The 54,555-nt window shown below is 60.6% G+C and carries 60 protein-coding genes and 2 pseudogenes (2 of these 62 running past the window's edge); 44 read left to right on the top strand and 18 right to left on the bottom strand.

Annotated features, from left to right (window positions below):
• Positions 1–286, bottom strand: partial view of a glucoamylase family protein gene (locus tag HNQ95_RS16570; RefSeq protein ID WP_182574603.1) — the 5' end (the start) only. Its footprint begins 1,007 nt before the window's first position; 286 of the gene's 1,293 nt are visible here — the first part of the coding sequence; it begins with the start codon at positions 284–286; its stop codon lies off the left edge, out of view.
• A 703-nt stretch (positions 287–989) separates the two neighbouring features.
• Between HNQ95_RS16570 and HNQ95_RS34195 the strand changes: the two are divergent.
• The 14 genes and pseudogenes from HNQ95_RS34195 to HNQ95_RS16505 form a co-directional block, all read left to right on the top strand.
• A pseudogene (locus HNQ95_RS34195) lies at positions 990–1,144 on the top strand (IS481 family transposase); the annotation flags it as partial.
• 130 nt (positions 1,145–1,274) lie between these two features.
• The gene (locus HNQ95_RS16565) at positions 1,275–1,454 is read left to right on the top strand and encodes a hypothetical protein (protein WP_182574604.1); all 180 of its coding nucleotides are present in this window, start codon (positions 1,275–1,277) and stop codon (positions 1,452–1,454) included.
• A complete protein-coding gene (locus tag HNQ95_RS16560; RefSeq protein WP_182574605.1) occupies positions 1,451–1,657 on the top strand; it encodes a DUF680 domain-containing protein in 207 nt (68 codons plus the stop codon). The genes HNQ95_RS16565 and HNQ95_RS16560 overlap by 4 nt, the downstream gene beginning before the upstream one ends.
• Before the next feature lie 279 nt (positions 1,658–1,936).
• Complete coding sequence (locus tag HNQ95_RS16555) at positions 1,937–2,281, top strand: BufA1 family periplasmic bufferin-type metallophore (RefSeq protein WP_182574606.1); 345 nt, start codon at positions 1,937–1,939, stop codon at positions 2,279–2,281.
• A 63-nt stretch (positions 2,282–2,344) separates the two neighbouring features.
• Entirely contained in the window at positions 2,345–3,256 is a 912-nt protein-coding gene (bufB, locus tag HNQ95_RS16550) for an MNIO family bufferin maturase (RefSeq protein WP_246340793.1), read from the top strand.
• Positions 3,249–4,046 (top strand): HvfC/BufC N-terminal domain-containing protein, encoded by a 798-nt coding sequence (locus HNQ95_RS16545; RefSeq protein ID WP_312870938.1) that lies wholly within the window; start codon positions 3,249–3,251, stop codon positions 4,044–4,046. The genes bufB and HNQ95_RS16545 overlap by 8 nt, the downstream gene beginning before the upstream one ends.
• Positions 4,043–4,567 carry a DoxX family protein gene (locus HNQ95_RS16540; RefSeq protein ID WP_246340795.1) on the top strand — a complete coding sequence of 175 codons (525 nt, stop codon included), beginning with the start codon at positions 4,043–4,045 and terminating at the stop codon, positions 4,565–4,567. The genes HNQ95_RS16545 and HNQ95_RS16540 overlap by 4 nt, the downstream gene beginning before the upstream one ends.
• A gap of 70 nt (positions 4,568–4,637) precedes the next feature.
• The gene (locus HNQ95_RS16535; protein WP_182574608.1) at positions 4,638–5,300 is read left to right on the top strand and encodes an RNA polymerase sigma factor; all 663 of its coding nucleotides are present in this window, start codon (positions 4,638–4,640) and stop codon (positions 5,298–5,300) included.
• Positions 5,297–5,968, top strand: a complete 672-nt coding sequence (locus tag HNQ95_RS16530; protein WP_182574609.1) for an NrsF family protein — start codon at positions 5,297–5,299, stop codon at positions 5,966–5,968. The genes HNQ95_RS16535 and HNQ95_RS16530 overlap by 4 nt, the downstream gene beginning before the upstream one ends.
• A 128-nt stretch (positions 5,969–6,096) precedes the next feature.
• Positions 6,097–6,501: a thioredoxin family protein gene (locus HNQ95_RS16525; RefSeq protein ID WP_182574610.1), complete on the top strand. Its 405-nt coding sequence runs from the start codon at positions 6,097–6,099 to the stop codon at positions 6,499–6,501.
• A gap of 10 nt (positions 6,502–6,511) precedes the next feature.
• Positions 6,512–7,234, top strand: a complete 723-nt coding sequence (locus HNQ95_RS16520; protein WP_182574611.1) for a cytochrome c biogenesis CcdA family protein — start codon at positions 6,512–6,514, stop codon at positions 7,232–7,234.
• A 55-nt stretch (positions 7,235–7,289) separates the two neighbouring features.
• Positions 7,290–8,339, top strand: a complete 1,050-nt coding sequence (locus HNQ95_RS16515) for a sterol desaturase family protein (RefSeq protein WP_246340797.1) — start codon at positions 7,290–7,292, stop codon at positions 8,337–8,339.
• Complete coding sequence (locus HNQ95_RS16510) at positions 8,336–8,590, top strand: hypothetical protein (protein ID WP_182574612.1); 255 nt, start codon at positions 8,336–8,338, stop codon at positions 8,588–8,590. The genes HNQ95_RS16515 and HNQ95_RS16510 overlap by 4 nt, the downstream gene beginning before the upstream one ends.
• A 181-nt stretch (positions 8,591–8,771) precedes the next feature.
• Positions 8,772–9,425: a DUF3047 domain-containing protein gene (locus tag HNQ95_RS16505; RefSeq protein WP_182574613.1), complete on the top strand. Its 654-nt coding sequence runs from the start codon at positions 8,772–8,774 to the stop codon at positions 9,423–9,425.
• On the opposite strand, the gene HNQ95_RS16500 is transcribed toward HNQ95_RS16505, so the two are convergent.
• Positions 9,412–10,026, bottom strand: a complete 615-nt coding sequence (locus HNQ95_RS16500) for a TetR/AcrR family transcriptional regulator (RefSeq protein WP_210283795.1) — start codon at positions 10,024–10,026, stop codon at positions 9,412–9,414. The two genes, HNQ95_RS16505 and HNQ95_RS16500, sit on opposite strands and share 14 nt — an antisense overlap.
• Before the next feature lie 131 nt (positions 10,027–10,157).
• On the opposite strand from HNQ95_RS16500, the gene HNQ95_RS16495 reads away from it, so the two are divergent.
• The 6 genes from HNQ95_RS16495 (at position 10,158) to HNQ95_RS16470 (ending at position 17,212) form a co-directional block, all read left to right on the top strand.
• Complete coding sequence (locus HNQ95_RS16495; protein WP_182574615.1) at positions 10,158–10,730, top strand: peroxiredoxin-like family protein; 573 nt, start codon at positions 10,158–10,160, stop codon at positions 10,728–10,730.
• Positions 10,731–10,794: 64 nt separating this feature from the next.
• Positions 10,795–12,930 (top strand): dihydrolipoyl dehydrogenase family protein, encoded by a 2,136-nt coding sequence (locus HNQ95_RS16490; protein ID WP_182574616.1) that lies wholly within the window; start codon positions 10,795–10,797, stop codon positions 12,928–12,930.
• Positions 12,931–12,934: 4 nt separating this feature from the next.
• The gene (locus HNQ95_RS16485) at positions 12,935–13,630 is read left to right on the top strand and encodes a CDP-alcohol phosphatidyltransferase family protein (RefSeq protein WP_182574617.1); all 696 of its coding nucleotides are present in this window, start codon (positions 12,935–12,937) and stop codon (positions 13,628–13,630) included.
• Positions 13,627–14,844, top strand: a complete 1,218-nt coding sequence (locus HNQ95_RS16480) for an ABC transporter substrate-binding protein (protein ID WP_182574618.1) — start codon at positions 13,627–13,629, stop codon at positions 14,842–14,844. Before HNQ95_RS16485 ends, HNQ95_RS16480 begins: the two co-directional genes overlap by 4 nt.
• Complete coding sequence (locus tag HNQ95_RS16475; RefSeq protein WP_182574619.1) at positions 14,820–16,571, top strand: ABC transporter permease; 1,752 nt, start codon at positions 14,820–14,822, stop codon at positions 16,569–16,571. The genes HNQ95_RS16480 and HNQ95_RS16475 overlap by 25 nt, the downstream gene beginning before the upstream one ends.
• Complete coding sequence (locus HNQ95_RS16470) at positions 16,568–17,212, top strand: ABC transporter ATP-binding protein (RefSeq protein ID WP_182574620.1); 645 nt, start codon at positions 16,568–16,570, stop codon at positions 17,210–17,212. Before HNQ95_RS16475 ends, HNQ95_RS16470 begins: the two co-directional genes overlap by 4 nt.
• A 295-nt stretch (positions 17,213–17,507) precedes the next feature.
• On the opposite strand, the gene HNQ95_RS16465 is transcribed toward HNQ95_RS16470, so the two are convergent.
• Positions 17,508–18,110, bottom strand: a complete 603-nt coding sequence (locus HNQ95_RS16465; protein ID WP_182585810.1) for a Crp/Fnr family transcriptional regulator — start codon at positions 18,108–18,110, stop codon at positions 17,508–17,510.
• A 31-nt stretch (positions 18,111–18,141) separates the two neighbouring features.
• A complete protein-coding gene (locus tag HNQ95_RS16460; protein ID WP_182574622.1) occupies positions 18,142–19,023 on the bottom strand; it encodes a methylenetetrahydrofolate reductase in 882 nt (293 codons plus the stop codon).
• Positions 19,024–19,182: 159 nt separating this feature from the next.
• Here HNQ95_RS16460 and HNQ95_RS16455 point away from each other — a divergent pair, with 159 nt between their 5' ends.
• Together HNQ95_RS16455 and HNQ95_RS16450 are read left to right on the top strand one after the other, a co-directional pair.
• Positions 19,183–20,028 carry a 3-methyl-2-oxobutanoate hydroxymethyltransferase gene (locus HNQ95_RS16455; RefSeq protein WP_182574623.1) on the top strand — a complete coding sequence of 282 codons (846 nt, stop codon included), beginning with the start codon at positions 19,183–19,185 and terminating at the stop codon, positions 20,026–20,028.
• A 14-nt stretch (positions 20,029–20,042) separates the two neighbouring features.
• Entirely contained in the window at positions 20,043–20,717 is a 675-nt protein-coding gene (locus tag HNQ95_RS16450; protein WP_182574624.1) for a class I SAM-dependent methyltransferase, read from the top strand.
• A gap of 8 nt (positions 20,718–20,725) precedes the next feature.
• Here HNQ95_RS16450 and HNQ95_RS16445 read toward each other — a convergent pair whose 3' ends face one another.
• The 3 genes from HNQ95_RS16445 to HNQ95_RS34190 all read right to left on the bottom strand — a co-directional run bounded on the left by HNQ95_RS16445 (position 20,726) and on the right by HNQ95_RS34190 (position 22,052).
• The gene (locus tag HNQ95_RS16445; protein ID WP_182574625.1) at positions 20,726–21,193 is read right to left on the bottom strand and encodes a MerR family transcriptional regulator; all 468 of its coding nucleotides are present in this window, start codon (positions 21,191–21,193) and stop codon (positions 20,726–20,728) included.
• A 44-nt stretch (positions 21,194–21,237) separates the two neighbouring features.
• Positions 21,238–21,468 (bottom strand): nitrate/nitrite transporter NrtS, encoded by a 231-nt coding sequence (gene nrtS / locus HNQ95_RS16440; protein WP_182574626.1) that lies wholly within the window; start codon positions 21,466–21,468, stop codon positions 21,238–21,240.
• Between the two features lie 368 nt (positions 21,469–21,836).
• Positions 21,837–22,052, bottom strand: coding sequence for an NAD-binding protein (locus HNQ95_RS34190; protein WP_376769259.1), 216 nt, complete (start codon positions 22,050–22,052; stop codon positions 21,837–21,839).
• A 172-nt stretch (positions 22,053–22,224) separates the two neighbouring features.
• Here HNQ95_RS34190 and HNQ95_RS16430 point away from each other — a divergent pair.
• Positions 22,225–23,305, top strand: a pseudogene (locus HNQ95_RS16430) (IS630 family transposase).
• A gap of 44 nt (positions 23,306–23,349) precedes the next feature.
• Here the strand turns inward: HNQ95_RS16430 and HNQ95_RS16425 are convergent.
• Complete coding sequence (locus tag HNQ95_RS16425) at positions 23,350–24,294, bottom strand: helix-turn-helix transcriptional regulator (RefSeq protein ID WP_182574628.1); 945 nt, start codon at positions 24,292–24,294, stop codon at positions 23,350–23,352.
• Between the two features lie 45 nt (positions 24,295–24,339).
• On the opposite strand from HNQ95_RS16425, the gene HNQ95_RS16420 reads away from it, so the two are divergent.
• The 4 genes from HNQ95_RS16420 (at position 24,340) to HNQ95_RS16405 (ending at position 26,346) form a co-directional block, all read left to right on the top strand.
• Entirely contained in the window at positions 24,340–25,164 is an 825-nt protein-coding gene (locus HNQ95_RS16420; RefSeq protein WP_182574629.1) for a cysteine hydrolase family protein, read from the top strand.
• Positions 25,165–25,223: 59 nt separating this feature from the next.
• Entirely contained in the window at positions 25,224–25,424 is a 201-nt protein-coding gene (locus tag HNQ95_RS16415; RefSeq protein WP_182574630.1) for a carboxymuconolactone decarboxylase family protein, read from the top strand.
• A 12-nt stretch (positions 25,425–25,436) separates the two neighbouring features.
• Positions 25,437–25,667, top strand: coding sequence for a glutaredoxin domain-containing protein (locus HNQ95_RS16410; RefSeq protein WP_182574631.1), 231 nt, complete (start codon positions 25,437–25,439; stop codon positions 25,665–25,667).
• A 73-nt stretch (positions 25,668–25,740) separates the two neighbouring features.
• Entirely contained in the window at positions 25,741–26,346 is a 606-nt protein-coding gene (locus tag HNQ95_RS16405; protein ID WP_210283796.1) for a carboxymuconolactone decarboxylase family protein, read from the top strand.
• Between the two features lie 441 nt (positions 26,347–26,787).
• On the opposite strand, the gene HNQ95_RS16395 is transcribed toward HNQ95_RS16405, so the two are convergent.
• Genes HNQ95_RS16395 through HNQ95_RS16385 form a run of 3 tightly spaced genes read right to left on the bottom strand, consistent with a single transcriptional unit; the run spans position 26,788 to position 31,813 of the window.
• Positions 26,788–29,967, bottom strand: a complete 3,180-nt coding sequence (locus HNQ95_RS16395; protein WP_182574632.1) for an efflux RND transporter permease subunit — start codon at positions 29,965–29,967, stop codon at positions 26,788–26,790.
• Positions 29,964–31,409, bottom strand: a complete 1,446-nt coding sequence (locus HNQ95_RS16390) for an efflux RND transporter periplasmic adaptor subunit (RefSeq protein WP_182574633.1) — start codon at positions 31,407–31,409, stop codon at positions 29,964–29,966. The genes HNQ95_RS16395 and HNQ95_RS16390 overlap by 4 nt, the downstream gene beginning before the upstream one ends.
• Complete coding sequence (locus tag HNQ95_RS16385; RefSeq protein WP_182574634.1) at positions 31,406–31,813, bottom strand: FixH family protein; 408 nt, start codon at positions 31,811–31,813, stop codon at positions 31,406–31,408. The genes HNQ95_RS16390 and HNQ95_RS16385 overlap by 4 nt, the downstream gene beginning before the upstream one ends.
• Before the next feature lie 1,574 nt (positions 31,814–33,387).
• On the opposite strand from HNQ95_RS16385, the gene HNQ95_RS16380 reads away from it, so the two are divergent.
• Entirely contained in the window at positions 33,388–33,579 is a 192-nt protein-coding gene (locus tag HNQ95_RS16380) for a Y4oE-related protein (protein WP_182574671.1), read from the top strand.
• A gap of 9 nt (positions 33,580–33,588) precedes the next feature.
• Here the strand turns inward: HNQ95_RS16380 and HNQ95_RS16375 are convergent, their stop codons facing one another.
• Positions 33,589–33,873, bottom strand: a complete 285-nt coding sequence (locus HNQ95_RS16375) for a hypothetical protein (protein ID WP_182574635.1) — start codon at positions 33,871–33,873, stop codon at positions 33,589–33,591.
• 362 nt (positions 33,874–34,235) lie between these two features.
• Between HNQ95_RS16375 and HNQ95_RS16370 the strand changes: the two genes are divergently transcribed.
• The 12 genes from HNQ95_RS16370 to HNQ95_RS16315 all read left to right on the top strand — a co-directional run bounded on the left by HNQ95_RS16370 (position 34,236) and on the right by HNQ95_RS16315 (position 46,488).
• On the top strand, positions 34,236–36,170 hold the full coding sequence (locus HNQ95_RS16370; RefSeq protein ID WP_182574636.1) for a ParB/RepB/Spo0J family partition protein: 1,935 nt from the start codon (positions 34,236–34,238) through the stop codon (positions 36,168–36,170).
• An 11-nt stretch (positions 36,171–36,181) separates the two neighbouring features.
• Complete coding sequence (locus tag HNQ95_RS16365) at positions 36,182–36,388, top strand: hypothetical protein (RefSeq protein ID WP_182585808.1); 207 nt, start codon at positions 36,182–36,184, stop codon at positions 36,386–36,388.
• 502 nt (positions 36,389–36,890) lie between these two features.
• Positions 36,891–38,141, top strand: coding sequence for a plasmid replication protein RepC (repC, locus tag HNQ95_RS16360; protein WP_376769257.1), 1,251 nt, complete (start codon positions 36,891–36,893; stop codon positions 38,139–38,141).
• On the top strand, positions 38,141–38,656 hold the full coding sequence (locus HNQ95_RS16355; protein ID WP_182574672.1) for a thermonuclease family protein: 516 nt from the start codon (positions 38,141–38,143) through the stop codon (positions 38,654–38,656). The genes repC (HNQ95_RS16360) and HNQ95_RS16355 overlap by 1 nt, the downstream gene beginning before the upstream one ends.
• Before the next feature lie 396 nt (positions 38,657–39,052).
• Positions 39,053–39,385, top strand: a complete 333-nt coding sequence (locus HNQ95_RS16350) for a DUF736 family protein (protein WP_182574638.1) — start codon at positions 39,053–39,055, stop codon at positions 39,383–39,385.
• Positions 39,386–39,504: 119 nt separating this feature from the next.
• Entirely contained in the window at positions 39,505–39,711 is a 207-nt protein-coding gene (locus HNQ95_RS16345) for an antitoxin VbhA family protein (RefSeq protein WP_182574639.1), read from the top strand.
• A gap of 68 nt (positions 39,712–39,779) precedes the next feature.
• Positions 39,780–40,832 (top strand): Fic/DOC family protein, encoded by a 1,053-nt coding sequence (locus HNQ95_RS16340; RefSeq protein ID WP_182574640.1) that lies wholly within the window; start codon positions 39,780–39,782, stop codon positions 40,830–40,832.
• A 226-nt stretch (positions 40,833–41,058) separates the two neighbouring features.
• Positions 41,059–41,946 (top strand): ArdC family protein, encoded by an 888-nt coding sequence (locus HNQ95_RS16335; RefSeq protein WP_182574641.1) that lies wholly within the window; start codon positions 41,059–41,061, stop codon positions 41,944–41,946.
• Positions 41,947–42,225: 279 nt separating this feature from the next.
• Positions 42,226–43,419, top strand: coding sequence for a plasmid partitioning protein RepA (repA, locus tag HNQ95_RS16330; protein WP_182574642.1), 1,194 nt, complete (start codon positions 42,226–42,228; stop codon positions 43,417–43,419).
• On the top strand, positions 43,419–44,435 hold the full coding sequence (repB, locus tag HNQ95_RS16325) for a plasmid partitioning protein RepB (protein WP_182574643.1): 1,017 nt from the start codon (positions 43,419–43,421) through the stop codon (positions 44,433–44,435). Before repA ends, repB begins: the two co-directional genes overlap by 1 nt.
• A gap of 156 nt (positions 44,436–44,591) precedes the next feature.
• Positions 44,592–45,797, top strand: a complete 1,206-nt coding sequence (repC, locus tag HNQ95_RS16320; protein WP_182574644.1) for a plasmid replication protein RepC — start codon at positions 44,592–44,594, stop codon at positions 45,795–45,797.
• A 211-nt stretch (positions 45,798–46,008) separates the two neighbouring features.
• Entirely contained in the window at positions 46,009–46,488 is a 480-nt protein-coding gene (locus HNQ95_RS16315; protein ID WP_182574645.1) for a DUF488 domain-containing protein, read from the top strand.
• Here the strand turns inward: HNQ95_RS16315 and HNQ95_RS16310 are convergent.
• Positions 46,439–47,272 (bottom strand): DUF8758 domain-containing protein, encoded by an 834-nt coding sequence (locus HNQ95_RS16310; protein WP_182574646.1) that lies wholly within the window; start codon positions 47,270–47,272, stop codon positions 46,439–46,441. The genes HNQ95_RS16315 and HNQ95_RS16310 overlap by 50 nt on opposite strands.
• Positions 47,273–47,406: 134 nt before the next feature.
• Positions 47,407–48,582: a site-specific integrase gene (locus HNQ95_RS16305; protein ID WP_182574647.1), complete on the bottom strand. Its 1,176-nt coding sequence runs from the start codon at positions 48,580–48,582 to the stop codon at positions 47,407–47,409.
• 83 nt (positions 48,583–48,665) lie between these two features.
• Here HNQ95_RS16305 and HNQ95_RS16300 point away from each other — a divergent pair, with 83 nt between their 5' ends.
• Both HNQ95_RS16300 and HNQ95_RS16295 read left to right on the top strand, forming a co-directional pair.
• Entirely contained in the window at positions 48,666–48,974 is a 309-nt protein-coding gene (locus tag HNQ95_RS16300) for a type II toxin-antitoxin system Phd/YefM family antitoxin (RefSeq protein ID WP_182574648.1), read from the top strand.
• Entirely contained in the window at positions 48,961–49,392 is a 432-nt protein-coding gene (locus HNQ95_RS16295; RefSeq protein ID WP_182574649.1) for a plasmid maintenance toxin (PemK-like), read from the top strand. The genes HNQ95_RS16300 and HNQ95_RS16295 overlap by 14 nt, the downstream gene beginning before the upstream one ends.
• Before the next feature lie 421 nt (positions 49,393–49,813).
• Here HNQ95_RS16295 and HNQ95_RS16290 read toward each other — a convergent pair whose 3' ends face one another.
• Positions 49,814–50,923, bottom strand: coding sequence for a tyrosine-type recombinase/integrase (locus HNQ95_RS16290; RefSeq protein WP_182574650.1), 1,110 nt, complete (start codon positions 50,921–50,923; stop codon positions 49,814–49,816).
• Between the two features lie 127 nt (positions 50,924–51,050).
• Between HNQ95_RS16290 and HNQ95_RS16285 the strand changes: the two genes are divergently transcribed.
• Together HNQ95_RS16285 and scpB are read left to right on the top strand one after the other, a co-directional pair.
• Complete coding sequence (locus HNQ95_RS16285; RefSeq protein ID WP_182585807.1) at positions 51,051–52,004, top strand: DUF1403 family protein; 954 nt, start codon at positions 51,051–51,053, stop codon at positions 52,002–52,004.
• Positions 52,005–52,009: 5 nt separating this feature from the next.
• A complete protein-coding gene (gene scpB, locus HNQ95_RS16280; protein WP_182574521.1) occupies positions 52,010–52,687 on the top strand; it encodes an SMC-Scp complex subunit ScpB in 678 nt (225 codons plus the stop codon).
• A gap of 60 nt (positions 52,688–52,747) precedes the next feature.
• On the opposite strand, the gene HNQ95_RS16275 is transcribed toward scpB, so the two are convergent.
• From HNQ95_RS16275 to HNQ95_RS16265, 3 genes are all read right to left on the bottom strand, one after another.
• Positions 52,748–53,449 carry an adenylate/guanylate cyclase domain-containing protein gene (locus HNQ95_RS16275; RefSeq protein WP_182574522.1) on the bottom strand — a complete coding sequence of 234 codons (702 nt, stop codon included), beginning with the start codon at positions 53,447–53,449 and terminating at the stop codon, positions 52,748–52,750.
• Positions 53,450–53,455: 6 nt separating this feature from the next.
• Positions 53,456–54,370 carry a TIR domain-containing protein gene (locus HNQ95_RS16270; RefSeq protein WP_182574523.1) on the bottom strand — a complete coding sequence of 305 codons (915 nt, stop codon included), beginning with the start codon at positions 54,368–54,370 and terminating at the stop codon, positions 53,456–53,458.
• Between the two features lie 75 nt (positions 54,371–54,445).
• Positions 54,446–54,555 carry the end of a ThiF family adenylyltransferase gene (locus tag HNQ95_RS16265; protein WP_182574524.1) on the bottom strand. Its footprint extends 1,717 nt past the window's final position, so only the last 110 of its 1,827 coding nucleotides appear in the window; the start codon falls outside the window, past its right edge; the stop codon is at positions 54,446–54,448.

The following is a 54,555-nucleotide window of genomic DNA, read 5'->3' as shown; positions in this document are numbered from 1 at the left end:
AATAGAAGCCATTGTAACCGGTCGCATCCGCCTCTTCGCTCTGCTCACTGTCTCTAAAAAATCGAAGTGTCGTGAGTGTGCGCTCGATAGCTTCGGCGCGTGTGATAAAGCCGCGCTCGGCGCCGATCGTGTAGGCTGTTAGTGCAAACCCTATCGCGGCAATGCTCGCATGCGAGCCTCTGCGCGTGTTATCAGGGACCATCCCATTGGCGCGATTGCTCTCTTTCAGGAAATATTTGAACGTGTCCCGTTGGAGTTCGTCCAACGCTTCCTCACTCTGACTCATGCGCGAACACCTCCTTTTCGCCGTTCCGATGCGAATGCTAAGGATCAGCGATACTATTCACCCAAGTCACCCTGCGGCGACATCAGAATAACCACGATAGCGACACCAGGGAGCGAGACTGCGAACCAGTGCAGGACCTGCTTCCAAGGAGCCGGCAGACGGCGGATCGGGGAGCGTTGCGCGCAGTGTCCCCGCCGCGCTGTGCACGGCAACCTTGGGAGCGCCGAACCCATGCCGGCTGCGGGGGTTCCTTCAATGACATTTACGTAGCTTCAACGACTCTATTGGCCGCTGTTGCCGGTGAGTAAGACCGTCAATGGCCTGCCAGAATGCTTCGGGATCACGACGATGATCCATTGCTATATTCGCGCCGGGATTGGAAAAGGTTTCGGTCGCTTGCTCGAAAGCTAGGTCGTGTGCTCGTCTTGCGCCGCGCCGCGCTGCGTCGGTGATCCGGTTGCGCATGACGTTACCCCAAAATTTTATCCAATCCTGAAGCTTGCTCCGGCGATCAATGCTGCCCTGTCAGGTTTGAGCGACGGGCACAGGCGCGGAGCTGATCATGGTGCGTAGCGCCGTGTCCCGTCGCGGGGTGAAGGTGCGGGCGAATGCGAAGGCGGTCTGCTTTCCACGGGCATGGAACGAGGCTCTATAGGACAGGTCTACACGGCAGCGCCACACGACAGAGGCAGTCCGTCGAGTAATACAGAATAGGCAAGAGAGCCTGAGGATACTGGCCAAGCGGCTACGGGATCGATCAGAAGACCGTCGCCAAGAGGAAGCGGCCATCGTCGCCTTTCCTAAGCACACGCTGATGATTGTCTCCACGCACTTCAACCGCTGATCCCGCATCTAAGCTAACGCGCTCGTCAATACATCGCGGCCTTCCTGACCATGTGAATGCCGCGATCGAAGCCTCGCCTGCTAGACAAGAGGTGGCTCTGATCCTGCGCGGCCGGCAGGGTTTGAGGCGGATGAGGTCCGCGCGATGCTGGAGATCAGCGAAGGCAACATGCGGGTCGTGCTGCAAAAGTGCCCGCTTGCCTTTTGGCCGGCGCTGGACTGGCTTTTGGCACGAGACGCCGTTTTTTTGAATCGCGCTGTAACGCGGGCGCGTCTGCGAAGTCCTGTTTTCGTGAAGCAAACAAAACAGGAGTATTTAAAATGACCAAGATCGCTCTTACCGCCGCCGCAATCCTCGTTGCCACGGGCACGGCTTTCGCCGGCAGCGACTACTACGGCTCGAACAACGCCAACCAGCCGGCTACCATTGTCGACACCTCGTACACGGCTTCCATCCAGAAGTCGGATACGGCCGTCCAGAAGCCGGTCACGCAGGGCAGCGACCAAAACCTCTTCGGAAACCGGTGATCCGTTCGACTGGCTCTCCTTCCACAACCAACATTCAAAACAAATGCCTCCGATGAAACCGGAACAGTGCCGCGCCCCTGCGCTGAAGGGTCCCGTTTGGACGAAAACGGGACCCCTCACAAACAGGGTCCCTATTGCACGCAAAATCACAGCTATGGCCACTGATTCTTCTCCGCCACGTAACCTTTGGCCGTGAACAAGCGAAGTAACTAGAAGCGGGTCTTGGTGACTTGCTGCATGGCGGCCAACGAGGCCGCTTCCAACCGATCGGAGAAACAAATGTCCAACCGCATGTTGTCTGTCGTTGTCGCCACCGCCTTTGCCGCTGCCATCGGCTCACTCGCTGCTGCGCCCGCCGGTGCCGCCAGCAAGGCCGAGATGGAAAAGATGATGAAGGAGAACCAGGCAAAGACGATGAAGGCCATGAAGACCGGTAAATTCGAGCAGTGCTACGGCGTTGCCCTGAAGGGCCATAACGACTGCTTCGCCGGAGCTGGAACGACCTGTGCTGGAACCAGCACCGTCGACTATCAGGGAAACTCCTGGAAACTCGTGGCAAAGGGCTCCTGCGCTACCATGCAGACGCCGAACGGGCATGGCAGCCTGAAGCCGATAAAGGCCTGACGATACGCTCGACAAGCAGGGCGGGCAACGCGCCCGCCCTGGAATCCGTCCAAAAAGGCAGGAATGAGGAGCATCGCCATGGCGCCACAAAATGATGAGCAGAGCCCGCGCCGGATTGCAATCCCGCCTCGCGCCGGCGTGGGACTCAAGCCTGACCACTACCGAACGATCCTGGATTCAAACCCGGACATCGGCTTCTTCGAGGTGCATGCGGAGAACTATATGGGGGCGGGTGGACCGCCGCACCGCTACCTCAGCCGGATCCGCGACAAGTTTCCGTTGTCCCTGCACGGCGTTGGCCTCTCGATCGGCGCTGACCGGCCGCTCGACCGCGATCACCTGAAACGATTGAGCGAGCTCATCGAGCGTTATCAGCCAGGGCTGTTCTCGGAGCATCTTGCCTGGTCGACCCACGACACGGCGTATTTCGATGATCTGCTGCCGGTCCCATACACAGCTGAAACACTGTCGCGGGTCATCTCCCACATCGATGAAGTGCAGGAGACGCTCGGGCGGCAGATGCTTCTGGAGAACCCCTCGACCTATCTCGCCTTTACCGAGAGCATCTATTCCGAGATCGACTTCATTGCTGAAATCGTGCGGCGGACAGGCTGCGGTCTCCTCCTCGACGTCAACAATGTTCATGTCGCGGCTACCAATCAACAATGGGATCCGATCCGCTACATCGATGAGTACCCGCTCGCGCATGTCCAGGAGATCCATCTCGCCGGCTACACCCCTGAAGCGGACGAGAAAGGACGGCCGCTTCTGATCGACACCCATGACCGTCCGGTCGATAAGATCGTCTGGGGCCTCTTCGAGCACACGATCAGGCAAATCGGCCCCGTGCCGACCTTGATCGAGTGGGACGCCAACGTGCCGGCGTGGCCGGAACTCAAGGCCGAGGCGGAACGGGCCGAGGCGATCATGCTCACCGTCGAACGAGAGGAGCGCATCCTTGCAATGCTTGGCTGATAGGCTGCACGGGTTTGCCGCGGCGCTGCTCGATCCTACTCTCGCGGCGCCGTCGGGTCTCGTTGGACCCGACGGTGAGCCGAGCCCGAAAAGGTTTTCCGTCTACCGAAACAATGTCGTTGTCGGCCTGACGGAAGCGCTCAAAAGCAATTTTCCGGCGGTCACTCGGATCGTTGGAGAAGAATTCTTCGACGCGATGGCGCGTGTCTTTGTGGCTTCCGAGCCGCCAACCTCGCCGATCCTTCTCGACTACGGCGCGGGCTTCGCCAATTTCATCTCAGAATTCGAGCCAGCCGCCTCCTTGCCCTACCTTCCCGACGTTGCACGGCTCGAACGCGCCTGGCTGGAAGCCTATCACGCTGCTGAAGCAATTCCGCTGACGCCCGAAGCCCTAACCTTCATCCCCGGCGACCGGACGGCTGACCTCACATTCAGCGTCCACCCCTCGCTACGGTTGATCTGGTCGCGATTCCCGATCCTCACGATCTGGCAGATGAACGTCGGCGATGGCGTGCCGGGGCCGGTGGATTTCGCGGCAGGTGGTGAGGACGTGCTCTTGGTGCGGCCGGCAGCCGAGGTTGAAGTCCGCGCGATGCCGCCCGGCGGCTACGAATTCGTGGAAGCCCTGCGACTGGGCCAATCACTGACCGGAGCCATGAAGATAGCGCTCGGCGCCGACCCGCGTTTCGACCTATCGGGGAACATTCGCGACCTCATAGCCGCCGGCGTGTTCATCGACTGTCATCTCGGCAACGAACCAGGACTTCAGATGAAAGGGATGAGAGCATGACACAGACTCGTACCGGGCCAAATTGGATCGGCATGGCGAACGTACAACTAGGTGTTCGCCTCATTCTCGAATGGCTGGCGTGGGCAGCTTATGGCATCGCACCGCTTGCGCTGCGAATCGCTTTGGCCGTCCCGTTTTTTCGCTCAGGTCTGACCAAATGGGACGGGTTTCTGTCGCTGTCTCCAGCGGCGTCCTTTCTGTTCGAGGAACAGTTCAAGCTGCACATTTTCGGCAATGTCTACGACATTCCGGCGCCTGACACGCTGGCGCTTTTCGACGGTGCCGCCGAGATCGTCTTGCCGATCCTGTTGGTCATCGGCCTCGCGACCCGGTTCAGCGCTCTCGGCCTCCTCGCCATGACAGGCGTCATTCAACTCGTCGTGCCGGACGGATGGGCGAATTTCCATCTGCCCTGGGCCGCGATGGCGATTGCACTTATTGCGATCGGTCCAGGTCCGCTGTCGATCGATCATCTGATCGCCATGATCTTCCGGCCGCGAGCGCCGGGAGGATCTGCGTGATGTTCGCTCGCTCTGCCGTAAGACATGCAGATCTTTATCAAGCTCCCTTTCTCATCCGCGAGCATTTCTGATGACCCAGGAGCCGCATAGCCACGTGCCACCGCTGAGGCTCGTGGCGGGAACTCAGCACCGCGGACTAGCCCACCGTGATGATGGACAAAGTATTGGGCGCAAGGGACCGGCGATCTCGGACATCGATTGGACGATCCTCATGGCGCGCTCCCAGGACGGCGACTCGGCGGCTTATCTTCGGCTCTTGGAGGAAGTGACGCCGTATCTTCGTTCTCTTGCGTCGCGGCTGCTTCGGAACCGGCAGGATATGGAAGATGCTGTTCAAGACGCTCTGCTGACCCTGCATTCCATCCGCCACACCTATGATCCGACCCGGCCGTTTGGACCGTGGCTGGTCGCCATTGCGCATCGCCGCTTTGTCGATCGGCTGCGTCGCCAGGGCCGCGTCAGAGCTCGCGAGACCCCGCTCACGCCTGAGCACGAAACTTTTGCGGAACCTCAGTCGAATCTGGACGAGAGACCGGATCGGCATGGCCTGCACGGTGCGATCGACAATCTTCCTCCCTTGCAAAGGCAAGCCATCCGGATGCTAAAGCTCAACGAGATGTCGCTGAAGGAGGCTGCGGCGGTAAGCGGAAGCTCCGTCGCATCCCTAAAGACCGCAACCCACCGCGCCCTGCAAAACCTTCGGAAGATGCTGACCGATCGGAGCCAGAGTTGATCAAGACACCAGATCTCATCGCATCGCTTGCGTCAAACCTGACCCCGGTACGGCGCTTGCGGCCGCCCATGAGGCGCGCGACCTACTGGCTGCTGCTGGCTGCTGTCGTGCTGACGCTGCTTGCCATCAGCCAGGGGCTCCGACCGGACCTCGCGCAAAAGCTTCAGCAGCCCGCTTTCGCCGTCAGCATGGCGGCTTCGCTGCTGACCGGCATATTGGCGGCGATCGCGGCCTTTCTGGTCAGTCTGCCGGACCGGTCGCGCCTTTGGCTTCTTCTTCCTGTGCCCGCGCTAGGCATTTGGCTATCGAATATTGGCTATCAATGCCTTGTCCAATGGATCAGTGTGGGGCCCGAGGGCGTCAGCCTGGGAGAAGCAGCCCGCTGCTTCGCGACACTGGTGCTGACCAGTCTCCCATTATCGCTCTCGATGCTGGTGATGCTGCGCTATGCGGCGCCGCTCCGGCCAACGGCGGTGACCTTGATGGGCAGTCTGGCTGTGGCGGCGATCACCGCGACGGCGTTGTCGCTGTTCCACGCCATTGACGCCACAGTGATGATCCTGATGTGGAATGTCGGCACGGCGGTCTTGCTCGTCGGGCTGGGAGGACTGTTCGGTCGGAGGATGTTCCGGTGGGTCGCGCCGCGCACATTGTCCCCCCGAGATTGACGCCCGGGAGACGCCAGGAGCGCACCCTATCGACGAAAGCTTCCGGACGAGATCGCCCCTTCACCTCAGACGAGAGGCACTGCGTCGTCTGAGGCAACGCATCCCAAAACTCACTCTAGGAGATAACCATGCAAAGACGTCTGCTTCTCACTTTCGCGCTCGCTGCGTCATTGGCTTCGTGGCTGGCGATCCCTGTCGCGAGCGCGGCGGAACGAAAGACCTTCGACACGGCAAGCTTCGAGGAAGCGCAGCAGCGCGGCCAGCGCATCCTAGTCGATATTTCGGCGACGTGGTGCCCAACCTGCAAGGCCCAGAAGCCGATCATCGATTCGCTAGCCGAGCAGCCGGTGAACAAGGATCTGGTGATTTTCGCGGTCGATTTCGATAGTCAGAAATCTGTGGTGCGAGAATTCCGCGCCCAGAGCCAGAGCACCCTGATCGCGTTTCAGGGCAAGACGGAGACAGGTCGATCAGTCGGCGATACCGATCCAGACTCGATTGCGGCTCTGGTTCGCTCGACATCGATCAAGTGAGGGCGGCACCATGGCAACTGGCAGTGTCCTGTTTGCGCTCTTGGCTGGCATCCTCTCGACGCTGTCGCCTTGCGTTCTGCCGCTTTTGCCGCTCGTTCTTGGCGCCGCCGTCTCCGAGCACAAGGCGGGGCCGGCGGCGCTGGCTGTTGGCCTCGCCATTTCTTTCGTCGCCATCGGGCTGTTCGTTGCAACAATCGGATTCTCAATAGGGCTAGACGCCGGCGTCTTCCGTAGTGTCGCTGCGCTGCTGTTGGTCGCGGTCGGGCTGGTTCTCATGGTACCCAAGCTCCAGGCTCAACTGGCCGTTGCCGGGGGGCCTGTCAGCGGCTGGGCCGATCGCCGGTTTGGAGGTTTTGCAGCAACAGGTCTGAAAGGCCAATTCGCCCTTGGCCTTTTGCTAGGCGCCGTCTGGAGTCCCTGCGTTGGACCGACGCTTGGCGCCGCCTCGGTTCTCGCGGCGCAGGGAAAAGATCTTGGGCAGGTGGCTACGGTTATGACCGCCTTTGGCATAGGTGCAGCCCTGCCTTTGCTCCTTCTGGGCCTTGCGTCCAGGGAGACGATGTTGCGATGGCGGGACAGGCTCCTGCGAGCAGGTCAGGGTGGGAAGGCGATGCTGGGCGGACTGCTCATTGCTATCGGATTTCTGCTCCTAACCGGCCTCGACAAAAGACTGGAAACGTTCCTGGTCGATGTCTCTCCCGCGTGGCTCACACAGCTCACAACGCATTTTTGATCAACAGAAGTCGTGGTCTTGAGCTGTCGCGTTGTAAGGCCATTGGCCCGATCAGATGTACGACAGGACGAAGGTTTCACTCGTCCTGCGCTTCCCAGCAAGAGCATACCACCACATTTCCGCTATCGATCGAAATGATAATGAGGGTCGCGACAACCCCGTCTGCCTCACCCTTCTCGAAATCGCCCGCAGCTTGGGCCATGGCATTAGTTACAAGCGCAATGCAGACGGGCTTAACAAGGTTTCTGACACCCAAATGACCGACTCCTTGCTTGCGAACGAACCGCTGATCCGCATGGCCTTCTTCCTAGGCATCCTTCTGGCGATGGCGCTCTGGGAAGTGGCGGCACCGCGCCGGCGGCGGGAAATTCCGCGCATGATCCGCTGGAGCAACAACCTCGGCGTCGTCGTCATCGATACGCTCCTGGTGCGCCTCATGTTCCCCATTGTGGCCGTGGGGCTCGCCGTCATGGCGCAGGAACGAGGCTGGGGGCTGCTCAATGCATTTGAAACGCCCGCATGGGTCGCCTTCATCGGTTCGGTGCTGGCGCTCGATCTGGCCATCTACCTCCAGCACGTGATATTCCACGCGGTGCCGGCCCTCTGGCGGCTGCACCGCATGCATCACGCCGATCTGGAATTCGACGTGTCAACGGGACTGCGGTTTCACCCCATCGAAATCCTGCTGTCGATGGCAATCAAGCTTGTGGTGGTCGCAGCTCTTGGGCCGCCGGCGGTCGCCGTGCTCATCTTTGAGGTGGTTCTGAACGGCACCTCCATGTTCAACCACTCCAATATCCGTATCTCTCCCGGGATCGACCGCATCCTGCGACTCTTCGTTGTGACCCCGGACATGCACCGGGTTCATCATTCGATCCATCCAAGCGAAACGAATAGCAATTTCGGGTTCAATCTGCCCTGGTGGGACAGGCTGCTCGGCACCTACCTGCCGCAGCCGCGCGAAGGCCACGAGGCCATGATCATCGGCATCGAGCAATTTCGCACTCGCCGCGATCTCTGGCTCGACCGGATGCTGATCCAACCGCTACGCGGCCCGGCGAGCGGTTATCCGATCAACCGCCAAAAGGCGGAGAAGGAGCCGTGAGCACCCGACATATTCTCCCGCGCCTCCTGCTTCTCGCCGGTTTGGCGGCGGTCATCGTCTGGGCAGCGCTGAACCGCGGCCGGCTGGACCTGGCCGCGCTCGGATCGAACGCGGAAGTGATTAGTCCTCGAATATTTCGAGCGCGCCGTAACTTCTGCTTGCTCGGGAGCGAACTTTTCAACAGCTGGCTCAATCGCGTGCTATCGGGCGGCTATCACCGCAATTCCAATCCCTACGGGTTAGCGCCGTAGTGAGGAGCAAAGCCAAGCGATAAACATGGCGGCGATAAGATCCTCAGGATTCAAGCAGTGCCACGGCATCGCCCTGAAAAAGTCCCTTTGACTGCTTCGTCGAACTAGGAGCTGAGCCCACTGGATTGTGAATCCGTCGTTATTCAACCGATCGTCAAGAGGTGCATACGTGTTCCGAGCCATGGTTTTGAGCGTCCTCAGCGCTGCGTCGATTTTGCTGACAAATGTATGGGCCCAGCCAGCCGACGGCGACATTCTTGTTGGCTCTTTCTCGCAAAGTTCACTGTCAGGCTGGCGCAGCCGTTCGTTCAAGGGCGATACTAAATACGAATTGGTCAAGGATCCCGATACCGGTGCCCAGGTTCTGGCCGCCAGAGCTGCCGGGACGGCGTCAGGGCGTTACCGCGAGATAAAGATCGATCTCACCAAGACGCCTTATCTCAACTGGTCATGGAAAGTGGAAAACATCTTTCCCGGCATTGATGAGAACATGAAGTCCGGCGACGACTTTCCAGCGCGGATCTATGTGGTGGTCGAACGCGGCATGCTCGGCGCGAGGTCGCTCGCCCTAAACTATGTCTGGGCAAGTCAACACAGCCTGGGCAGCGAATGGCCAAGTCCCTACTCGGGTCAGGTGCACCTGGTGGCGACCGACAGCGGCCAACAGGGGCTAGGCGCCTGGGTCAATCACAAGCGCAATCTCCGGGACGATCTCAAAAGGTCCTTCGGTCAGGACATCACGGAAATCGATGCCGTTGCGATCATGACGGACGCCGACGATCACAAGGGACGCGCCACGGCATATTATGGCGACATCTGGTTCAGTCCGGAATGACTGTGTTCGAGCCAGCTCGGTGACCGTCTTCCGCCAAGGCGACCGCCGATCTTGCGATGCTGCAAAGCCTGTCCCTGTCTCCGCCAGCCCGCGCCAGAACGCGAAGGGAGATAACAGCTGACAATATCAGGCGAGCCGTGGTGCGAATATCTTGATACGGCTGCCGATTAGGTTCAGCGGGAAGACGTTCCAGCGCGCGATAGAAGCCGTCCTCGATCTCGCGCAGGCTCGCCTCGATCAACTCGGCAAATTCAGGATCCCATGGTGCGACCTCCATGGCCGAGTTGACGAGGAGGCATCCACGGCGGTCCTTCAGTGACGCTGCTACAAGATCGTCGAAAAAGTTTCGGATCCCGCTGATGGGATCCTCACTGGCGTCGAGTTCAGCGATTCTCCGCCGCGCATAGGTGTCGAGATAGGCGTCCAGACAATGCCTGAACAGGGAACGCTTGTCGCCGAAGGCATTGTAGAGGCTGGCGCCGGTCATCGACATCGCGCTCGCAAGATCGCGCACGGAGGTCGCCTCGTACCCGCGGCTCCAGAACTGATCCATTGCCGCGGCCACCACTGCTGGCTGCTCAAAACTTCGTGGTCGTCCCATTTGGATCCTCTCCTGAACCACTTCCACGTCGCGAGGGCCCTTGCAAGGCCGGTCAAGCTGTGTCAGTTTTATATCGATCGATCTAAAATAACAATCCCGCCCCAGGGGCATGGATCACAAGGAATGCGTGCATGACCGTATCTTTTCCTCACCTTCTTCCACGCCAGACCGTCCCCCAACTGAGGGTGCCGGTTGTCGGAGGAAACACCTATGACATCCGGAAGGAGACTCCGGCGACTTTCTCGCTGATCGTATTCTATCGCGGGCTGCACTGTCCGATTTGCAGGACGCAACTGAGAGATCTCGAGGCCAAGCTTGGTGAGTTCGAACGCCGCGGCGTCTCGGTCGTGGCGATTTCTTCAGACGACGAAGAGCGCGCACTCCAGACGAGCCTCGATTGGCAACTGCCGCAGCTCCGTATCGGATTTGGCTTGCCCCTGCCGGTCGCCCGCGCATGGGGACTTTATGTATCTCGTGGCCATGGGAAGACGTCCATCGGGATAGAGGAGCCTGATCTCTTTTCCGAGCCGGCGATCTATTTGGTGCGGCCCGACGGGACACTCTATTTCGGCAGTGTCCAGACAATGCCGTTCGCACGTCCCCATTTCGCGGACATTCTGGGGGCGATCGATTTCGTGGTGAAGAACAATTACCCGGCGCGAGGCGAGGTCGACGTAACTTTTGAGCCCGCTGAAGCGAAGTAAGGAGCAAGACCCTAATCGCTTCGGCGCCGAGCGTGGCCGCCGACCACCAGGAGCCCGCTCACGAATGGATCACGCCGAGACGTTTCGCCGCCCTATCAAGACTATCGGTGCAGCCCTCTTCTTCGCAGCGATCCTCGTTGTGGCGGTGCTCATCAGGGGCCATCTCGATCTTGTGGAGGTCATGGGCCGGCTTGTCGCCGCAAGGGACTGGATCAGATTGCATCCGGCCCCTGCGGCGCTTTTCTTCGCCATCATCTATGTCGCCGTGACCGGCTTGTCGCTGCCCGGTGCAACGATCCTTACCCTGATTGGCGGCAGCTTGTTCGGACTCTGGACAGGAACCCTGCTCGTCTCCTTCGCCAGTGTCATTGGTGCGACGGTCGCCATGGTCGTCGCACGTTATTTTCTCCGCGATTTCGTTGAGCGCCGCTTCCCTGCGGTCGTGGCGAAGGTCAATCACGGCGTTGCGTCAGATGGCGCCCGCTACCTGTTCGCCTTGCGCCTCATTCCGGTGATCCCCTTCTTCCTCGTCAATCTGGCGATGGGTCTGACGCGCATGCCTGTCCTCACCTTTGCCTGGGTGAGCCAACTCGGTATGTTCCCCGGGACCGTCGTCTACGTCAATGCGGGTCAACAGCTCTCCTCGATCGAAACCGCGGCCGACATATTAAGTCCTCGCATTATCCTTGCATTCGCCGCCCTGGCGGTATTGCCCTTCGCTGCCAAGGCGGGGAATGCATGGTGGAGCGGACGCAACGCCCTGCGGGGTTGGCGGCGACCCCGCCGGTTCGACTACAACCTCATTGTGATCGGCGCCGGCTCGGCCGGTCTCGTGACTGCCTATATCGCGGCAACGGCCCGCGCCCGGGTTGCACTGATCGAACAGGGCGAGATGGGCGGCGACTGCCTGAACACGGGGTGCGTTCCCTCGAAGGCGTTTATCCGGTCAGCCAAGCTCGCAAAGGAGGGCGCTTATCCAGAACGCCTGGGGCTCAAAGGGCGCCTGGAGCCCGATTTTCCGGCGATCATGCGCCGGATCGAGCGGGTGATCGCACGCGTGGCACCTCATGACTCGGCGGAGCGATATCGTGGACTCGGTGTCGATGTGATCAAGGGACGCGCAAGGGTCCTCGATCCCTGGACTGTCGAAGTCGACGGCCGCCGCATATCGGGGCGCCGGATCGTCCTGGCGACTGGCGCCGAGCCGGCCGTCCCGCCGATACCAGGCCTTGCTGACATGGAACCGCTGACTTCCGAGACACTTTGGGGCCTGACGGAACAGCCGAAGCGGATGCTCATTCTGGGCGGCGGCGCGATAGGCTGTGAACTTGCCCAAAGCTTCGCCCGGCTCGGATGCGAGACAACCCTCGTAGAAGCATTGCCCAGGTTGCTGGCGCGCGAGGACGAAGACGTCAGTGAAGCTATGCGTGCTCTCCTTGTAGCGGACGAAGTGACCGTCATCAGCGGGGCAGGCGCCAGCGCGTTCGAGCGGGACGGCGAAGCCCGATGTGCCCGTCTGACAAACGGCCGAAGCTTAGAGTTCGATCGCGTTGTCGTCGCCGTCGGCCGCCGTCCTCGCACACGAGGATTTGGGCTTGAGGAACTTGGCCTCCTGGAAGACGGCCGGCTGATCGTCGACGACCGTCTAAGGACACGTCTGCCGACGATATATGCCGCCGGAGACGTCATCGGGCAGATGCAGTTTACCCACGCAGCAGCCAACTATGCCTGGTTTGCAGCGATGAATGCCCTCTTCGGGGACTTCAGGACATGGAGGTCCCAGGCGAAGGCGTTCCCAATGGTCATTTACACCGATCCCGAGATCGCTCGCGTCGGCCTGAGCGAGGCGGAGGCACGCGAGAAAGGCCTTGCTTATGAAGTAACCCGGTATGACCTTGCCGAACTCGATCGGGCCATCACCGACGAGGCGAACCGGGGCTTCGTCAAGGTTCTCACCGTGCCCGGAAAGGATCGCATTCTGGGTGCGACGATCGTTGGTGCCCGCGCCGGCGACATGCTCGGCGAATTCACGCTGGCGATGCGGCACGGCCTCGGCCTCAATGCGATCCTGCGGACCATCCATCCGTACCCGGGCTGGACAGAGGCGGCAAAGGCCACGGCCGGCGAATGGCGCCGAGCTCATGCACCGGCCTGGGCACTGGCTTTGTCGGGTCGCGTCCTTCTCTGGCTTAGGGGGTGAGACGATGTTCGACCGTCATCTCCAGCCCTTGCAGATGCGCCTTTTGAACCCGCCCGCAGCCTGGCTCTGCCGACGTGGGATTTCAGCGGATACGGTGACGCTGTTCGGTTTTGCCATGGGCATATCCGCCGTTCCTTTGCTGGCCTCCGGGCACCCCACGGCCGCACTGCTGGTCATCCTGGTCAATCGTGCTCTCGACGGTCTCGACGGTGCCCTGGCGCGGCGGACAAAGCCGACCGATCGGGGTGCGTTCCTCGACATTGCACTCGACTTCGTCTTCTACGCCTTAGTGCCATTCGGGTTTGCCCTTGCAGATCCGGGCGCAAATGCCCTCGCCGCCGCGACACTTCTTCTCGCCTTCGTTGGTACGGGTAGCAGCTTTCTCGCCTTTGCCGCGATCGCCGGCCGGCAGGGATTGGTGTCAATGAATTACCCTGCCAAAGGCATCTACTATCTCGGCGGGCTCACCGAGGGGGCCGAGACGATTGCCGTGTTCGTGGCGATGTGCGCCTGGCCGTCCGCCTTCCCTGCCATCGCGTACGGCTATGCTGCGCTATGCGCCATGACAACGATCACGCGATGGTGGTGGGGGTGGCGAGCCTTTGCCCGTTCGGATCGTCCGGCAAGCATAAGGGCGCTGCCGAAAATAGCCGAAAGCCGGCGTCCGACAAGACAAACTCATGATGAGCTGACACGATGACCAAGACACAACGATTGACTGTTCTGAGCGTTCTCACGTCGGCTGTGATGGCGTTGATTTCCGGGTTTGGAACGGCCCATGCCGACACGTGGCAGGATATCGCCTCCAGGGCCCGCGGCAAGACTGTCTACTGGAACGCATGGGGCGGCGATGAACGAACCAATTCCTTCATCGATTGGGTTGGACAACAAGTGCAGGCCCAATATGGCATCACGGTCCGGCAGGTGAAGCTCTCCGATACCGCCGAGGCCGTCTCGCGCGTCGCCGCGGAAAAGACCGCCGGTCGCGACGAAGCCGGTTCCGTCGATCTCATCTGGATCAACGGCCCGAATTTTCTGTCGATGAAGGACATGCACCTCCTCTACGGGCCGTTCACACAGTTGTTGCCCAATTATCGCTATGTCGACACGATCGGTAAGCTCTCGAACGTCACGGACTTCACCATCCCCGTGGATGGGATGGAGTCGCCCTGGCGTCTGGCCCAGGTCGTGTTCAACTACGATTCAGCCCGACTGAAGGAGGCACCGCGCACCATCGAGGATTTCGTGCCATGGGCGAAGGCACATCCAGGCCGCTTTACGCATCCCGACGTGCGCGACTTCATGGGCGCTACCTTCCTGAAGCAGGCGCTCATCGAATTGGCGCCTGATAAGAAGCGGCTGCAACAACCTGCTACCGACGCGGATTTCGCCAAGGAAACAGCGCCACTCTGGACATGGTACGAGAAGTTGAAGCCGTTGCTTTGGCGGCGCGGAGAACAATTCCCCGCGGATGGACCCGCCGCCCGGCAGCTGCTCAGCGACGGGGAGATCGATCTGTCCATGTCGTTCGATCCTGCCGAGGCTGCGGCCGCAGTCGAGTCGGGCCTGCTGCCGGACACTATACGGACCTACACCCTGTCCGGCGGGTCCATCGGCAACACGAGCTTCGTCGCCATCCCCTATAATTCGCCGCACAAGGAAGCGGCCATGGTGGTGGCCGATTTCCTGCTCGATCCGGCTACACAGGCGCACGCCCAAGATATCCGCGTGCTCGGCAGCTTCACAGTGCTCGACCTCGACAAGCTCTCGACCCAGCAGCGCCAGCTTTTCGCCGATCTCCCGACGAGCCCGGCACTACCGACTAACGCGGACTTGGGATCGGTGCTTCTCGAACCACACCCGTCCTGGATGACGAGGATCACGGACGAATGGATGCGGCGATACGTCAGATAGGATTCCGCATACGCAGCCTGATCCCCTTTTTGCCGAAACCGAACCTGCGGCATGCGGTTGGATTAGTCCTTCTTTGCGTACTTGGCATTCCGATCGCAGCTGGGCTAATATTCACCCTTCTTCCGGCATTCGGCTACCTGCCGTCGATCGGAGGCCATACGCTGAGCTTGGAACCGTGGCGGGAACTGTTCAGCTATCCTGGCTTTGCGACGAGTCTTCGGATCACAGTGACGACGGGCCTTGCCGCTACCGTTTTAGCATTGATCCTATCGTTCAGCTTTTGTGCGGTCGTCCACGGTCGAATGCGCGATCGCGGTGCCGACGGCCTTCTGGCCCCGCTGCTTGCCGCACCCCATGCGGCGATGGCGATCGGGCTCGCCTTCCTGATGGCGCCGAGTGGCTGGCTGATCCGGCTCGTGAGCCCGTGGCTTACGGGCTACACGGTGCCGCCCGACATCGCCACCGTTCAGGATCCGTGGGGCGCAGCTCTCGTTACCGGCCTCCTCATCAAGGAGCTGCCGTTCCTGCTGATCGTCATCCTTGCGGCCCTGAACCAGATCCCCGTCGACCAGCAGATGCGGGCCGGCCGTGCCCTCGGCTATGGGCAAGGCATCGTCTGGATCAAGATCATCGCACCGCAGGTTTACGCGCAGATTCGCCTGCCCGTTTATGTCGTCCTGGCCTATTCCCTCTCTGTCGTCGACATGGCATTGATCCTGGCGCCCTCCAACCCTCCACCTCTATCCGTTGTGGCGTTCAAATGGTTCATGGCTCCCGACGTCACGCGAACCCTTCCGGCGGCGGCTGCGGCCACGCTTCAATTGTTCGTCGTCGCTGGGGCGATCGGTATTTGGCGTCTTGGTGAACGAGGCGTCGCCGGGCTCGGCCTGTGGTGGACGACGAGGGGCGGCCGTGGCGTGAGCGGCGAGCCAGGTCTGAAACTGGCTGCCGCTCTCGGGACGATCATTCTCTCGCTGGGGCTGGGTTCCCTCATCGCGCTCGCCGTCTGGTCCCTGGCATGGCGATGGCCGTTTCCCGATATCCTGCCATCGACCTGGAGCCTCGATATCTGGAGCCGCCAGGCCCATGCGCTCGTCTGGCCTTTGGGCAATACGGTGGTGCTTGCGGCCGTCACGACTGGTGTTGCGCTGCTCCTTGCGATTGCCTGGCTGGAGGCCGGGGATCGAACCGGAAGACGCGACCGCGCCATACCATGGCATCCAGTCTATATCCCGATCCTTCTTCCACAGATCGCGTTCCTGTTCGGAACCCAGGTGCTGACCCTCAAGCTTCAGCTCGACGGATCGTTCCTGGCCGTCGCTTGGGCCCATTTCCTATTCGTGTTTCCTTATGTTTTGCTGGCACTCGCCGACCCGTGGAAGGCACTTGACCCCCGATATGCCCGATCCGCCGCAGCACTGGGAGCCTCTCCAACCCGTACTCTGATCCGCATCAAGCTGCCGATCCTGCTTCAGCCGATCGCCATCGCCCTGGCAATCGGCTTTGCCGTCAGCGTCGCCCAATATCTGCCGACACTCTTTGCGGGCGGCGGGCGCGTGGCGACATTGACGACCGAGGCGGTCGCGATGGCAAGCGGTGGCGACCGCAGGGTCGTCGGTGTCTTTGCCTTCATGCAAACCCTTCTGCCGCTCGCCGTCTATCTGGCGGCGTTGGTCATTCCGCGAATTGTGTTCGCCAATCGCCAGGCTCTGGCGGGGCGCACATGAGCAATGCGTTGACCCTTCGCTCCGTGACGATCTCAATCGGTGACAGACGGCTCGTCTCGGACCTCGATCTCGTGGTCGAGCCGGGCACTGTGGCGACCATCATGGGGCCGAGTGGATCGGGCAAGTCCACACTGATCTCATTCATCGGCGGCCATCTGGAACCAAGATTTCATGCGACTGGGAAGATCCTGATCGGCAATGACGACGTCACGGAACTGCCTCCGGAGCGGCGAGGCATTGGTGTTCTCTTTCAAGACGATCTGCTTTTCCCCCATCTTTCGGTTGGGGCAAATCTCGCCTTCGGACTTGCCGGCTCTACTGCAGGACGCGAATCCAGGCGAGCACGTATTACAGAAGCCCTGGAGGAAGCCGACCTCAGCGGGTTTGCGGACCGAGACCCCGCAACATTGTCAGGCGGACAGCGAGCCCGTGTTGCTTTGATGAGGACACTACTGGCAGGGCCCAGAGCGCTGCTCCTCGATGAGCCCTTTTCCAAGCTCGATTCTGATCTGCGACGTGACTTCCGTAGATTTGTGTTCGGCCGCGCAATTGCCAAACGCCTTCCGATTCTACTCGCGACCCACGATTTCACCGATGCCAAGGCAGCACTTGGTCCAATCCTAAGACTGGCACCTCTTTGAGTAGACTGTGGAGTCGGGTGCTGTCGCCTGATCGCTGTTTTGGTGATGCCAGTTTGACCTAACCGGCCAGATGTTTCAGCCACATTCGCTTGCGAAGACACGGGACCGGGTGGCAAGTCGCATCTGGCAATCGCCCGAATCCGCAACGGCCATCGGAACGCCCAGATTTGTCACGATCTTCTGAATTGGCAGTTTGTTCGCGGCGCTATTTGTTTTTATCGGACTTCCTCGGCCATTCCTGTTCCTCCACCATCTTATGTTTTTCGTTTGCGGTCCAAAACTGACGCGGCAGCGGTTATTCCAAAAGTCTTCCGGGAGCGCGAAGTTGCACATGCCCCCGCCCCAACTCGGCAATTCCTTTTCTTTCCAAGCGTTTCAGAAGACGATTGACCCACTGGCGCGAAAGACCCGTTTCGCTGGCCAATTGAGACTGGGTCACACGCAGTTTTTGGTCTTTAGTGGCGCTTCTTTCGGCGCGCGCCAAAAGCGACGCGCCAAGCCTCCGGAGACCGTCACGATCCGTATCGTCAAGGAGCAGCATAACGGCGCTGTATTGCGCACGCAGTATGTCCACGAAATTGCAGGCAAAACGCGCTGAACATTCAAAGGCGGCCTCCAGATCGCCTTCGGTGTAGAAATAGACTGTGGACGCATCAACCAGCCAATGTCCAACCGCCACTTCATGACTTTCGGTCAGATCGACGATCGCGGGTGCATTGCGAGACAATATCTCCAGCCTGCTATCAAGGTCGTCTACGACCGGACGAAGGCCGATGCATCCGCTTGTCACGATCGCAATCAGTTCTCCAGCCGATGCATAGTTCTGAAGCCAGCACTGACCTTTGAGTTCGGCGCGCCTCGCGGAACGGACGACCAAGATCATTTCTTGCTCGGCCATGCCTTTGAAGAGGCGGGACTTTTGGCCCCTTTCAGGCATTTGGTGCTCCGATCCGCGTGCGGAACCACTCAATTGTTTTCGCCGCGCCGCCAAACGGGAAGAGATGCAGGTTCAACTGATCGTGATTGGCTATGTCCAGTTCGCGGTTCAGTTCCGCGATGAGGCCGCTTGGCTCATAGCCTTTCACCAATCCGGCAATTGCTCCGCTACGCTTCCTCAGTACTGAAAGTGAAGGGCCAATCCCGCACAATGCCGCATATTTGAGAAGCGAGGGGATGGACGTTACACCTGCAAGCCCCAATCGAATGGGGCAGCGGATGCCGTTTTGTCTTATCCGATGCAGCCAGATGCGATAGGCGCTCGAGGCAAACCCAAATTGAGTGACAATTGATACATTGACCCCTGAATCCTGCATGACCTCGATTTTCGAGCGCGTGGCCCGTTCGAGAGCATCATTGGAAATGCGTTGATGACCTTCCGGATAGCCGCTTATGAAAACGCGCTGAAACCCAAAATCCTTGATGGCGCCATGTGCCAGAATGTTAAGCGCGGAGGTGAATGGCCCGGCGGGGGCATCGCGATCTCCGGAAAGAACCAGCAGATGCCGAGCGCCACCCTCTCTGGCGCCGCGAAGATGCGACAGGAAGGCACTTTCGGAGGCGAAATGGCGAGCACCGACATGCGGTACGGGCACATATCCGCTATCGACGAGGTGGCGGCTCGCATTCTCCATCCCCCTCGAATCGAGATCGGAAATATGCGGTAGGAAAACAAATGACCCTTTTTGGAAAACGTCGTGGGCCGGAACGAAATCTGCGGCCCTGCTGACAGGGACTTCCAGCGAGCAGCGAGACAGGATCTTGCGCCACATCTCCTTGTCGAGTGCCGTGACGGCCGGCGCCCTGTTTAGCATGTCACCTTCCAAAATCTATCATCGATGTTAGATTTTAGTGTGTGGCTGCGTTTGTCAATTCTTTTTTGTTCGCCACTTGCTTGTGTCAACTGATTGACACAGGAGCCGTCGAATCCGGTCTAGGGTAGAGCGTCTAGGTTGAAATTTGGGAGGATCAAGATGGCGCGACGCAAGACACGGTTGAAACACCTGGCCGAGAAGGTGGCGAAGGGCGAGCGCATCGTCGGGATGGAGTGCCATGACACTCCGAGCGCGATTATCGCCGAAGAACTAGGGATGGACTTGTTGTGCTGCGGCAGCCCGGGCCCCATGGGCCTGATGGGGCACAAATCAATGGCAACCGTCGACTTCGAAGAGCAGCTTTACATGCTGGAAGGTGTACTTCGCGGGGCTTCGTCGCCGTTCATAATTTGCAACATGCCAAACACAACGGCCTCCATCTCGGTCGAGCAATCGGTCCGCAATGCCGCCCGCGTCGTCAAGCTCGGCGCCGACGGCGTGCATATCGAACCGTCCCTCGGCACGGTTGAGCATATTCGTGCCATCGTTGCCGCCGGCATCCCGGTCGTCGGCCACTTCGGCGTTCAGGGTGAGCGTGCGGTCATGAACTCCGGACATGCGCCGGCCGGACGGACCGCCGAAGAAGCCGCCGAAATTGTAAAATTGGTGCGTGCCAGCATCGACGCGGGAATATTTGCGGCCCTCTTCGAGCACACGTCTGTTGAACTCACCAAATGGTGTTACGAAAATCTGCCCGTTGCGGTCGCAAGTCTTGGCTCGGGTCCGTTCGCGCACGGGATATTCCACGTATCGAACGATATCATCGGATGCTCGGTTTTCCCAATCCCGCCAAAGCGCGAAGTGTTCGGTGATGTGTGGGGCGAAATGCGGAAGGCATACGCCACTTATTTCGAGCGAGCGCACAACGGACAGTTCCCCAAGCCGGAACTGTCGCACAACATGCATGACGGCGAGTTCGGCAAGTTCGAAAGCCTGATGCAGTAAGATATAGAGTCGCCTTGGCAAGAACTGTTCTAACTCCGATCGAAGCCTTTTGTTGGCTCGCAAATGCGCCTGACAAGAGCGCTGTCGTTCTCGAGTGCGGTGCAGGCAAAGGCGAAGTCTCTCAATTCATGGCACGGCACTTCGGCCGTGCCATTTGTTCGGACATAAACGCCGGATACCTGCCCACCCCCTTCGGCCCGCTCGAGGTCTTGGTCGCTGCCGCCGAAGAGGTCCCGCTACCCGACAACAGCGTCGATCTTCTTGTTTCCGTCCAAGCGCTGCATCACTTCGACAAAGAACGCCATTTGGCGGAGGCTAGGCGTCTATTGGGTCCCGGCGGCGTCTTTGCCGCGCTTTGCTGGGGTGACATCCAGTTGCCCTCAGATGTAGCCGGGGCCTATCAAGACACGTTCCGGGCGCTTGAACCCTATTGGGAGAGTGCGAGGCCGTGGGTCTTGTCGGGTTACTCGGGGCTGGCATTTGCCGGCGAAGAAATTCGCCTGCCAGAAACCCGCATGAATCGTCGGCTTAGCCAAGAGCAACTCGGCATGATAATCGCACAATGGAGTGCGACACAGGTAGCCTTGGCCGAGAATGCCGATATTCCCGAGCCGCTCGCGTGTAGTCGGGACTGGCCGGCCGGAATTCCGGTTTCATGGCCGCTTCTTGGTAAGGTTTTTAAGCTTTAAACATCAGATCATTGCCAGATCACTGCCGCCAGGGGTGGCCGATCTGGCGTCGTCCCCATCGGGCACTGCGGGCAACCTTCAGGGCTGGGAGCATTTTTGCAACCTTTGCAACGACGAACCAGCCGTAGAGTCTGGATGATATCATTCTGCAAATCCATTACCTTGCTCATCTGTTCACCGAGCTCGTCAACCATCGTTTCCAGCAGGTCGACCATTGCAGCGCTGGCCTTGTCACCCGTTTGGAAGTTCTTGCGCGTGGTCGCAATGGCCTGAATCCGCTCAACAGGTATGTTGAGGTCGCGCATTTTCTGCGCAGTCATTGCAACTACGACATTGTCGGGATGATAAAGACGCGTTCCACCCTCGGTGCGGTGGGGAGCAATGATTCCGAGCTTCTCGTAATGGCGCAGGGTGCGCTCACTGAGGCCGGAAAGCGCAGCGAGGCGGCCGATCTTAATGGATCTGTTGTTTTCCATTTTACCCATCGTGGTACAGCTCGGGGGTTCGCCGCCATCAAGGTTTACTTCCTTCTAGCGGGATCCGTATTCACGATTGCACTGACTGCGCCATAGGTCGCAACGCAGTATGGCACCATGTATGTGAGCAGACATTTCACCAAATCTAGGGATTTTATACCATAGAACGCATCCCCCTGATTGATCAAATTGAGGATGGTTCCAACAATGACGGCGACGCTCAAGGAGCGCTTGAAAATATCCTTCCGGAGAGCGACAGAGAGAAATTCGTTCATGGATGTGCGTGGCATAATCTGACATCAATGTCAAATTATTATGCCACCTAAAGCAAATTTCGCTTGGCACAGCATTCGTGCCCTCAGCAGTTCGAGACCAGCCTGCCCTGCATTGTGCGCTTGAGGGTCTTGAGGCGGTTGCCGGCGACGATCTCGGCGTCGTGGCTGGCCACGGCGTGAGCGGCGGCCCGATCTGTGCCGACTTGCCTGCAGTGTCTATGGCTGGATTGGAGACGCTCTGCAGGTACTCGTTGAGCTTGAGCCGGTCGTTTTCCGTAGTTATTTCGCTCGCCGCGAGATTAAGGCCATCGAGCGGGGGACCCCGACCGGCCGAATGGATCACGAGGTCGGCATCAATGCTCGCATCGTTATCGTCGCATGAGGCGTGAACGAACCCCCGCGACTGGGGTCCGCAGGCGCACATCGATCCCGATCTCACGGAATTTCTCCATGAGGCAGCCGACAGGGTCCGGATCGAAATGCCTTAGCATGCGCGCGCCGCGCTGGAGAATCGTCACCTCAGCTCCCGCGCGCGCAGCGATGTGAGACAACGCGGAGGCAATGTAGTCGCCGCCAACCAGCACGATGCGCGGGGCAGCCACTGCATGGCCAGGAAGTCTTCATTGGTGGCGAAATGCTCCTCGCCCGGGGCGGTGCCAGCGGATGAGCAAGGCGGCTGGGCACCTAGTGGTTTCCGCTTAACATAAGAGTCCGGGTTGGGATTCCCTTTCGCGAGTGCGCATGCGAGTTTGGCGCATGCGCACAGGAATATCCCTCACCGTTTCGCCGATTGATCGCCGGCGCCTGAGCGCGCTGATCAGGGATCGCAATGCGCCGCAGAAACACGTTTGGCGCGCCGAGATCATTCTGTTGAGCGGCGACGGTGTGGGCACCGTCGAGATCATGCGGCAAACCGGCAAGTCCAAGACCTGCGTGTGGCGCTGGCAGGAGCGCTTCGCCGCCGAAGGCTTCGAAGGACTGTTGCGCGACAAGACGCGGCCCTCGCGCATTGCGCCTCTCGGGCCGGAAGTCGCCGAGCGCGTGGTGGCGCTGACGTTGCAGGACCCGCCGGGCGAGACGACGCACTGGACCGCCGACATGATGGCGCAAGCGGCCGGCATCAGCGCAAGCGCTGTGCGTCGCATTTGGAAGGCGCACGGGCTGCAGCCCAACCGCTGGCGCCAGTTCAAGCTCTCCAACGATCCGCAGTTCGTCGACAAAGCTGCGCGACGTCGTCGGCCTCTATGTCGATCCGCCGGCTCACGCCATCGTGCTGTCGGTCGACGAGAAGAGCCAGATCCAGGCGCTCGACCGCACCCAGCCCGGCCTGCCCATGAAGAAAGTGAGGCTCGGCACCATGACCCACGACTACAAGCGGAATGGCACGACCACACTGTTTGCTGCTCTCAACGTGCTCGACGGCACCGTTATCGGCAAGAATATGCAGCGGCATCGCCATCAGGAGTTCATCCGCTTCCTCAACGCCATCGAGGCGCAAGTGCCGGCCAGCAAGGCCGTCCATGTCGTCCTCGACAACTACGCCGCTCACAAGCACCCCAAGGTGCGTGCCTGGCTCGGCCGCCATCAGCGCTTCACCTTCCACTTCACACCGACCTCATGCTCGTGGCTCAACGCGGTCGAGGGCTTCTTCGCAAAACTGTCGAAGCGTCGCCTCAAACGAGGCGTCTTCCACTCCGTCGTCGACCTCCAAGCCGCAATCAACCGCTTCCTCCAAGAGCACAACCAGCAACCCAAACCCTTCTCGTGGACCGCCGACCCCGACAAGATCATCGCAGCCGTCAAACGTGGGCACCAAGTGTTAGACTCCATCCACTAGTCTGGGCTCAGCACGCATTCCCGCCAAGCCATGGGACTCCACGATCACTTAGACGGGGTCGGTTTGCCGTAGCGGGCCGGGCTGACACCATACCGAGCTTCGAACTGCTGAGTGAAGTGGCTTCGGCTGGAATAGCCGACAAGCTCCGCCACTCGGGCGACCCCTGATTTACCCTCGAGAAGCAGCCGCGCGGCATGCTGGAGCCGTAGTTCCTTGACCAACTGCATCGAACCTGTCCCGAAACTCTTCTTGAATTGCGCGGCAAAACGGGCCCGACTCATGCCGACCCGGTCTGCCAGGGACTCGACGCTGTGGTCGGCGCCGGGAGCCGCCAGAACGGCGGCCAGCGCTGGCCAAAGCCGGATGTCGGCAAGCGCGACAAGCCACCCCGTACCGGGGTCGTGACGTTCTATCCCGCGGCGAAGCGTGTCGATAATAAGAAAAAGCAACAGTGACTTGATCTGAGCCAGCGAGCCTGGCCGCGGTGCCGCAAGCTCCGCCAACACTAGATTGATCAGCCCGCGATCCCGCTCCACCAGCCCGGACCGTTCGATGACCGGCGTCCGCAGCAGGTCGATAACCTGCCCGGCTCCGCTCAACCCGAGCGACATACGGGCGCAGAGAACCAGGAGCCCCTGCCCACCGTCGTGGGCGCCCGTGCGGTGATGCGCAAGGCCAAGGGTTGCCGGCTGGCAATTTGCGAAGGAAACGAACCTGCCGTCCGACGCTCCGATCGCATGACGGTCAGCAGCAGGGACAAGGATCAGATCGCCGCCTTCGATCAGGTGCGGAATACCGGCGCCCAGATGCAAGGCACCCCTTCCCGACAAAACATAGTGCAGGGTCGCCGACCCCGACCTGGGCATGTCGAGCCAGCCGCGCGGTGACAGTTCGCAAAGCGAGAATGGCTCCACTTCGATGGTCATCGTGTCGAAGACAGCGTCAAGCATCATTCCTGTCCCGGTCATCTTTGAGACGATTCCGAACATCACCTTGGATATCTATTGGTCATCCGAAACAGGAGGACAAGTCAAATGTGTGACCACGATCATGAAGAAGGGGCGTGCGGCTTCAGCCGCAGGGAAGCGCTTTTCGGTGTTGGAGCTGCGGCTGTGGCCGGTGCCCTGATGATCCCGGCAGCGGCCAACGCCCAATCGACCAACGACGCCTATGCCCCGCCGGCCGAACCCGCGTTGCCGGCGTCGAACATGGTTCTGCGCAAGGGCGAGGTGGCCCTCGTCGTGACCGACCCGCAGATCGACTTCCTCAGCCCCGACGGCGTGACCTGGGGTGTGGTGGGCGAAAGCGTGACCGAGCACGGAGTGGTCGGCAATATCGGTAGGCTGTTCAGCGTGGCGAAGGACAAGGGACTGACTGTGGCGGTGTCGCCGCACTACTACTACCCCACCGACCACGGCTGGAAGTTCGAGGGCGCCCTTGAAAAACTCATGCATTCCATCGGCATGTTCGACCGCAAGGGGCCACTGACACTGGACGGCTTTGCCAATTCCGGGGCCGATTTCCTGGCCGACTATCGGGAATTCATCCTGGACGGCAAGACCATCATCACTTCGCCGCACAAGGTATACGGCCCGGAAAGCAACGATCTGGCGCTTCAGTTGCGCAAGAACGGCGTCAACCAAGTGATCCTGTCGGGCATGTCGGCTAATCTTTGCGTGGAATCGCATCTGCGCGAGCTTTTAGAGCAGGGGTTCGAGGTGGCTGTCGTACGCGACGCGACGGCCGCGGCGAAGCTGCCCGAGGGCGACGGCTATCTCTCCGCGCTGGTCAATTTCCGCTACATGGCCAATGCGCTCTGGTCCACTGAGGAGGCGGTCGAACGGATCTCGGCGCTCTGAAACCGGGTCGCTGGCGACGCGGGACGCGCTCGCGTCGCCAAGACGGAACCGAACGAAAGGTGCAGATCGGGGTCGATGCGAACCGGGTGCCTATTCACCCTTGGACGCGGCTGAAACAGCATTGGACCGAGGCACAGATCGTCGATGCGACCTTCGTCATCACCACCTACATCTCCGCGTCGAAATTTGGCGATGCGCTCGGGGTGGGACTGGAATCGCTGTTCGACGGCACCGCGCCGATCCTCCACGTAAACCACTGAAGGGCGTTGTCCATGATCAATATCGAAATCTTTACCGGCCCCGGATGCAGTTACTGCACGGCCGCCAAGAGCCTTCTGAAAACGCGCAACCTGCCTTTTGTCGAACACGACGTGTCGCGGCCCGAAGTACTGCAAGAGTTGCGGCGGCGCGTGCCGCACGCACGCACGATCCCGCAGATCTTCGTGGGTGATGAACATGTCGGCGGCTTCGACGATCTAAACCACAGGCTTTCTGGTCACTGAAATTACCCGGGGGCAGGACCCGCCCCCGGCGCACCAATCCGGGCGCCGCCCGGTGGCAGCCCCGGCTGTCTCATTGCACCCGACCTGGAACGATCGTTCCAGAACGGCAGAAATCAAGGAGAATTTCGTGAACTACCCTGTCAACACCATTGAAACCGCCCCGGAGGCCGCGAGGCCGACGCTAGTGGCGGCGCAGAAGGGGTTCGGCTTTCTGCCCAACCTTCTGGCCGTCATGTCCACCGCCCCTGCACTGCTGGAGGGCTATCTGACACTGTCGAAGATTTTCGACGGCTCGTCGCTGTCGGCGGCGGAACGCCAAGTCGTCCTGCTCGCCGTCAGCCGCGAAAATGGCTGCGCCTACTGCATGTCGGTGCACACGGCGATTGCCGGGATGCAGAATGTTCCGGCCGATGCGGTCAACGCCATCCGCGATGACGCCACAATCCCCGATCCGAAGTTGGAGGCGCTGCGCCGCTTTGCCGCCGCCGTAACTCGCGCACGCGGCTGGGTGTCGGAGGAAGACAGCGCCGCGTTCCTCGCCGCCGGCTATGGCCCGCAGCAGGTGCTGGAAGTCGTTCTTGGCGTCGGGCTCAAGACCATCTCTAACTACACCACGCATATCGCCAAGACCCCGCTCGACGCCGCGTTCAAGCCTCTTGAGTGGTCGGGAGCGGCCTGAACAAGCAAAGGGAGACCACAAAGCCGCTCGTCCAGATCACCGGGGTTGGTGACTACCTGACCCTCAAACAGAAACAGGAAATCGTTCGAAAGGTCACGGACGCCGTCGTGTCAGTGGAGGGTGAAGGGCGGTCACTTGGGTGACGATCCAGGATATCCAGCCAGGAGTCTGGGGGTGTTGGCGGGAACCCCGTTACCTCCCGACGACTTGAGGGCCCTCGCCAAAGCAGACGGGAGTACTTGAAGACTTCAACCTCCGAGGCGGCGCCCATGGCCGCCTCGGTTCCTCAGTTTGAACTCGGAACCGTCGGCCTCACGACGGGGAATGGCTCCGGATGACGATCCTCGACATCCCGGGCAACGCCCACCGCGACCATGCCCCACATCATCCCGCTCCCATCGTCTCGTTCATCATTGTGGCCTCCATCATTACGGCCTCCCATCATTCGGCAGCGAGGTCAAACATCGCAGGGTCCGTGAACGCAATCTCGTCGATCGTCGATGCAATGCCTTGCGGCAACCGCCATCCCTTGACCAACCCGTAGATCGCCGGGATCACCACGAGGGTCAGGAGGGTAGAAGAGATCATGCCGCCGATCATCGGCACGGCGATGCGTTGCATCACTTCCGAGCCACTGCCCGTGCTCCAGAGGAGTGGGATCAGACCAGCCATGATGGCAACGACAGTCATCATCTTCGGCCGGACACGCTCCACTGCGCCAAGCATGATCGCCTCATAGAGATCTGCCCGGATGAACGGCTCTTTGTGCGCGGCCCGCTCTGCCATCACTTCGGCCATGGCCTGCTCAAGGTAGATCAGCATGACGACACCAGTCTCTGCGGCGACGCCGGCGAGCGCGATGAAGCCGACGGCTACCGCCACCGACATGTTGAAGCCGAGCCACCACATCAGCCAGATCCCCCCGACAAGGGCAAAGGGCAAGGACAGCATGACGATCAACGTCTCGGTGAGTGCCCGGAAGTTGAGATAGAGCAGCAGGAAGATGATGAGCAGCGTGACGGGCACGACGATCTTCATTCGCGCCGCGGCCCGCTCCAGATATTCGAACTGCCCGCTCCATGCGACCGAATAGCCGGGCGGCAGCTTCACCGTCGCCGCGACGGCCTTCTGGGCGTCGGCGACATAGCCGCCGAGATCCCGGCCGTTGATATCGACGAAGATGTAGGTCGCGAGCTGGCCATTCTCAGTGCGGATCGAGGTCGCGCCGCGAGTGAGCTGGACTTTCGCCACCTCCCCGAGCGGAATGGCACCGCCACCGGGCAACGGTACATCGACGTCGGTGGCGATGGACTGCGGATTCGAGCGCAGATCACGGGGGTAGCGGATATTGACCCCGTAGCGCTCACGTCCCTCGACGGTAGTCGTCACAGTCTCACCACCGAGTGCGGTCGCGATAACGTCCTGGACGTCGCCGACGGCAAGGCCGTACCGGCCGAGCGCCTCGCGATCCGGGACGATATCGAGATAGTAGCCGCCGATCACCCGCTCCGCATAGGCGCTCGACGTGCCCGGAACCGTCTTGAGAACCACTTCGATCTGTCGCGCGATCTTCTCCATCTCCGCAAGATCAGTGCCGAACACCTTGACGCCGACCGGCGTCCGAATGCCGGTCGAAAGCATGTCGATGCGCGCGCGGATCGGCATGGTCCAGGCGTTGGAGACACCGGGAAACTGTAGCGCCTTGTCCATCTCGGCCTTCAGGCTGTCGATCGTGACACCAGCCCGCCATTGATCCTTTGGTTTCAGATTGATGATGGTCTCGAACATCTCGGTGGGCGCCGGGTCGGTCGCGGTCATCGCCCTGCCCGCTTTGCCATAGACCGAATCCACCTCCGGAAAGGACTTGATGATCCGGTCCTGCATCTGCAGGAGTTCCGCCGCTTTGGTGACGGAGATCCCCGGCAGCGTCGTCGGCATGTACATCAGCGTGCCTTCGTTCAGGCTCGGCATGAATTCCGAGCCGATCTGGCTCACCGGCCAGACGGAAACGCCGAGCACGGCAAGCGCGAGCGCGATGGTGAGCGTCTTCGCCTTCAGCACGCCGCGAATGACAGGACGGTAGATCCAGATCAGGAAGCGGTTGATCGGGTTCTTGTGCTCCGGAATGATCCGGCCGCGCACGAAGACCACCATCAAGGCCGGTACCAGCGTGACCGACAGGATCGCCGCAGCCGCCATGGAAAAGGTCTTGGTGAAGGCGAGCGGACCGAACATCCGGCCTTCCTGCGACTCCAGCGTGAAGATCGGCAGGAACGACACCGTTATGACGAGCAGGCTGAAGAACAGTGCCGGGCCGACCTCGCTCGCGGCATCGATCAGGATCTGCACCCTTGGCTTGCCGGGCGGAGCACGCTCCAGATGCTTGTGGGCATTCTCGATCATGACGATGGCGGCGTCGATCATGGCCCCGACGGCGATGGCGATCCCGCCGAGGCTCATGATGTTGGAGCCGAGCCCGATCGTTTTCATGGCGCCGAACGCCATCAGGATACCGACGGGCAGCATCAGGATGGCAACGAGCGCGCTGCGCAGGTGAAGGAGGAACACGACGCAGACCAGGGCGACGATGATGCTCTCCTCGGCGAGCGTGTGCTTCAGCGTCTCGATCGCCGCTTCGATGAGATGCGAGCGGTCGTAGACCTGGACGATCTCGGCGCCCTTGGGAAGGCTCCCGGCGATGTCGCTCAGGCGTTGCTTGACGTTCTCGATCACAGTCAAGGCATTGGCTCCGAACCTCTGGAGGACGATGCCGCTGGCGACCTCACCGTCGCCATTGAGTTCGGTAATGCCGCGCCGTTCGTCGGGACCGATCTCGACCCTGGCGACATCCTTGAGGCGCAGAGGCACGCCCTGGTCCGTCTTCAGGACGATGTCTTCGATGTCGGCCGTCGATTTGATGTAGCCGCGGCCGCGCACCATGAACTCGAATTCGGAAAGCTCAAGCGTGCGTCCGCCGACGTCGCGGTTGCTGGCGCGCACGGCGTCACGGACCATCGACAGCGATATGCCCTGGGCGCGCAGCCGTAGCGGATCGACAACGATGTTGTACTGCTTGACGAAGCCGCCGACGCTCGCGACCTCGGCGACCCCCTCCGCCTTGGAGGCGGCGTAGCGCACCACCCAGTCCTGCAGCGACCGCAACTCGGCCAGCGTCATGTCCTTGGCGACGACGGCGTACTGGTAGACCCAGCCGACGCCGGTCGCATCGGGGCCGAGGCCCGGCGTGACGCCGGACGGCAGGCGCTGCGCGGCGGCGTTGAGGTATTCGAGCACGCGGCTGCGCGCCCAGTAGGGATCCGTGCCGTCCTCGAAGATGACATAGACGAAGGAAACGCCGAAGAAGGAGAACCCGCGCACCACCTTGGATTTCGGCACCGTCAGCATTGCCGTCGTCAGGGGATAGGTGACCTGATCCTCGACGACCTGCGGCGCCTGGCCGGGATATTCGGTATAGACAATGACCTGGACGTCCGAAAGGTCCGGGATCGCGTCCAGCGGGAGCGTCTTCAGCGCATAGGCTCCGGCGGCCACGGCGAAGGCTGTGGCGACGAAGATCAGGACCAGATTGCGCGCGGACCACGCGATGAGCCGGGCAATCATTGGGCAGTCTCCGGGTTCGTCATGCCGCTCAGCGCAGCCTTTAGGTTGCTCTCGGCGTCGATCAGGAAATTCGCGGCGACCACGACCCGATCGCCGATTGCAATACCGTTGCGGATTTCGGTATACCCGCCGCCCTGAAGGCCGATCTTGACCTCCCGCGGCTCGAACCTGCCCTCGCCTTTGTCCAGGATAACGACCTGCCGCGTGCCCGTGTCGATTACGGCGCTGTCGGGGACGGCCACGACCGCAGCATTGCTGCCGCTGGCGATCTCGACGTCGGCATACATGTCCGGCAACAAGAGGCCATCCGGATTGGGGATCTCGATCCGCACCTTTGTCGTGCGCGTTTCCTTGCTGACCTGCGGATAGATCAGGGCGACGCGGCCGCTGAAGGTCTGGCCGGGCAGGCTTCGCACCCGGACCGTGGCGGCGGCCCCGACCTTCACGGCCCCCAGTTCATATTCAGGAACGTCGGCGACGATCCAGACGGTCGAGACGTCTGCGAGACGGAAGAGCACGTCGCCGGGCGACGCCTTCATGCCCTCGACTGCGTTGCGCTCGACGATCACGCCATCGCGCGGGGCGGCCCAGGTGATCGAAGTCTGAACCTGACGGGTGCGGTCGATTGCGGCGATGACGTCTGGTGGAACCGCAAGATTCTCGAGACGCTGGCGCGCCCCGGCCAAGGCGAGGCCGCCTCCGTTCAGATCGGTAAGGTATTGGGCGCTCGCCGCGGCGATCTCGGCCGAGTAGAGCTGGACGAGCGGCTCGCCTTTCCTGACACGATCGCCAGTGGTGACGTCGGCCACCCTGTCGATGAAGGCATCGGAGCGCGTCGCGACGACCGTCACGCGCCGTTCATCAAGTTGCACTGTGCCCGGCACCCGAACGGGGCGAACGATCACCTGCTCGGTGGCGGCCTCCGAGCGGACGCCGGTTCGCTGCAGTTTGCCTGTCGCGACTTTGACAGTCGAACCATCGTCATCCTCGCCCGCGTAGACGGGGATGTAATCCATCCCCATCGAGTCCTTCTTCGGCATCGGCGAGGTGTCAGGTAGCCCCATCGGGTTGCGGTAGTACAAGATCCGCTTCGGTTCGTCGTTCACAGGAGCAGCGGCGACGGCCGCGGCGGTGGCCGACGGCTTGTCCTCGAAGCTCAGGTCCTCCCCCGCCAGAACGGGCAGGAAGTCCCGCCCGTCGGCGGTCTTCTTAGGATCTGCCGCGTAGGCTGGGAGGCCGTCCGGGTCCCGGTAATAGATCACGGGTCCGGTGGGCGCAGGGTTGGCGCTCGCCGGGGGCGCTGCAGAGCCTTCGAGCCAGGCGACGGCTTGCAGCCACGGAGCGGCAGGCAGTGCGAGATTGCGGTTCCCCGCCCAATAGCCTCCAGCCCCCGCCGCCAAGATGGCGGCGAGGGTGAGGCCAGTACGGCCTGCTCGCTTCATCGCGTGGCCTTGAATTCGAGCTTGTTTTCGAGGGAACCCGTCTCGCCCTGCACCTTGGCGCCGAGTGACAGGCGCCAGCCGCCTGGCATCATCAGATTGGCCTTGAAACGATAGATGCCGGGCTCCGTCGAGGGCAACGGCTCGATCGGCGCTGTCATCATCTCCATGCCGTCCGGCGCCATGTCGACGCGCTGGGCAAAGATCACCGCGTCGGGCACCACCTTGCCGGAGCGTTTGTCGACGAGGCGGACGGCGACAATCGCGGCATCGCTCTTCTGGATCGCGTTTTGAACGAGCTGGAACTCATAGTCGTCGATCCCGGCCCAACTCTTCGAAATGCCCCCACCGAGAGCAACCCCGATCAGCGCGGCGGCTGCGACGTGCTTCACACTGTAAAAGTTCATTGTCAGATTTTCCCAAAGTTCATCGTTCGGCCGCGCACAACGCACGGCAGGTTCATGGCCAGGCTTATGCCCAAACCACAGGCTTTCGCCGCAAGGCCGTCAGCCGTGCGGCGACAAACGGCTCCGAAGGAGCCATCGATGAATTCAGGTGCGTGGAGGTCTTGGAGGCGGCGGACTAGGCAGGAGGTCCCGTCCGACGCTATTGCCAGGCGTGATCAGGTCAGCCGCAGACAACCGGGTCAGCGTGATTGCTGCGGTCGCCGCGATAGGAAAGCACTTGGCGACACACAGGGTCGCGAGGGGACAGGACTTTTGGCAATCGGGCGATGGCTGCTGCCTCTGGTCCGAAGGGCACGGCATGCCGTCCGACATGGATGCCATATCCGCCATCATTGCCGTAGGGCCGACAACCATCATCATCGCAGCGGAGGGTGTCACCATCGGCGCGGTCAGAAGGCTCACGACGGCTAGAATCGAAAGCAGGCGGGGAAATAAGGTCCAGAACTTCACATAACCTCAATGGCATATGGTGCGGCGCAAGAAAAGAGCCACGCCCTCACATTTCCGTCAGGTGATGGCCAGCCGCCCGCGACTTGCGCTTGCCGGCACGACTTATCTGCAGGACGCTGCTTCAGGCGGCCGACCCTTACTATCCGTGTCGTACACGCTCCAGCACCTATTGAAGAAAGGGGGATTACGGTCAGACGCATTTGTCTGACAGCGCTCCTCGGGAGTCTCCTGGTCGCGATAGAGACGTGTGACCTGCTGCCAGTTACCCTTTGCGAAAGCTTCGGCGGCATGGGTCCGGGGTCCAGTTCTTGCGTCCGGTAAAGACCCGGCCATGGCGCGGTAGGAACGACAGAAGCTGCTGGCATGGCTTTGCGCCCGCTACCGGCGCCTGAGGGCTGCGGGCAAGAAAAAACCTAGTCGTTGCGGCGATCGCGCGTGGGGTGGCGGCGTTCCTATGGGCCATTGGTCATCAGGTCGAACCGGTGCGTTGAGATGCAGTGCGCTTCTTCATCGAAGATCAGGATCCCGACAAGCGCGCCCTGGCGCGGGCGTCGCCGGATTGAAGGCTCTGCCCGCGCCGGATCTCCCGGCGGAAAAAACCGGGCAGCACGGAGACGGGATGTGGCCACGGTGGGGAACTCCCGTCCTAACTATGTGGCTGGGCATCAGCCCAACGCCCGGTATTAGGCAGGGATAGCCCAGGACGGATTACGGAAGTGCGGTAACCACCCCGCGGATAAGAGCTGGATCAACTGTCGTCTAAGGCCCATCCCGTCTCCGTGCTGCCCTCATCAATGGCAAACAAAACCTTTGGCAAACCGCGTATGGCGAAAAAGGTCATCCATCATTCTTGACCACGGTCATAAGTGACTTAGTTGCCTTGCAGCTTCAGCCGGCGACACTCGAGCGTTTTTAGTTTGATCGCGGTCTCGACCGTTGTCCTGATCGGCCTCCATCACGATTGACGTGACTTCTCGAAATGCAGGGGTGACGCAGGACCACCCAAGCATTAGTTTTTCCTGGGCAAGTTTGAGGAGGTCAACGTGAGAATTCACGACAGCGCAATTAGAGGGTGGGAGTTCTTGGCTGAGGACGAGGCGATTGATGCTGCGATCGACAAGTACGGCAAAGACCCGACGACGTCGGTCGCGTATTGTGCGTTCGAGACGGTTGGCGATCGACGTGGACCCGAGCATCGGTTTTGGTTCGACCTGTTTCTAAAGCTCGCAAAATCGGATCATGTGGGTTGGGCGTAGGGCTCGTTCTCAGTGACCTTGGTCATCGATGCGCCACAACACCAGGGCCAGGATGATGTACACCGCCCTTTTCACCGAAAACCAGGCGAGCGAAAGCGACGCTAATTCTCCATAAGCGTTTTGTCCGGCACCACAATCAAGGATTCCAGCCGCCGCTGCCATGGGGACGCGTGATGATTTCGAGCAGATGCAGGTTCGGATCTTCAAAATAGAGACCGCGCCCGCCGTCGTGGTCGTTGGTCTCCCCCAGATTATTTCGTTGGCCGGGATCAGCCCATCCAAGATCTGATCCATGGTTATCTGAAGTTCCTTCAGTTTTTCGAGTAGATCATGCGGTGGCGCATCGCGTTACTTTCCCTTCGTCAGTGGGGAAAGGAGGCGCTGCCCCCTCTCCCCTGCAAGGGGAAAATCGGTCTCCCCGTCCTTCCTCCGCGCGGCCAGGGCCGCGCTCCGTGCAGGATCGACGCGGATCCGCATACGCAGATCGGCGCCGCCCCTTCGGCTTCGCCTTCGGGCGGGTGATCCCCCTCCGATTTGTCCCCTTGCCCCCCTCTCCTCCGCTGTTCCGCACGAGCTCGGGAGCAGGAGCGGGGCTCCTGCCCCTTCGGGCAGGATTTCCGCTTCGCGGGAAAACGAGAAAACAGGAGAGAAAACCCATGACCGAGACAATCACCATCCCCCTAAACAAGCTGGATTTGGACCCCAAGAACGTCCGCAAGACCTATAGTGCCGAGGGCATCGCAGCGCTGGCGGCGAGCATCAGGGCTGATGGCTACAGGCTGTTGCAAAACCTTGTCGTCAGGAAGGGCGACAAGAAGGGCCGCTATTTCGTGACCGCTGGCGGGCGACGCCGCGTGGCGCTCAATCTGCTGGCCGAGAAGGGAGAGATCGCGAAGGATTTCCCCGTTGAATGCAAGGAGCGCGCGGGCGAGGACGCGAAGGCGACCAGTCTTGCCGAAAATGTCTTGCGCGAGGACATGCACCCGGTCGACCAGTACGAGGCGTTCCGCGATCTGGCGGACGAAGGCAAGTCGGTCCCCGACATTGCCGCACAGTTCGGCACGACCGAAACGATTGTGCGCCGCCGCCTTGCCCTTGGTCGCGTGTCGCCGCGCCTCCTGGAGGCTTACCGCAACGAGGACATGACCTTTGAGCAGCTTTCGGCCTTCACGATCAGCGACGATCACAAGGCGCAGGAACGGGTATGGAATGACCTGCCGGCGTGGAATCGTTACGCATCAAACATTCGTTCCGCGCTTGCTGGCGAGGGCGTTCGGGCAAGCGACAAGCGGGTCAAATTCCTGGGTGGGCTGGACGCCTACGAGGCGGCAGGCGGGACCGTCAGGCGCGACCTGTTCGATGACAAGGAAGGCGGCTTTGCGGTCGATGTCGTGAAGCTGGACGCGCTTGTCGCAGCCAAGCTTGAAACTGCGGCCAAGGCGGTGAAGGCGGAAGGCTGGAAATGGGTCGAGATCATGCCCGATGTATCTTATGACACTTTCCAAGCCTATGGGCGGCGCTATCCCGAACAGGTGCCGTTGTCCGAGGCGGAACAAGCCGAGCTCGACCAACTCACCACAGAATATGACGAGCTTGCCGAGTTGATCGAGGCCGAGGCCGCCGACGAAGAGGGTGATGCGAAGATCGAGGAAATCGACAAGCGGATCACGGCACTGCAGGATCGCACGGAAATGTATGCGCCGGAAGCTTTCGAGATCGGCGGTGCGATCGTCACACTGACGAACCACGGCGATGTGCGGATCGAGCGTGGTCTTGTGCTGCCCGAGGATGACAGGGATGACGAGGTCGATGGCGACGACAAGGGCTGCAACGGGGTTGAAAAACCACAGGAAGCGGGACAGCCGAAGGTGACGCATTCGGCGGCGCTCATAGAGGACCTGACCGCTCAAAAGACGGCGGCTCTACGCGTCGAACTCGCGAACAATCACGATATAGCCTTGGCCGCAGTGGTTCACGCGATGCTGTTGAGTGTGGTCTATGATTACTGCTCGAACGTAGATAGCGCTCTGCAAATCAGGCTGACACATGAGCATATCGAAACCAGCATGAAGCGGCGCGACGCCTGCCGAGCCGTGGCGGAGTTTGAAAGCCTTCGCGAGACATGGGGCGATCATATCCCCGGCAACCCTGCCGATCTGTGGGAATGGTGCTTGCAGCAGAACCGCGACGAACTGTTGTCGCTTCTGGCTTTTGCGGCGGCTCATTCCGTCAACGCGGTGCGGAAGCTTCACTGCTATGACAGGAAAGGCGCTTTCGAGCACGCAGACCGGCTTGGACAGGCTCTTGCGGTGAACATGACGAAATGGTTCGAGCCGACCGGCGATAGCTATTTCTCGCATATCAACCGCCAGAGCATCGAGGCCGTCATTCGTGAAGCGAAGGGCGCTCAGGCCGGGCTTGCCGTTAAGGCGGCGGGCAAGAAGTCGGAAGCCGTTAGCATTGCAGAGCGGATGGTCACGGACAGCGGCTGGCTTCCTGAGCCTGTGCGGATTTCCGTTCCTGCTGCCGAGACGAAGCGCGACGACGCCGATTTCGATGAAGAAACACCCCATCCCGTAGCGGCTGAATAATCACCAGCCGCTTGCCGATCGCGCTTTCTCCGGCGCGATCGGTTTACCGCGCCTGCCTCAAGCTCATCAATGCCTATGTCGAGAACCCGCACATGTCGATTGGGCAGACATTCAGGACGCGCTTACCGTGGCGCTTGAAGCCTTCGGCCTTCCGGGAACGTTCATCGACGGCCGCTGATGCGATCGGGGCCGGATCGACCGGCCCCGATCCGCATTGAGCGGAGGCCCGTTCCCCCTCCCCTCAAACTCCCCTTCCCGCCGCAGAAAAACCGGCTTGGAAACCAGGCCGGATTGCCGCCGTTCATATATCCGAGAAGGTATAGCAGACAAAGCGCGCACCGGAGAGTGTCGAGCTATGAAATGCCTGTAAACCCTGGAAGAGTGGCTTTGTCTGCTACCGATGGTAGCACAATTGTTGCGCCAAAATGGATATTCGAGTTATGGTTCTGCAAATCACCCGGAATCATGATTCCGAGTCTCGCGAACTAGCGCCTACGACGGAGAAGACGAACCGACCAGAAAAAGAAAACCGCCCCGAAACGAATCCCGGAAGCGGTTTGCGAATAATCAATTTAGCCAAAATCTTTGTCGCAAACCTCCCTTCCTCTGTCAACCTGAAAAACACCGTTTCGGTGAACGGGATTGTTTTGTCTGGTCTCCACGACAAAGGAGACGAGAGTGGGAGAACCTATGCCACCGAAGCGGCCCATCGGCCGCCGAATGACATCGCAACGCGCCGAATATCGGCGACTGGCACAGTCCGCCGAGGTCGGAGTGGTGACGCGTGGTCAGCTCGCCGTGCTCGCGCACAACCTGCCCTGCACAGGCTTGATCAACGCGACCGAAAGCCATCTTCTGGTCACGTTGATCAACACTGCGCCGGGCGAGGCCTTCGAGAAAGCCGGGCGGCCGATCATCTTCAAGTCCAACCAGCAGCTCGCCTTCGAAATCAATCGTTCGGCCGGCCGGGTGAGCCGCATGCTGTCGAGCCTCTTCGACACCGGCCTTGTCACCATGCAGGATAGTGGCAACTACAAGCGCTATCCGGTGCGCAGTGCCGGTGGCTTGATTGTCGATGGTTGCGGTATCGACCTGCGTATTCTTATCGTCCGCTACCGCGAACTCGACGATCTGGTGCGACAGGCGAAGGCGGAGAAGGCGACCGCCCGCGCGGCGTTGCGGCGATATAGTGGCGCACTTCGCAATCTCCGGTACGTTTTGGCGACCGTTGCCGACCTTTCAGAGCGCGCCCGAGCACGGCAAGAGGCGCGTCTTGAACGGGTCGTTGCCCTGGTCGGCACAGCCGCAAAAGCCTCGAGCGGCGTGTTGCGCCGCGCGACGGCTCTTGTCGAGTGGTTCATCGAACGGGTCTTGCATCTTCCACGTCGCCCGCAAGTCGCAGCGGAAGCGGAAGCGGAAGCGGAAGAGTCGACATGCACGTATGCCGAAAACGACATGCACAAACAGACTACAACCCCTGATCCCATTGTGAATAGTAATGAGAATCGGCGTTCGGCTACCGCCGAACAACTCAGTTTGCTAAACGCTGGCTCCGCCAGCCAATGGGCTTATGAAACGAGCCTGGGGCGAGGTTCGTACCAAATCAACCAGCCGAAGCGCCTGCCGCATGTTGTTGTGGCGTTGCAGGACGTTTTGCGGGCGATACCGGCGTTGAGAACTTACGGGTTTACCCTGCCCCGGACCTGGGCCGATTTGGCGCGGCTCGTGCCCCAAATGTGCTGTATTACCGGCATTTCCGACGATGCACGGCGCTGCGCTGTCGCCCAAATGGGCGAGCAGCAGGCGGCCGTTGCAATCGCGGTGACGTTGCAGAAATTCGACCGGCAGGAAGTTTCGTCGCCGGGCGGCTACTTACGGGCGATGACGGATCGCGCCGCCGCCGGCGAGCTTCATCTTGCCCGATCAGTTTTCGGGCTTGCGGCCCGCAATCTTATGGAGACGATGAATTGATGTATCTCGTGCGTTATTTTCTCGCGGCCGTTGTTTGCATCAGCGTCGGCGCGGCCGATGCCGAGCCGGCCAGCTGGTCTGGCACGGCCCGCGTGATCGACGGAGACACGATCAGCGTGCGCCAGCAGCGCATTCGGATCGCGGCGATCGACGCTTGCGAACTCAATCAGACAGGCCTTCGCGACGGGGAGGTCTGGCAATGCGGCCTTGCAGGTCGGGCCTTTCTTCGGCGAATGATCGACGGGAAACACGTCCGTTGTCGGATCATCGACCGCGACCGCTATCGGCGCCTGGTCGGACAATGCTTCTACGATGAAACCGACATCGGCCTGGCAATGGTCGGCGCCGGCCTTGCCGAATCCATGCTTCGATATCTGCCGTCGTCCCATGCGATCAACCTGGTCGAGTATGGCGAGGCCGAGAACAGCGCCCGAGACAGAAGGCTTGGCATCTGGTCGGCGGAGATCGAGAGTCCGCATCTCTACCGGCGCGCCAAGAAGTCTCCGGGGCCTTGAACTCTCATACCCAAATCGGCTCCACGAGTTTTCAGCAGCAGTGAAGCAATTTGCTTCTCGAATCTTGCGGCGAACGGCATGAATGCGTTGCGCCGCCGCGAAAGATGAATAAAATAAGACCACCTATTGCCGCTTCAGGCCGCCAGCGAGCCGAGGGGATGTAGCCAATGATGTTCATCCATCGCCCCTCCAAGGCGGTTGCTTTTGACGCTCGTTCGCACGTCGGCGCGGTTTGCGCAAATCCGGCGTCCGCAAAAATGTCCCCGCCTGCGGCTTCCTCGCGCAGCAAATTTTTCCGGCCTCCGGCTTCCTCCGCTGTGCTTCGGCCTGCGGTGCGCACCGCTTTCCGCCGTGCCCGTGAACAATCGTCGCAACCACCAAAGAGGAGTGACTGACATGACCACCACCAACTTCATCCAATTCGACACCGACGAGCTGGACACCGCCAAGGGCAACGGCCTTATCTCCACCATCGATCGCGACCTGGACATCCACGTTGTCCCGTTCGACTCGAGCAACGAGAAAGCCCCGACGCACCGCGTCTATGCCAAGTCTCCGCGCGGCTATGACATCGAGGTCGGCGGCATCTGGAAGAAGACCAGCGAGGCGAAAAAGCCCTACTACACGCTTTCGATCAAGCGCCTCGGCTTCAACGCCAATCTCGGCCGCTACCCCGGCCAGGACGATCCCACCCTGCAGGCGATCATCGAATGGGATCCCCGCGATTGATTGACGTGAAGCGCCCGGTCTCAAGCCGGGCGCATCGCTCACAAGGCCGACAAATGACGCAAACCGCTCGATTTTCAGCGGTTTTTCTGCTAATGTTTGTCGCTATTGGAGATCTGTTTATGAATATCCATTCGACCCGTCCGGACCGCTCGCCGGAAGCCGTTGCAAAGCGCCGGAAGGCGACAGATCAGGCACGCGCGGCCAATATCCGGCAGGGCTACACGCACGATCCGGTACTGGAGGAAGCGACGGCGGCCTACGTCGCCGGCGACATTACCCGCGAAGAGTATCGCCTGCGTGTCGTGCGGCCAGCGAAACGGGCATAGCCGAAACACCAACTGTCAAAGGCGAAAGGCCGCCTGCCCTACGCAGGCGGTTTTTTGTTGGCCCCGCGATGTCCGAGAGCCCTGCCAAAGGTTCCTATTTCTACCCGAACACGTCGGACGATCCCGATCGTGCCGATGTGCTGCGCAACAGGTTCGGCATCGAGACTCATTCCGAGTTGCGGATCGAAGAATACCGCGCCACGGCTTTCCGCATGGCGGAAATTGCCGAAGGCGACGGCCCGCAAGGGCAATTCGACAAGGCGCATCTTAAGGCTATTCACGGCCACATTTTTCAGGACGTCTACGAATGGGCCGGGCACACGCGCGACGAAAGCCCGATCGTCGACGGACAGCGTGTCGAGCCGATCGGTAGGCTCTCCAAAGGCGGCACCGCATTCCTGCACGGCTCCCGCATCGAGATGGGGCTCGACGAGGCGTTGAAGGCTATCCGTGATCCCGATGTCTTGCGCGGCTCAACGCCAGAGCAGTTCGCCGAGCGTGCGGGCCAGGTGATGGCCGAGCTCAATTATGTACATCCCTTTCGCGAAGGCAACGGACGCACCCAGGAGGTGTTGATCGCCGAGCTTGGCCGTCACTACGGCCATGAGGTTGATTTCACCGTCATCACCAAGCCGCGCATGATCCAGGCGTCGATCGAAACCACGAACGACCCGTCAAACGCCGCCATGAAACATGTGCTCGAGGACGCGGTAGACCCGAATCGCCGCGAAGCCCTTCGCGCCGCGTTGTCCGACCTCGAGGCGCGCGGCGAGAATCCGTTTGAGCACAACGTCCGCACAGCCCGCCCACGCGAAGAAGTGACCGGCCAGGTGCTCGGGCACGACGACCGTGTCGCCAGCATCGTCTCGGACGAACGGATCATGGCCGTCGATCGCGGGGACCTCCCGGAGCGACTGCCCGCTGATGAAGCGGAAATCACCTTCATCGCGCGATCCGACTTTTCCCGCCTTGGCCGTGAGCCACAGGCCATCGAGGCGCCCTTGCAGGCCGAAAGAGCCGAAGCGACCCTGCAAGGCACGCCGCCTGCCGAGCTGGCCATCGAGACGGATATCGCGGCGCAGCGAGCGCGTGAGCGCGATAGCGATGACCGCGAACGGTGACAGCGTCCGCAGGCGGCAAGTTGCTCACCGACTGTAGTTGACCGCCGGCGCGTTCGATGCAGCCGGCCGTCTCCATCCGTTGGGTGATTTGACGGACAAGCTACGATAGCCCCTCCCCCATGCAACCGCTGTCGCGGTCCTCCTCTCCGTTGCGGCCCCTACGGGGTGCATGGGCTCGTTTCGGCTATCTCCGGTCTTTGCCGTCAACCAACGGATGGAGACGGCCATGACGAGCATCAAGGACACCTACCAGCGCATCACGGACACCATTGTCGAGCAGCTTGAAGTCGGCACCAAACCCTGGATCCGCCCCTGGCGCGGCAATGCCCGCCGAAACTCGATCATCCCGCGCCGCGCGACCGGTGAAACCTACCGCGGCATCAATGTCATCATGCTGTGGGTCGCGGGCCAGATGTTCGGTTACGAGGAAAACACCTGGATGACCTACAGGCAGGCGCAGGACTTCGGTGGTCAAGTCCGTAAGGGCGAAAAAGGCACCCTCGTCGTCAAATATGGCACGTTCACTCCGAAGGATCACGACGACGACGAAGACCGCGCGGTTCCATATCTGAAGGGCTACACCGTCTTCAATATTGAGCAGATCGAGAACATGCCGGATCGGTTCTTCAGCCCGGTCGAGGAGCTGCAGGGCAATCCGGTTCCGCATATCGAGACCGTCGAAAGCTTCGTCCAGAACACCGGCGCAAGCGTCAGCTACGGCGGCACCAAAGCTTGCTACCGACCCAGCATCGACGACATCCTCATGCCTGACCGCACGCGTTTCGATAGCGAGGTGCACCTTTACTCAACTTTGCTACACGAGGTTGGCCATTGGTCAGGCGCAAAGCATCGCCTGGACCGCGATCTGGCGGGCAGGTTCGGCAGTGAAGGCTATGCCGTCGAGGAGCTCGTTGCGGAGCTCGCAGCATCGTTCCTGTGTGCCGACCTGGGCGTGGCGCATGATCCGCGTGACAACACAGCCGCCTATCTGGCGAACTGGCTCGCTGTCCTTAAGAATGACAAGAGGGCCATCATCACGGCCGCTGCCAAGGCGCAGGCCGTCGCTGAGTATCTCACCGCCCTGCAGCCGGGCGCCGCACAGGGAACCGCCTAGCGGTTATCCGAATGGCGGCGGGGGACTTCGGCGCTATCCCAGGAATCGGGGCCGTTCCGAATCCTTCGTCGTTTCACGTGACTTGCATTTGGTTGTCCGCGGACAACCACTGCTCGGTCTGGGGTGTTATCTCCTGCATTCGCTGTGAGTTGTCCGCGGACAACTAAGCTCGAAACGGCATCAGGGTTAAGCGTTTGTAAATTCGTAACGAATCGGGTCTTATTGTAACTGCGCAGTTTATCGCATCTTAGCATTAATTGCGCAGTTCGAGGGCTCAGGATGTTACAGACTTCCATTCAAAGCGGTGTACAGGAGCATCTGTCGTCCATGTTGTCGGCGGATTCGCTCGAACTGTCACGTCAGTTGCAGTTGCACCAGCAGAAGATTTTTCCTCCGAATTCTCAGAAGGCGATTCGTAATTTCAGCCCGGCCGAGGCCTCCTACTACATAGGCATCGGAGAAGGATATCTCAGGCAGGTCGCTTCCGAAGGCTATGGGCCAGAGCCGCTGGCTAACGGTCGGCGCATGTACACGCCGGACGACATGGGGCGGATTCGGCAGACTCTCGACGAAAAGAACGGGTCCCCCAAATATGTCCCGAACCGCCGTCATGGAGAGAAACTTCAAGTGATTGCGGTCATGAATTTCAAAGGGGGTTCCGCAAAAACAACCACGTCCGCGCACCTGGCCCAGTATCTGGCACTTCGGGGTTACAAGGTGCTTGCGATTGATCTCGACCCGCAAGCCTCGCTATCGGCTTTGTTCGGCCATCAGCCCGAACTCGATGTTGGCGAAGGCGAGACGCTCTTTGGCGCTATCCGATACGACGAACCGCGACCGCTCTCAGAGATTGTCCGGGCGACATACACGCCGAATTTGCACATTGTGCCGGGCAACCTCGAATTGATGGAATTCGAGCATGAGACCCCAAAAGCGATTATGACTGGATCGGCGGAATCGATGTTCTTTGCTCGGATCGGCGAAGTCCTGACCGACATTGAAAGCCTTTATGATGTGGTCATTATCGACTGCCCCCCGCAACTGGGCTTTTTGACGATGTCGGCGCTTTGTGCCGCGACATCGGTTCTCATTACCGTTCACCCACAAATGCTCGATGTGATGTCGATGAGCCAATTTCTGGCGATGACCAGCGAGTTGATGGCTGTCGTGGAAAGGGCAGGGGGACGCACCAGCTACGACTGGATGCGCTATCTTGTGACACGTTTCGAGCCGAATGACGGCCCGCAGAGCCAAATGACTGGATTCATGCGCGCCATCTTTGGGAATCGGATGCTTCATAACCCCATGCTCAAATCGACGGCGATATCCGACGCCGGCGTAACAAAGCAGACCCTCTATGAAGTCGAGCGGTCGCAATTCACGAGGGGAACTTACGACCGTGCAATGGAGTCCTTGAACCAGGTCAATTCGGAAATCGAAGGCCTGTTGAAGGCGACTTGGGGGAGGAAATAATGGCCCGCAAGAATCTCATTGAGGTCTCGGTTGATAACCAAGCCACTGAAACTTCATCGCCCATGACGGCTGCGAGACCGATCGCAGGCTTCGTCCCTCCTGCTGTGCGGAACACTCCCATTGGTGGGATCACCAAGACCCTCGGCAACATTACGCAGAAGTTCGAACGCGCGCAGGATATCGAGAAGCAGCTAGCCGAAGGGCAAACGATCATTGAGATCGATCCAGCCCTCGTTGATTCCTCGTTCGTCAGCGATCGCATTGGCATCGATGCCGTCAAGCTTGCCCAGCTTGGCGAGCAAATCAAGGACCACGGACAACAGGTGCCGATTCTTGTGCGCCCTCATCCAGACGCCCGGGGGCGGTACCAGGTCGCCTACGGCCATCGGAGACTGGCGGCCGTCAAGGTATTAGGTATCAAGGTCCGTGCGGTCGTCCGGGAACTTTCCGACGACCAGCTCGTCGTCAGCCAGGGACAGGAGAACAATGCCCGGACCAATCTTTCATACATAGAGAGAGCACTCTTTGCAGTTCGCTTGGAAGACCGCTCGTTCTCCCGAGAAACCATTATGGCGGCCCTCGGGATCGATAAGGCGGCTCTGTCGAAAATGGTCTCGGTTGTGAGGCAGGTGCCAATCGAGTTGATCGAAGCAATAGGTGCTGCGCCTGAGATCGGCCGTCGGCGGTGGATGGAACTCGCCGAGCTGTTGCCGAAGGCAAACGTCAAAAACGTGCTGGCATCGCTGTCGGAACCAGAAACCAAGGCGCTCTCGAGCGATCGACGCTTTCAAGCAGTGGTCGATGCCCTGACAACAAAGCCTGAGAAGACGCCCAAAAGCATCGGCGCTTTCAAATCCTGGGCCCCCGATGACAAATCGGTTCGCGTCTCGCTGAAAGCCAACGGAAAGACCGCCACAATCGCTATTGGCGCGGTCAATGGGCCGCTCTTTGCCGCATACATTACCGACCGGCTGGATGACCTCTATGCCGATTGGCAGTCGAAGCAGGAGAACTGAAACCGCAAAAGAAAAAGGCCCCCGAACGTCGCCGTCGCGGAAGCCCTTCTCGTAGATCGCACTTCGAGAATCTCATTTCCGCGAATCAGTGTCAAGAGTTTTAAACGTCGATTCGGCGGACGGATTTCTTTTGCCTAATTGAAGGCGAAGGAAGAAATGGAGACGGGAATTGCAACGACGCCCTTTGGGCGGCGGCCGATGTCGCTTGCCATGCTGGCAGCGCAAAACGAGTCACGTGAGATCCCCAAGGGCAGGGTCGTCGACAAGTGGCAGATCTACCGCAACCTCTGCGAGGGCAAGAGCATCGTCGGCATCGGCGATCGCGCTCTGGCCGTCCTGAATGCGTTGCTATCATTCTATCCTGACAGCGAGCTGAGTGAGGAAAACGGCCTCATCGTCTTTCCCTCGAACGCACAGCTGTCCCTCAGGGCGCACGGAATGCCCGACGCCACAGTGAGGCGGCACCTGGCGGCTCTTGTGGACTGCGGGCTAGTCATCCGACGGGACAGCCCGAACGGCAAGCGTTATGCACGCAAGGGCAGAGGAGGGGAGATCGAGGAAGCATTTGGCTTCTCCCTGGCGCCGCTGCTGGCCCGTGCCTGCGAGTTCGAGGCGGCGGCCGAGCGTGTTCGCGCCGACAATAGGGCGCTCAGGCTTATGAGGGAACGCATTACGCTGCACCGCCGGGATATCCACAAGCTGATCGAGGCGGCCGTAGAGGAAGACGTGCCGGGCGACTGGGGAGGCCTGTGGAAGCGGTTCCGCAGCGTTGTGGAGGCAATTCCGCGTCGTGCATGCATTGCCGAGCTTGAACCCATCGTGGCTGATCTGGCCGCGTTGCATGACGACGTGGATAAGCTGCTGGAAATTCATATGGAATCCACGAATCCGAGCGGCAATGACTCTCAAAGCGAGCGGCAGCAATCTGATTCAAATACCGACTCTATCTTTGAATTTGAACCTGCTTTGGAAAAAAGCGGGTCGACGGCCGAGCCAAGGACGAGGACCGTAGAGCCTCCGAAAACATACCCGCTAGGGATTGTGCTGAAGGCCTGCCCGGAAATTGCGGATTACGCCGTCGACGGGATTGGCAACTGGCGCGATTTAATGGTCACGGCGGCCCAGGTGCGCGGTTATCTCGGCGTGTCGCCTTCCGCATACGAGGACGCCTGCCATGTGATGGGGCAGGAAACCGCGGCAATGGTGATCGCCTGCATTCTGCAAAGGGCGCAGCACATCAATTCAGCGGGCGGCTATCTGCGCGTGCTGACCGATAAGGCTAGGGCAGGGGAGTTTTCGGTCGGGCCGATGCTGATGGCTGCTTTGAAAGCTAATGGGTCACCGACCAGGATGGCCGGATAACTGAGAGGGCACTGGAGTCCGCCGTGATAGCTTCATCCAGCCACGTTTCACCACTCATACCGTTGCTTTCGTTCTCCGGAATTTGGCGGAGGAGTTTGAGGGGCGAACATGATGGAACGGTGGCATTTCCGCGCAATCACACCAGGTCCTTAATGCGATCTTTCAGATTTTGTCGCTCAAGCTATATGGTGATTACGAAGGAGGCAGGCCGATGACCAAGTCCATTTACACGTTCGGATATGAAGGGCTGACCATCGATCGCTTCATTGCTCGTCTTCAGGCTGCCGGAATCGATCTTGTCGTGGACGTCCGCGCCACGCCACTTTCGCGGAAACGTGGATTCTCGAAAACCTCATTTGAGCAGGCTCTTGCATCGGCCGGAATTTCATACACCCACGCAAAGGCGATGGGGTGTCCAAAGAACGTTCGCGACAGGTACAAACGGGATGGTAGCTGGTCGATTTATACGGCCGGATTTCTCCAGTATTTGGGCGGCCAAGACCAATCTGTGGAAGAAGTAGCCAAACTCACACGATCAAAAAACGCCTGTCTTGTATGCTTTGAGGCAGACTATCGGTTCTGCCATAGGACATACGTTGCCCGGGCCGTGGCCGATAAAACCGGCGCAGCGATATCCCATCTCACAGATCAAACAGAGATTGTTGACGCTCTCGGAGCGGTGGCCGCTTAGGGGGATAAATCAGGCTGACTATTAGCCATTGATCGGGAAACCTATGGATCGTGCCCATCAAGAAAATCAGGTCAGCTGCTGGCAAAACGCTTTCCAATTTTTCTCGGAACGGGGCCTCCCACTTCTCGCCATAGTTCTTTCGGCAATTCCAAAAAAGAGCGCCTGCCTCCCAGTCCGCGATTTTGTGCCGATACTCTGCCTGGACGCCTCCAACGTCGCAGCGGTAGCGATAGTGAAATTCAAACGGGAGTTTGCGAAGCGTTCTAATTGCTCGAGCATCAGCTGCATCGAATAGGCCAGCCTGCTGTTGATACTTCAGAAGCTTGTCCCGTTCCTGTGACGTCCAATCCGGGTTCGACGACGGCGTAACATCGACTGCCAAAATCCTCGAGGGACGCAGAAACGCCAAGGTGTGACCGGTCGATACACGGTCCGCTTCAAGCGCCGAAAATTCGTCGTGGATTCTCGCCTTATCTAAGAAGGCCCAACGTTCTGCCCATGCGTTTTTGGTTGAGACAGGGGGACCATCCCTGCCGATCGTGTCGACCTTAATGTGATGGCTTTCCGGTCGGTGGTCGTCCTTGGCCTTCTCGATCGTGGCTTTGATGAATTGCCATTTCTTGAACTGCTGATCGTCATTTATCAGACGAAAGGGCACCGGAAAAAGGCGGATCAGATGTCCGTTGTCTTCCATCCCTGCCACGCAAGAAGTCTCGGAATATTTGCTGCTTGGCGATGGGTATGTCTTGCATAGAATCAGAATTCTTGCCTTTCGCGTAGCCATCGAACCCCTCCCGGACCTTGCCTAGTAAATTCACTTAAACAAGCGGTATATCGGATAGTCTTGAATCAGCGCTTACTAGATCTCGGAAAGGCGCTCCCAAGCTTCAAACCCCTCATCGGTAAGCACGATCTTGGTCAGGCAAGAACCCGCGCCGCCCGCCCGAGATTCCGTTCCGCGTCATTGTAGTAGTTGGAGGCCTGTTGCACTGAGCGGTGCTGTGACTGCTGCATGGCTTCGGGCAGCGGAATACCGCGGCGGGCGGTTTCGGTGAGATAGCCAGAGCGCAGGCCATGGGCGGAAAACGCCGCCGGATCGAGCCCGGCCTCGGCGACGCGGCGCTTCAGGATCAGATTGACGGCCTGCGGCGTCAGGGCGCGGGTTTCGAGATTGCCCCAACGGTCGATGCCGCGGAATACGGCGCCCTCGGCGATCCCGGCGCGCTCGAGCCAGCCTTTCAGAGCCAGAACCGGCCGGCCGACGAGCAGCACGAAGGCGTCGCTGTCGGCCTGTGTCGTCTTTGTCCGGCCGAGCCGGATCGACAGGCACGGGAGCATGTTCGAAGAATCCGGAACCTTGGGATCGGCCGGCACCGGCTCTTCTTCGACGATCTGCTCGAACCTGAGCGAAGCAATCTCGCTGCGGCGGCGGCCGCCGGAGGCGAAGGCGGTGATGAGCAGGGCGCGGTCGCGCATGTCGACGAGACGGTCGCCGGCGCAGGTGTTGAGCAGGGCGGCCAGAATGTCGGCGGTCACGGCTTTCTTGCTCTTGCGGCCGCGCGGACGGGCGCTGGCGCGCACCGCCAGTCTTATGGCGCTCTGCAGGCCCGGCGCATTGAACGTTCCTGTTAAACCGCGCCATTTGGTCAGCGTCGACCAGCTCGACAGCCGCCGGCGTACGGTGTTGGGCGCATGCGGCCCGTCGCTGCGCAAAAGCCCTTGGGATTTCAGCGTCGCCGCGACGTCGGCCGGCATGCCGTGCACCGGATCGGTCTCGCGTTTGGCAAGATCCCAAAGATGGTGCGCGACGAATTTGATCAGCAGCGCCTCCGGCGCCGGCCAGGGCAGCGAAAATCCGGTGGCGGCGAGCGACCAGGCCTCAAGATAGCCGAGGTCGGAGGCCAGCGCCCGCAGAGAATTTGCGCCAATGCCTTCCTTGGCGAGATGGCGCAGCGTTGCGACGTCGTCGTCGGTCAGGAGGTCGGCCAGAAAATCGCGGCGGTCGAAGGGCAGCACGGAATCGAGCGCGTCGAGGGCCTCGGCCCGCCGCGCGACGAGTTCAGCATTTTTGGTGTTAGCAAGCTGCTCTGTCACTGGTTGGTTTCCACTTGGTCGGCGCCTCGAACTTGCGGAAAGCCCGGAAAGCCCGTATATTCCGGAACAAAGGAGTCTCGCCGATGACCACCACCGTCACCGCCGCCGCCGTCTCGAAAAACTTTGGCGCCTATCAGGATGCCGCAGTCCGCGACCCGGTCATCATCACCAAGAACGGCCGCCCGCGCACCGTGCTGCTGGCCTACGAGGATTTTGTCCGGCTGTCGAAGCGCGACCGGCGGGTCGAGCTGACGGCGGAGCTCAGCGCGGACGAGATCGCCGCGGTCGATGCCTCCGAAATGGAGCCGGGTCTCGACCATCTCAATGACGAGCTCTCTGGGTCAAAACCCTCTGGGACAAAAAGCCTGACGGCAAAAAATGCTGCCGGCTGACATCAAGGTCGGCCACGTCTTCCGCTATTCCTATCTCTGGCATTGGCAACACCGCGAGGGCCGCGAGGAAGGCGACAAGGACCGCCCCTGCCTGGTGCTGGCGCTGGTCGCCATGCAGGAGGACGGCTCGCCGGTCGTCCGGGTCCTGCCGATCACCCACACGCCGCCGGCCGATCCTAACGATGCCATCGAGATCCCGGCTGCCGTCAAGCTGCGCTTGCGGCTTGACGGCGAGCGGTCGTGGATCGTTTTGACGGAAAGCAACCGGTTCGCCTGGCCGGGCCCCGACATCCGGCCGCTGGAGACGGAGAGCGGCTACTACGGGCCGCTGCCGCCGGCGTTGTTTGCCGCGGTCAAGCGCCGGTTTGTCGCCATCGCGACAGGCCAGGCGCACACGAGCACGTCGCGCACGGCGTGACGCCGGCTGGGGCTGCGGCATGCCGGGCGGCATCAGGGCAGGGGCAGTCTCCATCGATGCGCCTTCCAGGCGGGTTTCCGCGGCCGTCGCGAGCGTGCCTTGCGCCGACTCTAGCGCCTCCTGGCCGTCAAGTCCATCACTATCGATAAGAGGTCATTATCGATTGTGAGTTTTGTCGCCGAAGGCATCGCCTGTGACGGAAGTGAATGGGAATATAGCTTCCGGTACGCGAATCGGTTATAATAGAATCAATGGCTTACGTTTTCGCCGACCTGCCCCTGAACACCCTGATCGGGCCGCTCGCGCGCGCCGAAGACCTTGTCGGTTTTACCTCCCGATTTCAATTGAAGCGCCAAGGTGAAAATCCTGCTCTCCGACCGGCCATTGCGTGGCCGAAACTGGGGGAGGGGAGGGGGCTTTTCTAGAGCCCGGACGCCTTGGTGAGGTTGGTCCGAAACCGATCACGCCGGCGCTGATATTTGCGGGTCATCTCCGCCGACGCGTGGCCGAGCTGCTTCTGGACGTAACGCTCCTCGATCTCGGCCGACGAGGCGAGCCCGGACCGCAGCGAATGGCCGGCGAACAGCAGGCCCCGATCGGCATCCGGTAGATCGGAGCGGATGCCGGCGGCAAGCACCGTCTGCTTGACCAGGCGGGCGACGTGCTTGTCGGAGAGCCGCTCGACGTCGACGGTCTTGTTGTCCTTGAAGATGCGGCGGAAGAGGGGGCCTCGCGCGATGCGGCCGTACCTGATCCAGGTCTCGAGAGCGACCACGGGGCAGGTGTGATCGCTGGAGCCACGGCCGACCTCGACCTCCCGCCAACGATCACCCTTGCCGCGCAACGTCACCAGCACGCCTTTGCCCGGAAGGATCTCGATCCAGCCGGCGCCGTCACTGTCATCGTCGCGCGCGACGTCGAGGCCGACGATCTCGGAACGGCGCAGGCCGCCGGCGAAGCCAAGGAGGAGGATGGCGCGGTCGCGGAGTCCCCTCAGATCGTGACCGAGCGTGGCGAGCATCGCAACGAGGTCGTCGCCAAGGACGGCTTCCTTTACGCGCGGCGGTTTTGTGTGCTTGCGGCGGATGCCGGCGAGCACGGTGCGGATGTGGCGATCGGCGCGGTCCATGACTAGGCCGCGCTGGGTAAAATTCCAGGATAGGCCGGAAAGACGGCGCTCGATGGTCGAAACGGACAGAGCCGGGGCACCGAGCTTCGCCCCTCCTGCTGCACAAGCGCTGATATATAGCCCGATCACCTTGGAATCCGGGGGCAGGGGATCGAAGCCGTTGCGCCGGCACCACGAGGTGAAATGCTTCCAGTCCTTGGCGTAGGCGTCGCGGGTATTCTCCGAGCTGGCGTTGTCGGCATATTCCCGGGCAGTCTCGACCAGCTCCTCGACGCGCGCAGGGACGCGTGCTTCCGGCTGGCCCATCTCCATGACGAGATCGACGATGTCGGGCATATCGCCCTCAACCGGATCGTTGGCCGGAAGATCGTTTTTGGCGGGTTTGGGCGGGGGATTTTCCATGATTTGCGAGGCTATCAGAATATGTCCGGTAATGGAAGCTTACCGGACATAAAACAAGTGCGACAAGCGGTGCGGATAACGCCGAAAATGCTCGCATAAACCGCACATCGCGTTTACGCTGTTCGCAATGAGTCGGCAGCCTGAACCCGCATCGCACATCTCCTTTCCGGTACCGCGTGTGCCGGCTTGGGCTACGCCGCGCGCCCGTATCGAGGACCCGGTCGAGGCCGCCTTCATGGCCGGCAGCGCCCTGAACGCGCTCGATAATCTTGTGCAGGCTGAGCCGGCATGGAGCGGCGCGTGGCGGCATCGGCTGGCGCTGAAAGCAGCAAGCGCCTGCATGACACTGATCGGCCGCAGCGAGGACGAAGCGGCATTGCGAGACGTCTGGTTGCTGCGTCAGCCCGGCGACGAACCGGGGCCTGCCGGAAACGTGCTGGCCGCATGGAGGCGGCTCGCCAGCCGCTTGACTCCGCCGGGCGTCGAGGACCTGCAGGCGGTCGCCGCCTTGCTCGGTGTCGGCTGGTCGGACGGCTTTGCCGAACTGATCGATATGGCACGAGACGAAGTGCGGGCGGGCGCCCCAGCCCCCGTCGTCGCGGCGCGCATTGCCGTCACCGTCATGCGAGAGGACCCGAAGGCCGAAGTCTTGGGCTGGTGGCTGGCAGACTGCGCCCTGTCATGGCGCATGGGCTGGCGTCACGCCGTGCCGATCATGACCACTCAGATCCGCGCGCCGCTGCTGCGTTCGGGACCCGAGGGCCGGCGCGCGCGACCGGATAGCGATGCGTTCGAGCAGTCCGTCTTCATTGCCACGGCCCTCGGAGCGGCCGAGGCCTGCCGGCTGGCGGCGGACATTGCGGCGCAGGCCGAACGGCTGCGGGCGGTCGTGCCGAAGCTGCGATCCAGAGCGGCCGGCGAGGTCATCGACCGGCTCGTCGGCGACGATGCAGTGTCGGGAATGTTGACCAGCAAGAGCCTGTCGAGGTGGGCGAGCCGGCGACTGTTCGATCGACTGGTCGAGCTCGGCGCTGTCCGCGAACTCAGCGGCCGCCCAACCTTCCGCATATACGGGCTGTAAGGACGATGGCGGAACCGACGCGCAGACGAGGGAAAGGTCGACAAGATGACGGTCGATCAGCTGACCAGCTGTTTGATCGGGAGCTGGATCATCTGCCGCCGGAGGTGCGCTGGCGCGAATGGATGAATCGCGTCGAGGCAACGATCTTCGCTGCCAGCGAGCCGGTCGGCCGTGAGACGTTGGCGCGGATCGTCGGCAGGAGCTGCAGCATCGACCTTCTCATCGACGACATCCGCGAGGAGCTGCGCGGCCGGCCCTACGACCTCGTCGCCGTCGCCGGCGGCTGGAAGCACCTGACCCGTCCGGCCTATGCCGACGCGATCCGCGCCGCGGTTGGCGCCAGCGAGCGAACGGTCGACCTCACCCACTCCGAGGTGCTTGTGCTGATGTGCGTGGCGTATTTCCAGCCGATCACCCGTGGAGAGCTCTCTTCCTTCTTCGGCAAGGAGATCAGCCGCGACCTGATCGGCCATCTGCGCGGCGCGAAGCTGATCGCCTCTGGACCGCGCAGCCCGACGCCTGGCGCACCCTATACCTATGTCACAACGAAAGAGTTCTTGCTCGAGTTCGGACTCGACACACTGCGCGACCTGCCGGATTTCGAAGCGCTCGAGGATGCAGGATTGCTGAGCAAGGACAAGCTGCTGGCCGGAGAAGTTTTGCCAGAGTTCTCGATCGACTAAATTTAGGACGGTAAGAGTTCCCGTGGCGGTCTGTCAGCCGCCCATTTCATCGCTCGACTCCTACAACCGCCACGTCCATATCGATCCATAGATCGTCATATCGTCGTGCTGCGACCACTTGAATTTTTTCCACATATTCTCTTTCGGCTCGCCGCCGAATTTTGCGGCATCGTTAATTCGATTATACACGGCCTCGGTGATCCATGTGCGTTGCGCAAGGTCCAGATCGGTAAGCTTCGCAGCATAATTCGCCGCCCGCCCGACCCACACAATGTCGTTGCCGCCGCGCACGCCCGTTCTGGCCGCTCTGATGCTGCTGACATCGATGCCAACCACCTGCTTCGCGGAATAATTCGCATCAGGATAGCGGGCTGCTAGCGCCGGATTCACAATCTTCTGGACGGCAAAGTTGATCTTCAAACCGCACCGAGCTGCCCGAGTGCATTGATAGTCGCCGATGAAAACACCCATTATTCGATCACCATCATATGAGGTGATAGAGCCTCCCTCTGCGCGAACTAACTTTGCAGCACAGTGAAGAAACGTCTTGTAGACTTCGGCCGCAAACCACCATTTCTTGCCGTCAACCATCGCTGTCGACCCCGAAAGATCGGCATAGAGTACCGTCGCCTGTTCGAACTCGACGGCTTCGTTGCTCAAAGAGATGCTTTCCGGCTCAGGAACTACCTGTCCGGTCCGCCTCGACCATTGGTCTTTGAATATTTTGGTGACTTCCGCCTTGATGTCATCTGCTAGCGCCATACAACGCTATCCATTGTTTGGTCCCATCCTGTTGATGTGGTCCCGCAGTACATTGCACGCTGGTGCCAGGAGTGCTGCAGTGTCGCCTCCTTTCTCAAAGCGGTAGGTGATGGTTGTGATGCCAGCTAGATCACTTGGCAACTTCACTTTTTCCTCGCGGGGCTCCATCAGTATGGCTCGCGCTCGGCCAAGCCGGCCCATAAACAACCCTAGCTCGAATACCACGTTGTCCCGAGGGCTCGGCCACTCCTTTCCGCGGCTGTCGGTCAGGTCGTCTGCGTGTGCGATGGCAACGGCAAAATCGGAATCGTCAATCTGTGCTTCAAGGTCCTGCAGCGTGTAGTTCGCAACACGGAAAACTCCGTCTGTCCAAACGATGGTTACAAAGGCATCGTGCTGGAACGCATTCTGTACCGCTCGTGCGATCGGCAGCGCTTCCGCCGACGAAATGATAAATATGCGGATCTTCTCCCGGAAATTGTTGACCAGCATGTTTCTTTGCATGAGGCGCCGGGATAGCTCCTGCGCAATGTTGCGATAGAGCGCTGTATGCCGTGAGGCGATATCAGCGAACGCCTCCTCGGTCACACGGGCGACTACCCCGTCCTCGCTCGCATAAACGCTCGCCGACCTTTTCTGGCTGGGCTCGATCGCCGCCATCTCGCCGACGTGGTCTTTGGGGCCTCGTTTTGCAACGAGCCTGCCGTTGACCACTACGTCGAAGACACCGGCGAAGATCAAATACACGTCATTGTCGGACGCGCCTTGCTCAATAATTGCCGAGCCCTTTGTCACCGCGATGAGTTCAACGCGCTCTGCGAGTTCCTCGGCGAGCGAGTGGTTGCCCATGACAATCTTCTGTGCTGCAAGCGTGGCAATGCGTAGCCTCTTACCAGCCTCACCTTCAAACCGTTCAATCATTCGATGCCCCTCCGACGTTGCCCTTTGTACGCCGTCGGTGATGCGTTGCGCATATTGATAGTTGGACCGGACGCATCACGCAGCCTCTTCACGGTTCGCCAGTGCGCAACATCGGCATGCGGGCCAAAGACGGCCTATGGTCCTGCCGCCATCTGGGTCAACACCCAGCAGCAGCTGCGCGGCCT

The organism is Aminobacter ciceronei (genome assembly GCF_014138625.1).
Lineage (GTDB): Bacteria > Pseudomonadota > Alphaproteobacteria > Rhizobiales > Rhizobiaceae > Aminobacter > Aminobacter ciceronei.
Note: the sequence above shows the minus strand (reverse complement) of the source record. Positions and strands in the feature narration are given on the sequence as shown.

Excerpts from the sequence above, each read along its gene's own strand:
- HNQ95_RS16270 (WP_182574523.1), bottom strand. The coding sequence starts at position 54,370 with ATGATTGAACGGTTTGAAGGTGAGGCTGGTAAGAGGCTACGCATTGCC.
- HNQ95_RS16515 (WP_246340797.1), top strand. The coding sequence starts at position 7,290 with ATGTACGACAGGACGAAGGTTTCACTCGTCCTGCGCTTCCCAGCAAGA.
- HNQ95_RS16500 (WP_210283795.1), bottom strand. The coding sequence starts at position 10,026 with ATGGGACGACCACGAAGTTTTGAGCAGCCAGCAGTGGTGGCCGCGGCA.
- HNQ95_RS16395 (WP_182574632.1), bottom strand. The coding sequence starts at position 29,967 with ATGATTGCCCGGCTCATCGCGTGGTCCGCGCGCAATCTGGTCCTGATC.
- HNQ95_RS16505 (WP_182574613.1), top strand. The coding sequence starts at position 8,772 with ATGGTTTTGAGCGTCCTCAGCGCTGCGTCGATTTTGCTGACAAATGTA.
- repB (WP_182574643.1), top strand. The coding sequence starts at position 43,419 with ATGGCCCGCAAGAATCTCATTGAGGTCTCGGTTGATAACCAAGCCACT.
- HNQ95_RS16480 (WP_182574618.1), top strand. The coding sequence starts at position 13,627 with ATGACCAAGACACAACGATTGACTGTTCTGAGCGTTCTCACGTCGGCT.
- HNQ95_RS16295 (WP_182574649.1), top strand. The coding sequence starts at position 48,961 with ATGCTGCCGGCTGACATCAAGGTCGGCCACGTCTTCCGCTATTCCTAT.
- HNQ95_RS16350 (WP_182574638.1), top strand. The coding sequence starts at position 39,053 with ATGACCACCACCAACTTCATCCAATTCGACACCGACGAGCTGGACACC.
- HNQ95_RS16495 (WP_182574615.1), top strand. The coding sequence starts at position 10,158 with ATGACCGTATCTTTTCCTCACCTTCTTCCACGCCAGACCGTCCCCCAA.
- repA (WP_182574642.1), top strand. The coding sequence starts at position 42,226 with ATGTTACAGACTTCCATTCAAAGCGGTGTACAGGAGCATCTGTCGTCC.
- HNQ95_RS16370 (WP_182574636.1), top strand. The coding sequence starts at position 34,236 with ATGACCGAGACAATCACCATCCCCCTAAACAAGCTGGATTTGGACCCC.
- HNQ95_RS16345 (WP_182574639.1), top strand. The coding sequence starts at position 39,505 with ATGAATATCCATTCGACCCGTCCGGACCGCTCGCCGGAAGCCGTTGCA.
- bufB (WP_246340793.1), top strand. The coding sequence starts at position 2,345 with ATGAGGAGCATCGCCATGGCGCCACAAAATGATGAGCAGAGCCCGCGC.
- HNQ95_RS16355 (WP_182574672.1), top strand. The coding sequence starts at position 38,141 with ATGTATCTCGTGCGTTATTTTCTCGCGGCCGTTGTTTGCATCAGCGTC.
- HNQ95_RS16525 (WP_182574610.1), top strand. The coding sequence starts at position 6,097 with ATGCAAAGACGTCTGCTTCTCACTTTCGCGCTCGCTGCGTCATTGGCT.
- HNQ95_RS16285 (WP_182585807.1), top strand. The coding sequence starts at position 51,051 with ATGAGTCGGCAGCCTGAACCCGCATCGCACATCTCCTTTCCGGTACCG.
- HNQ95_RS16540 (WP_246340795.1), top strand. The coding sequence starts at position 4,043 with ATGACACAGACTCGTACCGGGCCAAATTGGATCGGCATGGCGAACGTA.
- HNQ95_RS16535 (WP_182574608.1), top strand. The coding sequence starts at position 4,638 with ATGACCCAGGAGCCGCATAGCCACGTGCCACCGCTGAGGCTCGTGGCG.
- HNQ95_RS16465 (WP_182585810.1), bottom strand. The coding sequence starts at position 18,110 with ATGGCCGAGCAAGAAATGATCTTGGTCGTCCGTTCCGCGAGGCGCGCC.
- HNQ95_RS16445 (WP_182574625.1), bottom strand. The coding sequence starts at position 21,193 with ATGGAAAACAACAGATCCATTAAGATCGGCCGCCTCGCTGCGCTTTCC.
- HNQ95_RS16420 (WP_182574629.1), top strand. The coding sequence starts at position 24,340 with ATGTGTGACCACGATCATGAAGAAGGGGCGTGCGGCTTCAGCCGCAGG.
- HNQ95_RS16315 (WP_182574645.1), top strand. The coding sequence starts at position 46,009 with ATGACCAAGTCCATTTACACGTTCGGATATGAAGGGCTGACCATCGAT.
- HNQ95_RS16275 (WP_182574522.1), bottom strand. The coding sequence starts at position 53,449 with ATGGCGCTAGCAGATGACATCAAGGCGGAAGTCACCAAAATATTCAAA.
- HNQ95_RS16300 (WP_182574648.1), top strand. The coding sequence starts at position 48,666 with ATGACCACCACCGTCACCGCCGCCGCCGTCTCGAAAAACTTTGGCGCC.
- HNQ95_RS16460 (WP_182574622.1), bottom strand. The coding sequence starts at position 19,023 with ATGCTAAACAGGGCGCCGGCCGTCACGGCACTCGACAAGGAGATGTGG.
- nrtS (WP_182574626.1), bottom strand. The coding sequence starts at position 21,468 with ATGAACGAATTTCTCTCTGTCGCTCTCCGGAAGGATATTTTCAAGCGC.
- HNQ95_RS16410 (WP_182574631.1), top strand. The coding sequence starts at position 25,437 with ATGATCAATATCGAAATCTTTACCGGCCCCGGATGCAGTTACTGCACG.
- HNQ95_RS16485 (WP_182574617.1), top strand. The coding sequence starts at position 12,935 with ATGTTCGACCGTCATCTCCAGCCCTTGCAGATGCGCCTTTTGAACCCG.
- HNQ95_RS16565 (WP_182574604.1), top strand. The coding sequence starts at position 1,275 with ATGCTGGAGATCAGCGAAGGCAACATGCGGGTCGTGCTGCAAAAGTGC.
- HNQ95_RS16335 (WP_182574641.1), top strand. The coding sequence starts at position 41,059 with ATGACGAGCATCAAGGACACCTACCAGCGCATCACGGACACCATTGTC.
- HNQ95_RS16310 (WP_182574646.1), bottom strand. The coding sequence starts at position 47,272 with ATGGCTACGCGAAAGGCAAGAATTCTGATTCTATGCAAGACATACCCA.
- HNQ95_RS16340 (WP_182574640.1), top strand. The coding sequence starts at position 39,780 with ATGTCCGAGAGCCCTGCCAAAGGTTCCTATTTCTACCCGAACACGTCG.
- HNQ95_RS16560 (WP_182574605.1), top strand. The coding sequence starts at position 1,451 with ATGACCAAGATCGCTCTTACCGCCGCCGCAATCCTCGTTGCCACGGGC.
- repC (WP_182574644.1), top strand. The coding sequence starts at position 44,592 with ATGGAGACGGGAATTGCAACGACGCCCTTTGGGCGGCGGCCGATGTCG.
- HNQ95_RS16425 (WP_182574628.1), bottom strand. The coding sequence starts at position 24,294 with ATGTTCGGAATCGTCTCAAAGATGACCGGGACAGGAATGATGCTTGAC.
- HNQ95_RS16475 (WP_182574619.1), top strand. The coding sequence starts at position 14,820 with ATGGATGCGGCGATACGTCAGATAGGATTCCGCATACGCAGCCTGATC.
- HNQ95_RS16470 (WP_182574620.1), top strand. The coding sequence starts at position 16,568 with ATGAGCAATGCGTTGACCCTTCGCTCCGTGACGATCTCAATCGGTGAC.
- HNQ95_RS16520 (WP_182574611.1), top strand. The coding sequence starts at position 6,512 with ATGGCAACTGGCAGTGTCCTGTTTGCGCTCTTGGCTGGCATCCTCTCG.
- HNQ95_RS16455 (WP_182574623.1), top strand. The coding sequence starts at position 19,183 with ATGGCGCGACGCAAGACACGGTTGAAACACCTGGCCGAGAAGGTGGCG.
- HNQ95_RS16290 (WP_182574650.1), bottom strand. The coding sequence starts at position 50,923 with ATGGAAAATCCCCCGCCCAAACCCGCCAAAAACGATCTTCCGGCCAAC.
- HNQ95_RS16375 (WP_182574635.1), bottom strand. The coding sequence starts at position 33,873 with ATGGATCAGATCTTGGATGGGCTGATCCCGGCCAACGAAATAATCTGG.
- HNQ95_RS16490 (WP_182574616.1), top strand. The coding sequence starts at position 10,795 with ATGGATCACGCCGAGACGTTTCGCCGCCCTATCAAGACTATCGGTGCA.
- HNQ95_RS16385 (WP_182574634.1), bottom strand. The coding sequence starts at position 31,813 with ATGAACTTTTACAGTGTGAAGCACGTCGCAGCCGCCGCGCTGATCGGG.
- HNQ95_RS16555 (WP_182574606.1), top strand. The coding sequence starts at position 1,937 with ATGTCCAACCGCATGTTGTCTGTCGTTGTCGCCACCGCCTTTGCCGCT.
- repC (WP_376769257.1), top strand. The coding sequence starts at position 36,891 with ATGACATCGCAACGCGCCGAATATCGGCGACTGGCACAGTCCGCCGAG.
- HNQ95_RS16390 (WP_182574633.1), bottom strand. The coding sequence starts at position 31,409 with ATGAAGCGAGCAGGCCGTACTGGCCTCACCCTCGCCGCCATCTTGGCG.
- scpB (WP_182574521.1), top strand. The coding sequence starts at position 52,010 with ATGGCGGAACCGACGCGCAGACGAGGGAAAGGTCGACAAGATGACGGT.